46 protein-coding genes (1 of these 46 running past the window's edge) are annotated in these 41,284 nt (G+C 72.9%); 27 read left to right on the top strand and 19 right to left on the bottom strand.

All coding sequences use genetic code 11. The features are described 5' to 3' along the window. Nucleotides 1-151: 151 nt before the first annotated feature. The 3 genes from ACWGN5_RS01295 to gap all read left to right on the top strand — a co-directional run bounded on the left by ACWGN5_RS01295 (nucleotide 152) and on the right by gap (nucleotide 3,647). The gene (locus ACWGN5_RS01295; RefSeq protein ID WP_453510455.1) at nucleotides 152-1,501 is read left to right on the top strand and encodes an FAD-dependent oxidoreductase; all 1,350 of its coding nucleotides are present in this window, start codon (nucleotides 152-154) and stop codon (nucleotides 1,499-1,501) included. 63 nt (nucleotides 1,502-1,564) lie between these two features. After that, a complete protein-coding gene (locus ACWGN5_RS01290) occupies nucleotides 1,565-2,521 on the top strand; it encodes a GlxA family transcriptional regulator (RefSeq protein WP_453510453.1) in 957 nt (318 codons plus the stop codon). Nucleotides 2,522-2,651: 130 nt separating this feature from the next. Next, nucleotides 2,652-3,647 carry a type I glyceraldehyde-3-phosphate dehydrogenase gene (gene gap / locus ACWGN5_RS01285; protein WP_453510452.1) on the top strand — a complete coding sequence of 332 codons (996 nt, stop codon included), beginning with the start codon at nucleotides 2,652-2,654 and terminating at the stop codon, nucleotides 3,645-3,647. Between the two features lie 93 nt (nucleotides 3,648-3,740). On the opposite strand, the gene ACWGN5_RS01280 is transcribed toward gap, so the two are convergent. Further along, nucleotides 3,741-4,952, bottom strand: coding sequence for a glycosyltransferase (locus ACWGN5_RS01280; RefSeq protein WP_453510626.1), 1,212 nt, complete (start codon nucleotides 4,950-4,952; stop codon nucleotides 3,741-3,743). Nucleotides 4,953-5,098: 146 nt separating this feature from the next. Here ACWGN5_RS01280 and ACWGN5_RS01275 point away from each other — a divergent pair, with 146 nt between their 5' ends. From ACWGN5_RS01275 to ligA, 3 genes are read left to right on the top strand one after another with little or no spacing between them, the layout of a single operon-like run. After that, nucleotides 5,099-5,665, top strand: a complete 567-nt coding sequence (locus tag ACWGN5_RS01275) for a DUF4291 domain-containing protein (RefSeq protein ID WP_453510450.1) — start codon at nucleotides 5,099-5,101, stop codon at nucleotides 5,663-5,665. 34 nt (nucleotides 5,666-5,699) lie between these two features. After that, nucleotides 5,700-6,701, top strand: a complete 1,002-nt coding sequence (locus ACWGN5_RS01270) for a hypothetical protein (RefSeq protein ID WP_453510448.1) — start codon at nucleotides 5,700-5,702, stop codon at nucleotides 6,699-6,701. Between the two features lie 44 nt (nucleotides 6,702-6,745). Further along, entirely contained in the window at nucleotides 6,746-8,812 is a 2,067-nt protein-coding gene (ligA, locus tag ACWGN5_RS01265; RefSeq protein ID WP_453510446.1) for an NAD-dependent DNA ligase LigA, read from the top strand. Between the two features lie 49 nt (nucleotides 8,813-8,861). Here ligA and ACWGN5_RS01260 read toward each other — a convergent pair whose 3' ends face one another. The 4 genes from ACWGN5_RS01260 to ACWGN5_RS01245 all read right to left on the bottom strand — a co-directional run bounded on the left by ACWGN5_RS01260 (nucleotide 8,862) and on the right by ACWGN5_RS01245 (nucleotide 11,521). Continuing rightward, entirely contained in the window at nucleotides 8,862-9,656 is a 795-nt protein-coding gene (locus tag ACWGN5_RS01260) for a YqjF family protein (protein WP_453510444.1), read from the bottom strand. A 136-nt stretch (nucleotides 9,657-9,792) separates the two neighbouring features. Then, entirely contained in the window at nucleotides 9,793-10,203 is a 411-nt protein-coding gene (locus tag ACWGN5_RS01255; RefSeq protein WP_453510443.1) for a nuclear transport factor 2 family protein, read from the bottom strand. 149 nt (nucleotides 10,204-10,352) lie between these two features. After that, the gene (locus tag ACWGN5_RS01250; RefSeq protein WP_453510441.1) at nucleotides 10,353-11,048 is read right to left on the bottom strand and encodes a type 1 glutamine amidotransferase domain-containing protein; all 696 of its coding nucleotides are present in this window, start codon (nucleotides 11,046-11,048) and stop codon (nucleotides 10,353-10,355) included. A gap of 218 nt (nucleotides 11,049-11,266) precedes the next feature. Beyond that, a complete protein-coding gene (locus ACWGN5_RS01245; RefSeq protein ID WP_453510439.1) occupies nucleotides 11,267-11,521 on the bottom strand; it encodes a hypothetical protein in 255 nt (84 codons plus the stop codon). A 56-nt stretch (nucleotides 11,522-11,577) separates the two neighbouring features. Between ACWGN5_RS01245 and ACWGN5_RS01240 the strand changes: the two genes are divergently transcribed. Continuing rightward, nucleotides 11,578-11,850: a hypothetical protein gene (locus ACWGN5_RS01240; RefSeq protein ID WP_453510437.1), complete on the top strand. Its 273-nt coding sequence runs from the start codon at nucleotides 11,578-11,580 to the stop codon at nucleotides 11,848-11,850. A gap of 185 nt (nucleotides 11,851-12,035) precedes the next feature. Further along, entirely contained in the window at nucleotides 12,036-13,049 is a 1,014-nt protein-coding gene (locus tag ACWGN5_RS01235) for a metallophosphoesterase family protein (RefSeq protein WP_453510436.1), read from the top strand. Nucleotides 13,050-13,112: 63 nt separating this feature from the next. On the opposite strand, the gene ACWGN5_RS01230 is transcribed toward ACWGN5_RS01235, so the two are convergent. From ACWGN5_RS01230 to ACWGN5_RS01220, 3 genes are all read right to left on the bottom strand, one after another. Next, a complete protein-coding gene (locus ACWGN5_RS01230) occupies nucleotides 13,113-13,322 on the bottom strand; it encodes a ferredoxin (protein WP_453510434.1) in 210 nt (69 codons plus the stop codon). 14 nt (nucleotides 13,323-13,336) lie between these two features. Further along, the gene (locus ACWGN5_RS01225; RefSeq protein ID WP_453510433.1) at nucleotides 13,337-14,527 is read right to left on the bottom strand and encodes a cytochrome P450; all 1,191 of its coding nucleotides are present in this window, start codon (nucleotides 14,525-14,527) and stop codon (nucleotides 13,337-13,339) included. Between the two features lie 146 nt (nucleotides 14,528-14,673). Beyond that, nucleotides 14,674-15,972, bottom strand: coding sequence for a sensor histidine kinase (locus tag ACWGN5_RS01220; RefSeq protein ID WP_453510625.1), 1,299 nt, complete (start codon nucleotides 15,970-15,972; stop codon nucleotides 14,674-14,676). Nucleotides 15,973-16,205: 233 nt separating this feature from the next. Here ACWGN5_RS01220 and ACWGN5_RS01215 point away from each other — a divergent pair, with 233 nt between their 5' ends. Then, complete coding sequence (locus ACWGN5_RS01215; protein WP_453510624.1) at nucleotides 16,206-16,760, top strand: GlcG/HbpS family heme-binding protein; 555 nt, start codon at nucleotides 16,206-16,208, stop codon at nucleotides 16,758-16,760. A gap of 76 nt (nucleotides 16,761-16,836) precedes the next feature. Beyond that, nucleotides 16,837-17,430, top strand: a complete 594-nt coding sequence (locus ACWGN5_RS01210; RefSeq protein ID WP_453510431.1) for an ankyrin repeat domain-containing protein — start codon at nucleotides 16,837-16,839, stop codon at nucleotides 17,428-17,430. Nucleotides 17,431-17,434: 4 nt separating this feature from the next. Here ACWGN5_RS01210 and ACWGN5_RS01205 read toward each other — a convergent pair whose 3' ends face one another. Next, the gene (locus ACWGN5_RS01205) at nucleotides 17,435-18,496 is read right to left on the bottom strand and encodes an Lrp/AsnC family transcriptional regulator (RefSeq protein WP_453510429.1); all 1,062 of its coding nucleotides are present in this window, start codon (nucleotides 18,494-18,496) and stop codon (nucleotides 17,435-17,437) included. A 104-nt stretch (nucleotides 18,497-18,600) separates the two neighbouring features. Here ACWGN5_RS01205 and ACWGN5_RS01200 point away from each other — a divergent pair, with 104 nt between their 5' ends. Genes ACWGN5_RS01200 through ACWGN5_RS01185 form a run of 4 tightly spaced genes read left to right on the top strand, consistent with a single transcriptional unit; the run spans nucleotide 18,601 to nucleotide 22,657 of the window. Continuing rightward, nucleotides 18,601-19,803 carry a M20 metallopeptidase family protein gene (locus ACWGN5_RS01200; RefSeq protein ID WP_453510427.1) on the top strand — a complete coding sequence of 401 codons (1,203 nt, stop codon included), beginning with the start codon at nucleotides 18,601-18,603 and terminating at the stop codon, nucleotides 19,801-19,803. Beyond that, nucleotides 19,800-21,281 (top strand): MFS transporter, encoded by a 1,482-nt coding sequence (locus tag ACWGN5_RS01195; protein WP_453510425.1) that lies wholly within the window; start codon nucleotides 19,800-19,802, stop codon nucleotides 21,279-21,281. Before ACWGN5_RS01200 ends, ACWGN5_RS01195 begins: the two co-directional genes overlap by 4 nt. Nucleotides 21,282-21,314: 33 nt before the next feature. After that, a complete protein-coding gene (locus ACWGN5_RS01190; RefSeq protein ID WP_453510423.1) occupies nucleotides 21,315-22,175 on the top strand; it encodes a maleylpyruvate isomerase N-terminal domain-containing protein in 861 nt (286 codons plus the stop codon). A 44-nt stretch (nucleotides 22,176-22,219) separates the two neighbouring features. Further along, the gene (locus tag ACWGN5_RS01185; RefSeq protein ID WP_453510422.1) at nucleotides 22,220-22,657 is read left to right on the top strand and encodes a glutaredoxin domain-containing protein; all 438 of its coding nucleotides are present in this window, start codon (nucleotides 22,220-22,222) and stop codon (nucleotides 22,655-22,657) included. A 4-nt stretch (nucleotides 22,658-22,661) separates the two neighbouring features. Here the strand turns inward: ACWGN5_RS01185 and sigJ are convergent, their stop codons facing one another. Then, nucleotides 22,662-23,615 carry an RNA polymerase sigma factor SigJ gene (sigJ, locus tag ACWGN5_RS01180; RefSeq protein WP_453510420.1) on the bottom strand — a complete coding sequence of 318 codons (954 nt, stop codon included), beginning with the start codon at nucleotides 23,613-23,615 and terminating at the stop codon, nucleotides 22,662-22,664. Nucleotides 23,616-23,817: 202 nt separating this feature from the next. On the opposite strand from sigJ, the gene ACWGN5_RS01175 reads away from it, so the two are divergent. Beyond that, complete coding sequence (locus ACWGN5_RS01175) at nucleotides 23,818-24,249, top strand: hypothetical protein (protein WP_453510419.1); 432 nt, start codon at nucleotides 23,818-23,820, stop codon at nucleotides 24,247-24,249. Between the two features lie 29 nt (nucleotides 24,250-24,278). Then, on the top strand, nucleotides 24,279-24,734 hold the full coding sequence (locus ACWGN5_RS01170; protein WP_453510417.1) for a hypothetical protein: 456 nt from the start codon (nucleotides 24,279-24,281) through the stop codon (nucleotides 24,732-24,734). 18 nt (nucleotides 24,735-24,752) lie between these two features. Here ACWGN5_RS01170 and ACWGN5_RS01165 read toward each other — a convergent pair whose 3' ends face one another. Beyond that, the gene (locus ACWGN5_RS01165) at nucleotides 24,753-25,775 is read right to left on the bottom strand and encodes an ArsR/SmtB family transcription factor (protein WP_453510415.1); all 1,023 of its coding nucleotides are present in this window, start codon (nucleotides 25,773-25,775) and stop codon (nucleotides 24,753-24,755) included. Between the two features lie 120 nt (nucleotides 25,776-25,895). On the opposite strand from ACWGN5_RS01165, the gene ACWGN5_RS01160 reads away from it, so the two are divergent. Beyond that, nucleotides 25,896-26,858: a hypothetical protein gene (locus ACWGN5_RS01160; protein ID WP_453510413.1), complete on the top strand. Its 963-nt coding sequence runs from the start codon at nucleotides 25,896-25,898 to the stop codon at nucleotides 26,856-26,858. Between the two features lie 10 nt (nucleotides 26,859-26,868). Here ACWGN5_RS01160 and ACWGN5_RS01155 read toward each other — a convergent pair whose 3' ends face one another. After that, a complete protein-coding gene (locus ACWGN5_RS01155; RefSeq protein WP_453510411.1) occupies nucleotides 26,869-27,264 on the bottom strand; it encodes a hypothetical protein in 396 nt (131 codons plus the stop codon). Nucleotides 27,265-27,660: 396 nt separating this feature from the next. On the opposite strand from ACWGN5_RS01155, the gene ACWGN5_RS01150 reads away from it, so the two are divergent. Continuing rightward, nucleotides 27,661-28,215, top strand: a complete 555-nt coding sequence (locus tag ACWGN5_RS01150; RefSeq protein ID WP_453510409.1) for a GNAT family N-acetyltransferase — start codon at nucleotides 27,661-27,663, stop codon at nucleotides 28,213-28,215. Nucleotides 28,216-28,236: 21 nt separating this feature from the next. Here ACWGN5_RS01150 and ACWGN5_RS01145 read toward each other — a convergent pair whose 3' ends face one another. The 4 genes from ACWGN5_RS01145 to ACWGN5_RS01130 all read right to left on the bottom strand — a co-directional run bounded on the left by ACWGN5_RS01145 (nucleotide 28,237) and on the right by ACWGN5_RS01130 (nucleotide 31,382). Further along, the gene (locus ACWGN5_RS01145) at nucleotides 28,237-28,728 is read right to left on the bottom strand and encodes an SRPBCC family protein (protein WP_453510408.1); all 492 of its coding nucleotides are present in this window, start codon (nucleotides 28,726-28,728) and stop codon (nucleotides 28,237-28,239) included. Nucleotides 28,729-28,814: 86 nt separating this feature from the next. Beyond that, the gene (locus ACWGN5_RS01140) at nucleotides 28,815-29,201 is read right to left on the bottom strand and encodes a VOC family protein (RefSeq protein WP_453510406.1); all 387 of its coding nucleotides are present in this window, start codon (nucleotides 29,199-29,201) and stop codon (nucleotides 28,815-28,817) included. 140 nt (nucleotides 29,202-29,341) lie between these two features. Then, complete coding sequence (locus ACWGN5_RS01135; protein ID WP_453510405.1) at nucleotides 29,342-29,965, bottom strand: histidine phosphatase family protein; 624 nt, start codon at nucleotides 29,963-29,965, stop codon at nucleotides 29,342-29,344. Between the two features lie 190 nt (nucleotides 29,966-30,155). Next, entirely contained in the window at nucleotides 30,156-31,382 is a 1,227-nt protein-coding gene (locus ACWGN5_RS01130; protein WP_453510403.1) for a PP2C family protein-serine/threonine phosphatase, read from the bottom strand. Between the two features lie 151 nt (nucleotides 31,383-31,533). On the opposite strand from ACWGN5_RS01130, the gene ACWGN5_RS01125 reads away from it, so the two are divergent. From ACWGN5_RS01125 to ACWGN5_RS01110, 4 genes are all read left to right on the top strand, one after another. Continuing rightward, on the top strand, nucleotides 31,534-32,067 hold the full coding sequence (locus ACWGN5_RS01125; RefSeq protein WP_453510401.1) for a GNAT family N-acetyltransferase: 534 nt from the start codon (nucleotides 31,534-31,536) through the stop codon (nucleotides 32,065-32,067). Between the two features lie 113 nt (nucleotides 32,068-32,180). Then, nucleotides 32,181-32,891, top strand: coding sequence for a VanZ family protein (locus ACWGN5_RS01120; protein ID WP_453510399.1), 711 nt, complete (start codon nucleotides 32,181-32,183; stop codon nucleotides 32,889-32,891). A 9-nt stretch (nucleotides 32,892-32,900) separates the two neighbouring features. Next, nucleotides 32,901-33,572, top strand: a complete 672-nt coding sequence (locus ACWGN5_RS01115) for a response regulator transcription factor (protein WP_453510398.1) — start codon at nucleotides 32,901-32,903, stop codon at nucleotides 33,570-33,572. After that, nucleotides 33,565-34,644: a sensor histidine kinase gene (locus tag ACWGN5_RS01110; RefSeq protein ID WP_453510396.1), complete on the top strand. Its 1,080-nt coding sequence runs from the start codon at nucleotides 33,565-33,567 to the stop codon at nucleotides 34,642-34,644. Before ACWGN5_RS01115 ends, ACWGN5_RS01110 begins: the two co-directional genes overlap by 8 nt. A gap of 21 nt (nucleotides 34,645-34,665) precedes the next feature. On the opposite strand, the gene ACWGN5_RS01105 is transcribed toward ACWGN5_RS01110, so the two are convergent. Next, the gene (locus ACWGN5_RS01105; protein WP_453510394.1) at nucleotides 34,666-35,859 is read right to left on the bottom strand and encodes an MFS transporter; all 1,194 of its coding nucleotides are present in this window, start codon (nucleotides 35,857-35,859) and stop codon (nucleotides 34,666-34,668) included. 121 nt (nucleotides 35,860-35,980) lie between these two features. On the opposite strand from ACWGN5_RS01105, the gene ACWGN5_RS01100 reads away from it, so the two are divergent. The 4 genes from ACWGN5_RS01100 (at nucleotide 35,981) to ACWGN5_RS01085 (ending at nucleotide 39,819) form a co-directional block, all read left to right on the top strand. Further along, nucleotides 35,981-36,709: a hypothetical protein gene (locus tag ACWGN5_RS01100; RefSeq protein WP_453510393.1), complete on the top strand. Its 729-nt coding sequence runs from the start codon at nucleotides 35,981-35,983 to the stop codon at nucleotides 36,707-36,709. 146 nt (nucleotides 36,710-36,855) lie between these two features. After that, the gene (locus tag ACWGN5_RS01095) at nucleotides 36,856-38,121 is read left to right on the top strand and encodes a sensor domain-containing protein (protein WP_453510391.1); all 1,266 of its coding nucleotides are present in this window, start codon (nucleotides 36,856-36,858) and stop codon (nucleotides 38,119-38,121) included. A 53-nt stretch (nucleotides 38,122-38,174) separates the two neighbouring features. Beyond that, the gene (locus tag ACWGN5_RS01090) at nucleotides 38,175-38,819 is read left to right on the top strand and encodes a response regulator transcription factor (protein WP_453510623.1); all 645 of its coding nucleotides are present in this window, start codon (nucleotides 38,175-38,177) and stop codon (nucleotides 38,817-38,819) included. Nucleotides 38,820-38,937: 118 nt separating this feature from the next. Continuing rightward, a complete protein-coding gene (locus tag ACWGN5_RS01085) occupies nucleotides 38,938-39,819 on the top strand; it encodes a hypothetical protein (protein ID WP_453510390.1) in 882 nt (293 codons plus the stop codon). 7 nt (nucleotides 39,820-39,826) lie between these two features. Here ACWGN5_RS01085 and ACWGN5_RS01080 read toward each other — a convergent pair whose 3' ends face one another. Continuing rightward, nucleotides 39,827-40,735, bottom strand: coding sequence for a LysR family transcriptional regulator (locus ACWGN5_RS01080; protein ID WP_453510388.1), 909 nt, complete (start codon nucleotides 40,733-40,735; stop codon nucleotides 39,827-39,829). Nucleotides 40,736-40,807: 72 nt separating this feature from the next. Here ACWGN5_RS01080 and ACWGN5_RS01075 point away from each other — a divergent pair, with 72 nt between their 5' ends. Then, on the top strand, nucleotides 40,808-41,197 hold the full coding sequence (locus tag ACWGN5_RS01075) for a RidA family protein (protein WP_453510386.1): 390 nt from the start codon (nucleotides 40,808-40,810) through the stop codon (nucleotides 41,195-41,197). A 6-nt stretch (nucleotides 41,198-41,203) separates the two neighbouring features. Here the strand turns inward: ACWGN5_RS01075 and ACWGN5_RS01070 are convergent, their stop codons facing one another. Next, nucleotides 41,204-41,284 carry the 3' end of an ArsR/SmtB family transcription factor gene (locus tag ACWGN5_RS01070; RefSeq protein WP_453510384.1) on the bottom strand. Its footprint extends 264 nt past the window's final position, so the window shows 81 of its 345 coding nt (coding positions 265-345); its start codon lies off the right edge, out of view — the gene reads right to left on this strand; the stop codon is at nucleotides 41,204-41,206.

The following is a 41,284-nucleotide window of genomic DNA, read 5'->3' as shown; positions in this document are numbered from 1 at the left end:
CGCCTTTTGTTAACCCCCCCCGGCCCGCCCCCCCCCCCCCCGGCCCCCCCCCCCGTCCCGGCGGCCCCCCCCTCCCCCCGCCCCGCGGGGGCCCGGCCCGCCGCTATGAGAGGCGCCCGGCCGGGCCCCGACCCCGTAACGGAGGAAACACGTGAAGCGCGCCGTCGTTCTGGGAGGAAGCTTCGCCGGACTGCTCGCGGCCCGGGTGCTGAGCGACTTCGCCGAGGAGGTCGTGGTCGTGGAACCCGACCTCCTCGACGGCGGGCGGAACGGTACGGGACCCGGCGCGCCGCACCGGGGGCAGCTGCACGCCCTGCTCGCCATGGGCCACACCCAGCTCGAACGGTTCTTCCCGGGCATCACCCGGGAGATGGTCGACGGCGGAGCCCGCCTCGGCCAGGGCGACGAGGTCCGGTTCTACGTCGACGGAGCGCTCAAGGCGCCCGTCGCCGACGTACGGATGCTCGGCGCGACCCGCCCGTTCATCGAGACGCACGTACGGCGCCGTGTGACCGCCCTCGGCAACGTCAGGCTCGAACCCGCCACCGCCAGGGGACTGCTCCTCCAGGGCGGACGGGTCGTCGGCGCGCGGCTGGAGGCGGCGAACGCCACGGCGGCGGAGCCGGCCGGAGAGGCCGGGGCGGGCGCGTACGACATACGGACGGACCTCGTCGTCGACGCCATGGGACGCTCCAGCCGGCTCGGCAGCTGGCTCGCCGCCGAGGGCTGGGACGAGGCACCCGTCGACCGCATGCGCGTCGACCTCGGCTACGCCACCGCCCGCTTCGCCCGCGGGAGCGAGCTCCCGGACACGGTCATCGCCCACTCGACACCGGGCCCGGCGAGCGACTACCAGCCGGCCGTGTGCGAACCCGGGGCGCTGGCCGCGGTCGAGGACGACGCCTGGTCCGTCGTCCTCGCCGGATACGCCGACCACCGCCCGGGCCGTGACCGCGACGAGTTCCTCGCCCGGATGAGGCGCTGCGTCGAACCCCTGCGCGAAGTCGCCGAGCGGTGCGAGATGACCGGCGAGGTGGAGCCCTTCCACTTCCGGGAGAGCCGGCGACGCCGGTTCACCGACCTGACGGACTTCCCCGGCGGGCTCGTCGTCCTCGGGGACGCGATGGCGACCGTGAACCCCGTCTACGGACAGGGCCTGACCCTCGCCACCCTCCAGGCCTCCTCGCTCCACGTCCACCTGCGGTCCGGCGCCTCGCCGCACGACCCGGCCTGGGACTACTTCCGCCGGGCCGCGGTGGTCGTCGACGCCGCGTGGCAGCTCTCGACGACCGCCGACCTCGCCCAGCCGCACGTCACCGGTCCTTACCCGCGCGGCTACCGGTTCCTGCGCTGGGCGGGCGACCACATCACGACCGCGTCGGTCCGGGACTCGCGGGTGAACCAGACGTACATGGACGTCGTCCACATGCGCAGGCACCCGAAGGCGCTCACCGGCCCCCGCGTCCTCGCCCGCACGGCCCGGGTCCTCTGGCGGGGGTGACGGGAAGGGGCCTCGGCACCACCGCTGACCAGGGCGGACACCCGTACGCGTACCCTCGTGGACGTGTCTGCTTCACGTCTCCACCGCGTCGCCGTCCTCGTACTCGAAGGCGCGAAACCCCTCGACGTCGGAATCCCCGCACAGGTGTTCACGACCCGGGCGAGCATGCCGTACGAGGTACGGGTCTGCGGCGCCGAACCCGGCGTCGTGGCCGGCGGCGACGGCCTGTCGTACCAGGTCGCCCACGGCCTGGAGGCACTCGCCTGGGCCGACATCGTCTTCGTCCCCGGCTACCGCCACCCGGACCGCGAGGACCCGCCGTCCGCCGTCGTCGACGCACTGATCGCCGCCCACGACCGCGGAGCCCGGCTCGCCGCCATCTCGACGGGGGCCTTCGCGCTCGCCGCCACCGGCCTCCTCGACGGCAAACGCGCCACGACGCACTGGCACTACGCGCGGGCGCTCGCCGCCAAGCGCCCCCTCGTCCAGGTCGACGAGAACGTCCTCTTCGTCGACGAGGGCAGCATGCTGACCTCCGCCGGCGCCGCCTCCGGCATCGACCTGTGCCTCCACATCCTGCGCAGCGACCTCGGCGTGGCCGCCTCGAACCACGCCGCCCGGCGCCTGGTCGCCGCCCCGTACCGCAGCGGCGGCCAGGCACAGTACGTACCCCGCAGCGTCCCCGAGCCGCTCGGCGAGCGGTTCGCCGCCACCCGCGAATGGGCACTGCACCGGCTCGGCGAGCCCCTCACCCTGGAGACACTCGCCCGGAACGCGGCGGTGTCACCGCGCACCTTCTCGCGCAGGTTCGCCGAGGACACCGGCTACACGCCGATGCAGTGGGTCATGCGGGCCCGCATCGACATGGCCCGTGAACTGCTCGAACGCTCCGAGCGGGGCGTCGAGCAGATCGCCGCCGACGTGGGCCTGGGCACCGGGGCGAACCTGCGCCTGCACTTCCAGCACATCCTGGGCACCACACCGAGCGAGTACCGGCGCACCTTCGCACAGGGGGAATAGGCGGCCTTGCCGGATCCTTCCGATGACCTTGGCGCGATACTTGCGGACCGTGGCGATCACGCCGCTGGTTGAGTCGGGAGATCCGCGCGAACCTGGGTGGCGAATCAGAAGGTCGGAAGGGACACCGTTCATGACTCGCATCGCCATCAATGGTTTCGGTCGCATCGGACGCAACGTGCTGCGCGCGCTCCTGGAGCGTGACACCGACATAGAGGTCGTGGCCGTCAACGACCTCACGGAGCCCACCGCCCTTGCCCGGCTGCTCGCCTTCGACTCGACGTCGGGCCGTCTCGGCCGCCCGGTCACCGTCGACGGGGACACCCTCGTCGTCGACGGCCGCCGCATCAAGGTGCTCGCCGAGCGCGAGCCGGCGCAGCTGCCGTGGGCCGAACTCGGAGTGGACATCGTCCTCGAGTCGACCGGTCGCTTCACGTCGGCCAAGGCCGCCCGCGCGCACCTCGACGCCGGGGCCAAGAAGGTGCTCGTCAGCGCGCCCGCGGACGGCGCCGACGTCACCCTCGCGTACGGCGTGAACACCGACGCGTACGACGCCGATCTGCACACGATCGTCTCGAACGCCTCCTGCACGACCAACGCCCTCGCGCCCCTCGCGAAGGTCCTGGACGACCTCGCCGGCATCGAGCACGGCTTCATGACGACGGTCCACGCCTACACGCAGGAGCAGAACCTGCAGGACGGCCCGCACCGCGACCCGCGCCGCGCCCGCGCCGCCGGCGTCAACATCGTGCCGACCTCCACGGGCGCCGCCAAGGCCATCGGCCTCGTGCTGCCGAACCTGGACGGCAAGCTGTCCGGCGACTCGATCCGCGTGCCGGTCCCGGTCGGCTCGATCGTCGAGCTCAACACCACCGTCGCCCGCGACGTGACCGTCGAGGACGTCCTGGCGGCCTACCGCACCGCCGCCGAGGGCCCGCTGGCCGGTGTCCTGGAGTACTCGGAGGACCCGCTGGTCTCCGCCGACATCGTCGGCAACCCGCACTCCTCCATCTTCGACTCGGCGCTCACCCGCGTCGAGGGCCGCCACGTCAAGGTCGTCGCCTGGTACGACAACGAGTGGGGCTTCTCGAACCGCGTCATCGACACCCTGCAGCTCCTCGCCGCCTGACGAAGAGCCGAACGGCCGACTCCCGCCCCACGGCGGGAGCAGGCGAGATCACACGCCGACTCCGACCGCACGGGAGTCGGCGTGTGACGCGTTTCAGACCGCTTTGGTGGTGAGCAGCAGCTTCGCGGCCGCCGCCGCCCCGTCGGAGCGGATCGTGCCGGCCACGGTGGTGGCCCGGGCGAGGGTCTCGGGAGCGAGCGCGCTCTTGAGCGCGACCGACAGGGACTCGACGGTCGGACGCGGCCCCTCGTGCGCGACACCGATGCCCAGGTCGGACACGCGGCCCGCCCAGTACGGCTGGTCGGCACCCTGGGGGACGACGACCTGGGGCGCGCCGGCCCGCGCGGCGGTCGTCGTGGTGCCGCCGCTGCCGTGGTGCACGACGGCGGCCACCCGGCGGAACAGCACCTGGTGGTTGACCTCGCCGACGACGAAGCAGTCCTCCCCGTCGTCGACGGCATCGAGATCCGCCCAGCCCCGGGCGATCAGCACGCGCCGGCCCTGCGCACGGATCGCCTCGACGGCCACCCGCGCGATGTCCGGCGCCGCACCCATGGTCGTGCTCCCGAAGCCCACGTACACCGGCGGAGCACCGGCGTCCAGGAACTCCACCAGAGCGGCGGGGAGCGGGCGTTCGTCGGGAAGGACCCAGGCGCCGGTCTGGACGACGTCCAGGTCCGTCGGCCGCCACGGATCGAGGACGGGGTCGGTGGCCAGCCACGGCTGCCGGGTGAACGCGTAGTCGCGGACGTTGTCCACCGGCGCCAGTCCGGCCGCGTCCCGCCGGGCGTTGAGCATGTCCCCGAACATGTCGTTCGCGATCCGGGCGTCCAGGTCCCACAGCGCCCGGTTGTCCGTCACCTCCTCCGGCAGCGGCCGGCCCCGCCGCGCGGGCGGCCGCCGGTACGGAGACGGCAGCACGAGCTGCTGATGGCTGGCGTGTACGTAACGGATGCCGAGCTTCTCGGCCACCGACCGCGCGCTCGCCGTGACCGGCAGAGGCCCGGTCGCCACCAGCACGTCGCCTCCCTCGGCCTCGGAGGCGACGGTCTCGAACTGCGCGGCCATCAAATCGGCCACCCGCTGCGCCAGACCCACCGCCGACCCCGGCACCACCGTCGTCACCAGCGGCCGCACCGGCGCACCGGCGGGCACCACCGCAAGCCCGGCCTCACGGAGCCGCTCCACGAACTCCTCGTCGGGCGGCGCACACACCCGCACCTCGGCCCCGACCTCCCGCAAGGCCACCGCGAGCCCCGCCATCGGCTCGACACTGCCCCGCGCCCCGTAGGTCGACAACACCACACGCACTCTGCGACTCCCCGCTCCACAACTCCCGGGCCCGAACGGCCTGAAGGAGCGATTCTGCGCCATGACGGTGGCGTTCTGCGACCAGAGGGCGATCAAAAACCGCTCGCACCGCTCGTGGGGCGGGTGGCAGGGTGCCGGGCATGGCACCCCAGTACCAGATCCGTGCCGACTACGACGCACGCACGATCGTGGTCCACCAGGCCTACTCGCCCGCCATCGCCGACGCGGCGCTGCGCGCCGGGCGGTTCGTCGCTCCGTTCTCGTTCCATCGGATGACGTGGATCAAGCCCTCGTTCCTGTGGCTGATGCACCGCAGCAACTGGGCCCGGAAGCCCGGCCAGGAGCGGATCCTCGCGGTGCGGATCACGCGCGAGGGGTGGGAGGAGGCCCTGTCCCGGGCGGTCCTGACGACCGCGGACCCGGCGGACGTCGCGCGGGCGGCCGTGCACGTGCAGTGGGACCCGGAGCGCTCGGTGCGCGGGGCGGCGCTGAACCACTACAGCATCCAGGTCGGGATCAGCCGCCATCTGATCCGTACGTTCAACGACGACTGGATCGTCGGTCTCACCGACGTCACTCCCCAGGTCCGCAAGGCCGCGACGTTGATCCAGTCGGGGCGCGCGGCGAAGGCTCAGGGACTGTTCCCCGCCGAGCGCGCCTACCCGCTGTCCCCGACGCTGGAGACCCTCCTGTGTCCGCGGGGATGACGGCCGTCGCATGCCCACCGGATACGGTCGTCCGGTGAAGCCCACCACCCCCTACCGCCCCCTCGACATCACCATTCCCTTTCCCGAGCTGACGGCGTACGCGCGCACCGCGACGCGGCTGCATCCGCGCCCCGGCGCGCCCACGGCCGCCGACAGCTCGGTGGGCGGGCCGTTGTCGTGGCCGGCGGACGAGGCCTGGCCGGAGTGTCGGGAGCACGGCAGGGTCCGGGGCGTGCGGCCACAACGGGCCCGCCGCCACGAGGAGATCCTCGCGGCGGCCCGGGCACGGCCCCGACCTGCCGACGGCTCGGGGTGGGCGTACACCGACGCCGAACGGGCCGAGGTCCGGGCGATGTCCGACGCCGGACATCAGCCGGACCGGCACGACGGCGGCCCTCTGCCGCTCCTCGCCCTCGCCCAGTTCCACGCGCGCGACGTCCCCGACCTGGCGGCCTTCGCCCCACAGGGAACGGATCTGCTCCAGGTGCTGTGGTGCCCGTTCAGCGGGCACGAGGACGGTTCGTACAGCCACTTCGGGCCGTCGACGCGCCTCTTCTGGCGCCGCGCCGCGGACGTCACGCGCCCGTTGTCCGTACAGCCCGAGCCGCCGATCGTGGAGCGCACGCGGTACCTGCCGGAGCCGTGCGTGCTCCACCCGGAGCAGGTCGTCGAGTACCCGTGGGCCGACTACCTGCCCCCGGCCCTCGTGGAACGGATCGACGCGTGGGAGGACGCCTTCGAGGCGCGCGTGGGCGGGGCGGCACCCACCTACCAGTACGACCTCTCGATCGCGCCCGGCTGGAAGATCGGCGGCTGGGACTCCTGGCACAGGACCGATCTGGTGCGGGTCCATTGCGACGCCTGCGGAGCCGAGATGCGCCTTCTGCTGACCATGGACTCGACGGAGACCCAGGCGAGTTGGGGACCGTTTCCGTCTCCGGGCTCTCCGACCGGCGTCGCCGCCGGGCGCGACGAGTACCGGGCCTTCGTCTGCCCGGCCGACCCGGCGCATCCCCACCGGATGAGCACTCAGTAGTGCGCCGAGGGGCATTGTCAGTGCCCTGCGACAAGATGTTCGACATGACGACAACGCCCGCCGTTGAGGCGCACTTCAGCCTGTCCAGCCGTGCCGCGTACGAGGCCGCCATCGAGCGGCTGCGCGACGCCTCCCGCACCTACTTCGGCGCGGGCTACAGCGTCATGGACGACGCCACGTACGACCGGCTGCGGCTCGCCGTGTTGGCCTGGGAGGCCGAGCATCCGGCCGACGTCGCCCCGGACTCGCCCGCCGACCAGGTCGCCGACGGAGCCGCCCCGACCGGCGACGTCGCGCACACGACCCGGCTGCTCAGCCTCGACAACGTCTTCGCGCCGGAGGAGCTCGTCGCCTGGGGCGCCTCCCTCCGGCGCCGGCTCGGACAGGAGCCGGCGGGAGGGTTCACCGTCGAGCCGAAGATGGACGGCGCCGCCGTCGCCGCCCGCTACCGCGACGGCCGCCTGGTGCAGATCATCACCCGCGGCGACGGTACGCAGGGAGAGGACGTCAGCCACGTCATCGGGACCGTCGTGGGCCTCCCCGAGCAGCTGCCCGTCCCCGCCACCTTCGAGGCGCGCGGCGAAGTCCTCTTCACCCAGGAGCAGTTCGAGGCCGCGAACGAGATACGGATCGCGCACGGCGGAGACGTCTTCGCCAATCCGCGCAACGGCGCCGCCGGCACGCTGCGGGCGAAGGACCGGCCCTACCGACTGGCCATGACCTTCTGGGCGTACGGCGCGGTCGACCTGGACGGCGTGGCGTTCCTGCCCGCCGGGGCCGGTCACGCCGCGACGCTGGCCGCGGTGGCTCAGGCGGGCGTGCGGACCACCGCGGCGACCCCCGCCGGACTGCACGTCGTCGCGACCCTCGCCGAGGCCCAGCAGAAGGTCGACGCGATCGCCGCGATGCGCGCGACCCTGCCGTTCGGCATCGACGGCGTTGTCATCAAGGCCGACAGCGCCACCGAGCAGGCGACGGCCGGCTTCGGCAGCCGTTTCCCGTACTGGGCGATCGCCTACAAGCTGCCGGCGGTCGAGCGCCAGACCGTCCTCCAGGACGTGTTCTGGGAGGTAGGCCGTACGGGTGTGCTCGCCCCCACGGCCGTGCTCGACGCCGTGGAGCTCGACGGGTCCACCGTGACCCGCGCCACCCTGCACAACCCCGCCGACATCCTCCGCCGCGACCTCCACATCGGCGACACCGTGACCGTCCACAAGGCCGGCGACATCATTCCTCGCGTCCAGGCCGCCGTCGTCGAGCTCCGCCCGCAGGACGCCCTGCCCGTACCCCTGCCGGAGGCGTGCCCCAACTGCGGCGGGGAGATCGACAAGAGCCAGGAGCGGTGGCGCTGCGCGAAGGGCACCGCCTGTGCGCTCGCGCCGCTGATCGAGTACGTCGCGGGGCGCGACATCCTCGACATCGACGGCCTCGGCAGGAAGTACGTCGACGCCCTGATCGGCGCCGGGGCCGTCGGAGACGTCGCCGACCTGTTCACCCTGACGGAGGGGCAGCTCACCGAGGCCTCCGGCAGCGCCAAGCGGGGTGCGAAGCTGGCCGAGCAGATCCGGCTCGCCAAGTCCCGACCCCTCAGCCGCGTCTTCTGCGCGCTCGGCGTCCCCGGCACCGGCCGCAGCATGTCCCGGCGCATCGCCGCGCACTTCGGCACCATGGAGGCCATCCGGGCGGCCGACGCCGACGCCCTGCAGGAGGTCGAGGGCATAGGCCCGGAGAAGGCGCCGGTCATCGTGGAGCAGGTCTCCGCCCTCGCCCCGGTGATCGACAAGCTGATCGCTGCGGGCGTCGGCATGACCGAGCCGCGCCAGGAGAAGGCCGAGGACGCGGTCGAGGGGCCGCTGAGCGGGAAGACCGTCGTCGTCACCGGGAAGATGACCGGTCCGCTGGACGGCTGGGGCCGCTCCGAGATGGGCGCGCTCATCGAGAAGGCGGGCGGGCGCGTGGGCAGCGGCGTCAATTCCAGGACCACGTACCTGGTCGCGGCGCCGTCCGCGAGCGGCAAGCCCAGCTCGAAGGCCGTGAAGGCCCAGGAACTGGGCGTCGAGGTCCTCGCCCCGGAGGCCTTCGCCACTCTGGTGGCCGCCTACCTGGACTGAGCCGGCGCAGGGCTGCCGGTGGCGTACGGGAGGTGGGCCACGGTCCGCGTCAGTCGACGGCGCTCCTCTGGCGCGGCACGGCCACGGTGCGGGGGCGTCGTGGCGGGGCGCCGAAGCGGACGGGGACGCCCGGTGAGTACAGCACGCTCACGGGCTCCCCGAGGGGGCGGCGAAGGCCTGCCGCCGTGAGGAGGCTTTCGTCGCAGGACCGGACGGCGGCGCGGTGCAGCGGCCAGCGGGGGTGGGTGTTCGGGAGGTAGAGGGGGCGACCGCGGAAGGAACTGTGCATGCCCCAGCGGGCGGTCAGGAAGTGTTCCAGGGCGGTGGGCTCCGCGATCCGCTCGCCGATGTCCAGGCTGATCGCGCTGTGCGCCCCGCGCGGCCCGGGCCAGCGGCGCCTGCTGGTGTACGTGACGGTGGAGCCGTCGCTCCGGACGGTCATCTTCGACCACACGTAGGGGATGCGGAACGCCCACCGGCCGACGGTCACGGGGACGAGACGGGACGCGTCGAGCGAGCGGAACACCACACCTCGGCGCCCGTGGGCGTCCACGGAGTACAGACGGACGTTCGTCTCCGGGAAGCTCCCGAGGTACGGGATCCCGGGCAGACGGAACCAGCCGACGCGGTGCATCCGGAAGGCGACGAGTCCGACGTAGGTGACGCCGTCGAGGGTGTCGGGCACGGTCCCGGCGGGAAGCAGCGGGGCCACCTCGGCCGGATCGACGGACCAGTGGAGAAACGCCAGGTCCAGCCAGGACTGCGTGAGCAGGGTGCGGTCCGTGCGGAGTGGCGGGTCGGCCGACACGGGCTCGGGTTCCACCGTGGGCTGGATCTGCGGCATCGCGCCAGTATCCAGGGTGCGTACCCCCGCCTGCCGCGGGGCGGGGGCATGCGCTCGGAGAGGCCTTCCGCCGGGGCCGCCATGCAGCCCCGGTCCGCCGCTCAGGCCCCGTCGCCGCTCACACCCCGTCTGCCGATCACGCCCCGTCCGCCCGCGCCGCGCCGGAGGCCTCGGCGGCGATGCGATCGAACTGCGCGCCCATCGCCTCGGAGAGCGCCTGTGCGGCGGAGAGCGGCCGGACCATGACCATGAAGTCGTCGATGAGGCCCTGTTCGTCGAGGTGAAGGAAGTCGCAGCCGGTGATCGCGCGGTCGCCGACCCGGGCCTCGAAGACCAGGGCGTGGTCGCGACCGTCCTCGCCGGTGATCTCTCGGACGTAGCGGAAGTCGGTCAGGACACGGGAGACGCCGCGCAGGATGGCCGCGGTGATGGCCTTGCCGGCGTAGGGCTTGAAGGCCACGGGGCTGGTGAAGACGACATCCTCGGCGAGCAGTGCCTCGATGGCCGCGTGGTCGTTCGCCTCGACGGCCTGACGGAAGGACTTCATGCACATCTCCGCAACTAGTCAACTAAGTGAGTAGGTGGGGAGGAGGTTAGTGACGTGAGACGGCCCTGTCCAGGCCCGGAAGGCCCCCGCCCCGTCAGTCTCAGGAGGGCGAGGGCCTTGTCGGGCGGGGCCCCAGGCGGGCGGGGCGGTCAGGCCAGCTTCTTGAGCAGCTCCGCGGCGAGCGGGGCGGAGGAGGAAGGGTTCTGCCCGGTGACCAGGTTGCCGTCGACGACGACGTGCGGAGCCCACGGCTCGGCGACCTGGACGTCCACGCCGGCCTCGACGAGCCGGGTCTCCAGCAGCCACTTCGCCCGGTCGGCGAGGCCTGCCAGGGTCTCCTCGGCGTTGGTGAAGGCGGCGACCTTGCGGCCCGCGAAGGCGTTCGCGCCGTCGGTGTCCGTGGCGGCGAGGAGCGCGGCCGGGCCGTGGCAGACGACGCCCAGGGGCTTGCCCGACCGCAGGGCTTCGGTCAGCAGCTTGCCGGAGGTCGCGTTCACGGCGAGGTCCTCCATGGGGCCGTGGCCGCCGGGGTAGAAGACGGCGTCGTAACCGGCCAGGTGGACGTCCTCCAACTTGACCGGCTTCCTGATCTCGTCGATGGAGGCGAGTGCCGAAGCGATCTCGTCCGCGGCCTCCTGGCCGCCGTTGGCCTCCGGGGCCAGGCTCCCCGCGTCGACGGTCGGGACCACACCGCCCGGCGTGGCGACGACGACCTCGTGCCCGGCGGCCTTGAACGCCTGGTACGGAGCGACGGCCTCCTCGGCCCAGAAGCCGGTCGGGTGCTTGGTGCCGTCGGCCAGCGTCCAGTGGTCGGCACCGGTCATCACGAAAAGGATCTTCGACATACGGGAGCTCCAGGGGATGGCGGGCCCGGTCGGGGCCCGGAGGCGGGGATGCGCACACTGACACTCTGGTCCGAGTGACGTTCCGCGGCGAGATCGTCAGTGCGGCGATGTCGTCGACAGTAGGTGGCTGACCCATTGGGTTCCAATGGGGAAACCAATGCCTCCCATAGGGAGTCCGATGTCTCGGTGAGGAATACGAGCGGGGGTGGAAGCGGCGATCACCCGGCGCGTGACGCTCGCGGTCCGCGCGCGACGACGGGGCGTCCACCGTCCGCCGGCAGGACGACGAGGAACCGCTCGTGGCCGTCCTGGACGTTGGCCATTCCGATGGTCTCGGCGGCCGCGAAAGCCTCTGCGGCGGGCCCGGACCCGTGGGTCAACTCGTGCAGCCTCTCGTAGGACTTCGCCAGATCTACGGAAGGGCCGCTGATCCACCAGCGGATCTCCGCGCCCTCGACATCCCTGGAATCCACGGCCAGTTCACCCCCCCACCGCCGTCCGCGACTGGTGGGCGCATAGATTGTGAGGTGTGGAGATACCAACCGCCTTCCGCTGGGTGCTTCTCGCCCTGGCCGTCCTGCAGCTCGTCTCCTTCGTCGCCGTGCTGCGCCGGCTGCGCGCGCCCGAGGTCGAGCGGCGTGTCGGGGCACGGATCGACGCTCTCGACTCCTTCAGCGGCGTCCTGCTGCTCGCGGGGCTCGGTCTCGGCAACCTTCCCCTCGGGGTCGTCGGCCTGGGTGTGATGGGGCTGGCCCTCGCGCTGAGGGGGATCGGGTTCCTCCGGTCCCGTCGCCAGGCCTGAATCTCGACACGTCGGAATACGTTCATGCTGCAGACATCCGGGACCGGGTGTCGGGTCGGTCAGGTTGCGTATGCATAACGGGTCTGGTTCGAAGCGTGGTGACCGGGACACGAGAGCCTGAGCGCGCGGGGGCGTGAAGGTGAGGGCCCGTGCCCGGTCGCCGCCGCACCCGAGAGGAACTCTCCGTGGATCGCAGGTCTCTGCTCACCGTCGCGACAGGAGCGGTGGGCGCCGTCGCCGTCTCCCCGATACCGGCGGGCGCGGCGCCCCTCCCGCAATCCGGCCCGCCGGTCACCACGTTCAACGTCATCAGCGACATCCAGGGCGACCTCCGAGACCTCGGCGTGGCCCTGGAGGACATGCACCGGACCAACCCGGCGAGTTCCGGCCTCGCCGTCGCCGGTGACATCACACCGCGCGGGTACGACGCCGAGTACGCGGCGGTCGCGACCGAACTCGCCCGCCACACCCACACGGACACCGTCGCCTGGGCCATCGGCAACCACGAGTTCTACGTCCCCAAGTGGCGCGACCCGTCGACCCTCGCGCAGGACACCTGGCCCAACGGCACCACCGAGGACTCGCTGTTCAGGAGCTTCTACCGGTTCGCGGGCCGCAACACGGTGTACGCGGAGCACTCGTTCGGCGGCATCCCGGTGCTGAGCCTCGGCACCGAGAAGTACATGCACTACCACGACCCGCAGCTCTGGGACGAGGTGTGGCTCAGCGAGGACCAGTTCACCTGGCTGGAGGAGCGCCTCGCGTACTGGGCCCGCCGGCGCAAGCCCGTCATGGTCGTCACGCACCACCCGCTGCCCAACACCGTCTCCGGCAGTCACAATCGGCTGTACTCGCGCGACTACCTCCAGGCGGACCGGCTCCTCGGCATCCTCGGCCGGCACCGTGACGTCTTCCTCTTCTGCGGGCACACGCACTGGGACCTGGGCCTCTCGGACTGGTACGTCCGCAGGGTCGTCCCCGGCACCGCGAACCTGGACGGCTTCTCCGTGATCAACACGGGTGCCGTGCAGACGGGTTACACGGACGACGGCAAGGGCGGCGAGGTCTCCGTCCCCGGAACCTTCAACCAGGGGCTCCAGGTGGAGGTCTTCCGTGACCGCGTCGTCGTCAAGGCCCGCGACTTCGCCGCAGGCAGCTGGCTGAAGCAGATCACCGTCCCGCTGTCGACACGCATCTGAACCGGCCGCCACGCGCGGGACCCGGCATCGCCACCGCGGCGGCGCCGAGTCCCGCCCCCGCCGTTACGCGTCCGTCCCGCCGGCCGGGTCGTGGAGGGTGATCGCCTGTACGGGGCAGGCACGGACCGCCTCGCGCACCAGCGTCCCCGTCCCGTCCTCCCGGCCCGGGACGACCGTCCCGAACCCGTCGTCGTCCTGGGCGAAGACGTCCGGGGAGGTCAGCGCGCACTGCCCCGCGCCGATACAGACGTCCGAGTCGATCGAGACCCTCATGCGCGCCGTTCCTCTCACCATGTGACGGGGAGTTCGAGCATCCCCTGGATCGTGTCGCCCGGCTTGAAGGGGATCTCCTCGGCGGGGACGGCCAGCCGAAGCCCCGGCAGCCGGCGCAGCAGCGTCCCGAGCGCGATCTCCAGCTCCGCCCGTGCGAGGTTCTGCCCGAGGCACTGGTGGATGCCGAAACCGAACGCCACGTGGCGGCGGGCGGACCGGGCCCAGTCGAGGGTGTCCGGGTCGGCGTAGGTGGCGGCGTCCCTGTTGATGACCGAGGTCGAGAAGACCACGCCCTCGCCCGCGCGGATCACCGTCCCGGCGATGTCGATGTCCTCGCGCGCGACCCGCGGCAGTCCGTCGGCGATCGACAGGAACCGCAGCAGCTCCTCCACGGCGGCGGGTACGAGCCCGGGATCCGCGCGCAGTTCGGCCAGCCGCTCCGGGTGGTTCAGCAGGGTGTAGGTACCCAGCGAGATCATGTTCGCCGTGGTCTCGTGCCCGGCCACGAGCAGGACCGTGGCGAGCTGCACCAGCTCCTGGCGGTCGGGACCGCCGTCCTCCGCTCCGCGCGCCACCAGGTCGTCCAGGACGCCGTCCCCGGGCTTCAGCCGCTTGCGGTCGATCAAGTCGCCCAGGTAGCCCTCCAGCAGGGCCAGCGCGTCCTCGGTGTCCGCCACCGTCGGGCCGCGCAGCAGCCGCCGGGACTGCTCCTCGAAGAAGTCGTGGTCCGCGTACGGCACGCCGAGCAGGTCGCAGATGACGACCGACGGCACGGGCAGCGCGAACGCGCTCACCAGCTCGGCCGGCGGCCCCTGCGCCTCCATCGCGTCGAGGAGCCGGTCCACGGTCTCCTGGATGCGGGGCCGCAGGCTCTCGGCGCGCTTGAGGGTGAAGCTGGGGATCAGCAGCCGCCGCTGGGCGTTGTGCTCGGGGTCGTCCCAGCCGAGCAGCGGTGTGCGCCGGCGCCTGCGTACCACGGTCGCGCGTTCCGTCGGCTGCGGGAAGTCGTCACGGGTGGAGTCGGTGGACAGGCGCTGGTCCGCGAGGAGCGTGCGGGCGGCCGCGTGTCCGGTGACGAACCACACCTGCCTCCCGTCCCACAGGGTGACCCGCGACAGCGGGTGCTCCTCCGCGGTCCGGGGGTAGGCGGCGGGCGGGTGGTAGGGGCAGGTCCGGTCCTGGGGGAACGCCACGGCTTCGGTCACGGGGGCCTCGCTAGGGCGGATCGGTGGCAGGGGGCTGTGGTGACGTCTCCACTACATGCCTCAGGCACCTATCTGGTCTACGCACAGTTCGGCCAATCCACCGGAACGGACGAGGCCCGTCCGGACCAGTCGCACCGCGCCCGGCCTCAGGACCGTGGCGACAGCGGGATGACGGCCGTCAGGACCGTCCCCTCGCCCGGTGCCGACTCGATGGTCAGGGTGCCGCCGAGCTGCTGGACACGCGCGCGCATGGCGGGCAGGCCGTGGCCGCGCACCCCACCGGGCCTCTCGACGGGGTCGAACCCCCGGCCGTCGTCGGCGATGTCCAGGACGACCTGATCGTCCAGGTGGCTGAGGGTCAGGGCCGCCGTGTCCGCGTCGGCGTGCTCGCGGATGTTGGCGAGCGCGCCCTGGGCGATCCGCAGCAGCGCCGCCTGTACGCGGTCGGGGAGGGCGGCGGTGGGCGTGCCGTCCTGGTGGAAAAGGACCTGGAGGGTGTCGGAGGACTCCCGCTCGGCGAGGGTGCGCAGCGCTTCGTCGAGGCCGCCGCCCCCGGCGAGGTCGGCGGGCGCGAGGTCGTGGACGAAGCGGCGGGCCTCGGCGAGGTTGTGCTCGGCGATGGACTCCGCCGTACGGATGTGGCGGCGGGCGGCGACCGGGTCGGTGCCCCAGAGCCGGTCGGCGGCCTGGAGCAGCATCTGCTGGCTCGACAGGCCCTGTGCGAGGGTGTCGTGGATCTCCATGGAGAGCCGCTGCCGCTCGGCGAGCGTGCCCTCGCGGCGTTCGGTCGCGGCCAGTTCCCGGCGGGTGCGGACGAGGTCGATGATGACCGTCCGGAGCCGGTCCGCCTGGCGCTGGGAGTAGATGAACACGGCGGTGGCGACGGCGGCGACGGCCGGCGGCGCGAACATCAGGTTCGGGTCGAAGCCGAACCGCAGCCGCAGCTTCACCTGGGCGCCCACGACGATGACGGTGAGCAGAGCGACCAGGATGATCGCCGAGCGGGTACGCAGGGAACGCAGGCCCGTGTAGAAGAGCGGCACCGCGCACCAGCCGAAACTCGGCGCCAGGGCCACGAGGGCGAGCCAGGTCCCGATGACGGCCGCCAGCCAGAGCCCATGGGCCGTGGTGGCGGACACCCGGCGCCCTTCGACCCGTCCGCCCCGCCCGTCGGCTCCGGCCCGTCCGCCGCGCCCGTCGGCCCCGGCCCGTCCGCCGCGCCCGTCGGCCTGGCCGGGGCCGAGGACCGGGCCCAGGACGTACAGCAGGGCCAGCACGATGGCCAGAACGATGACCCAGGGGGTCCCGGGAGCGCCGGGGTGGACGATCAGGTACCGGGTCAGCGACGAGCACAGCAGGACGAAGAACGCCACGTGCATCACGGTCGCGAGCCAGCCGGCGTCCGGGTCGCCCGCGTCCGTGTCGATCGGCGACCGCCTGTCCATCCGCACCGTCCACTCCTTGCCTGCCGCCTACCGTTCTCCCCGGCCCAGGCTATCCGGATGATCGCACTCCGCATCGGCCGATCGGTTGACCCCCGTGTCGTCCGCCGGGTGCGCCGGCCGGAGCCTCCAGGCCGACCGGAAGGGCCCGTGAGCGGCCACAGGATGGATGTCAGAGCGGGAACGCAGAGCTTCCCGAGCCCCCGAGGGGGTTGATGCCCAAGGAGCTGATGATCGTGAAGAAGATGACCCTGCGCACCCGTGTCCTGACCGGTACCGTCGCCGCCGGCGCGCTCGCCGCGGGCCTGTTCGGCACCGTCTCCGCGAACGCCGCCGCCCCTGCCGCCGCTCCCGCCGCCGTCATGGCCGACGCCGACAACGGCAACACCACGCAGTCGACTCACCTGACGATCGAGGCCGCCACGAAGGCCGCGCAGGCGACCCTGGACGCCGCCGAGAAGGAGAACCAGCGGGTGTCCGTCGCGGTCGTCGACCGCAACGGCAACACCCTCGTGACCCTGCGCGGCGACGGCGCGGGCCCGCAGTCCTACGAGTCGGCCGTCAAGAAGGCGTACACCGCCGTCTCCTGGAACGCCCCGACCTCCGAGCTCGCCAAGCGCCTGACCAACGCCCCGACCCTGCGCGACATCCCCGGCACCCTCTTCCTCGCCGGTGGCGCCCCGGTCACCGCCAAGGGCGCGCCCATCGCGGGCATCGGTGTCGCGGGTGCCCCCTCGGGCGACCTCGACGAGAAGTTCGCCCGGGCCGGCGTCGCCGCCCTCGCGAAGTAACACCGCACACCCCGGCGGTACCCGGCCCCCCGTCCGGGTGCCGCCGGTCTTCTCGTCACGGACATGGAGGACAGGGATGGACGACCGCAACAGCCGGCTCCTCGCGGCCGCCCGCCGGGGCGACGCCGACGCGGTCCGCGCCGCCCTGGCGGCGGGCGCCGCGGTGGAGGCCCGCGACGAGGAGCTGCGCTCCCCGCTGCTGCTCGCCTCGCTCGGCGATCACGTGGCCGCGGCCCGGGTCCTCGTCGAGGCCGGCGCCGACCCGAACGCCCAGGACCGCCGCCAGGACAGCGCATGGCTGGTCACCGGCGTGACCGGCAGCGTCGAGATGATGCGTACGCTGCTCCCGGCCGGCCCGGACACGGCACTGCGCAACCGCTTCGGCGGAATCTCGCTGATCCCCGCGAGCGAACACGGCCACGTCGCCTACGTACGAGCGGTCCTGGACGAGACCGACACCGACGTCGACCACGTCAACGACTTCGGCTGGACGGCCCTCCTGGAGGCCGTGATCCTCGGCGACGGAGAGCGGCCGCACCAGGAGGTCGTGGAGCTTCTCCTCGCCGCCGGCGCCGACCCGAACCTCCCGGACGCGGAAGGCGTCACCGCCCTGCGGCACGCCCGACGACGCGGCTTCGACCGCATCGCCGGCTTGCTCACAGCACGGTGAACACCTAGGCCAGGGTGCTTGCTCCGGCCGTGCGAACGTCCAGCGGGACGCCGCCGACGCGGTAGCCCTGTTCGTCGAGGAGGTGGCCGCTGAGCTTCAGTGGCCACAGGGCCACCGCCCGGTCGGTGATCTCCAGGCCGGGAACGCGCTGGGCGAGGCGTACCTCGAAGCGCTGCACGTCGGTGAGGGACTTCACCCAGGCGATGATGAGGACGTTGTTCCGGCCGGTGACGCCGGCGCACAGCCGTACCTCCCGGGCCCCGGTGACTCCGCGCGAGACCCGCTCCAGCTCCCCCGCGGCCGCGCGCCCCCACTGGATCACGGTGACCGGCCACTCCGACAGGGGGCGTGCGACCTCGCAGCGGGTCTGGAGCATGCCGGCGGCGAAGAGCCGGCCGACTCGTCGGCGGACCGTGTCCGGGCTCGCCCCGCAGGCGTCGGCGAGCGCGCGGTAGGTGGCGCGGCCGTTCATGGACAGGGCGGCGACGAGGGCGTGGTCCAGGTCGGTGAGCGGGAAGACGGGTGCCCCGGTGCGGGCGGTTTCGGTGTCGGCGAGGCGGGCGATCTGGGTGCGGTCGAGGGCGCGCAGCCGCCAGCGGCTCCCCTCCGTGTAGACGGTGCTCGCGAGGTGGGTGCGGCTGGCGACGACGCCGGGCATGGCGCCGATGCCGCGGGTGATCCAGTGGGTGAGTGCCGCGAGGTCCGGTGTCATCACGGTGAGCAGCAGGTCGCGGTCTCCGCTGACGTGCTCGACGGCGGTGACGTGGGGCAACTGGGCGAGGGCCTGGGCCACGGCCACCAGGCTGCCGTTGGCGCAGTCCACTTCGACGAAGGCGAGTACTCCCTGTCCCGCCGAGGCGAGGGCGGGCGACGGGGAACAGCTGATCCAGGCGGCGCCGGCTTCGGTGAGCCGGTGCCAGCGTCGTGCCACGGTCACGGCGTCGAGGCCGAGTACGGCACCGATCTCGTTCCACCCGGCCCGCGGGGCGATCTGCAGTGCGTGCACCAGGGCCTGGTCGACCTCGTCGAGCGCCCGTACCGCACCGTGCGCGGAATGCTGCGTCATGCGATGCCCCTTGCGTGTTTCCTGCGATTCAGAGCCGACGGGAGGGTGAGCGCTTCAGTCTTGCCCCACCGAAAGCCGGAACCGTACCAGGAGGTTGACGCAGCATGTCCGTACTGGAACGCGCCAGGGAACTCCAGCCCGATCTCGTGCGGCTCCGCCGCTCCCTCCACCGCGAGCCGGAGCTCGGTCTGCGGCTGCCGCGTACACAGGAGAAGGTCCTCGCCGCGCTCGACGGCCTCCCGCTCGACATCACGCTCGGCCGGGGCCTGACCTCCGTCACGGCCGTGCTCCGGGGTGGCCGTCCCGGTGGGGCGGTCCTGCTGCGGGGCGACATGGACGCCCTGCCGGTGGATGAACTCACCGGGGTGGAGTACGCCTCCGAGGTACCGGGCCGGATGCACGGCTGCGGCCACGATCTGCACACCGCCGGACTCGTCGGCGCGGCGACGCTGCTCGCGGACCGCAGGGAGAGCCTCCAGGGCGACGTGGTGTTCATGTTCCAGCCGGGCGAGGAGGGGTACAACGGCGCGGGCGCGATGATCGACGAGGGTGTCCTGGACGCGGCGGGCAAGCCGCTCGACGCGGCCTTCGCCCTCCACGTGTCGGCCAACCGGCTGCCGGGCGGCTGGGTCGCGTCCCGGCCCGGCACCGTCATGACGGCGTCCGACGTCCTGCGGGTGACGGTGCGGGGTGAGGGAGGGCACGGTTCGGCTCCGCACCACGCCAAGGACCCGGTGCCCGCGGTCTGCGAGATGGTGACCGCGCTGCAGAACTGGGTGACGCGCACCTTCGACGTCTTCGACCCGGTGGTGGTGACCGTCGGACGGCTGCACGCCGGTACGCAGCAGAACGTCATCCCGGACACGGCCGAGTTCGAGGCGACCGTACGCAGCTACTCGGAGGCCAACCACGAGCGGCTGGCCCAGGGGCTGCCGCGGCTGGTGCGCGGGATCGCGGCCGCGCACGGCCTGGAGGCGGACGTGGAGTACCGGATGCTCTACCCGGTCACGGTCAACGAACCGGCCGCGACGGAGTTCGCCCTGGACACGGCACGCGACCTGTTCGGCGCGGGAGAGGTGTGGCACGCCCCGCAGCCCGCCAACGGTTCGGAGGACTTCTCCCTGGTGCTGAACGAGGTGCCCGGCGCGATGCTGATGGTCGGCGCGGCACCCGAGGGCGTGGACGTGGAGAAGGCGCCGCAGAACCATTCCCCGCGGGCGATGTTCGACGACCGGGTGCTCCACCGGCAGGCGGCGCTGCTCGCCGAGCTCGCGGAGCGCCGGCTCGCCGCAGGGGCGTCCGCATGAGAGCGCCCGGCGGTACGGAGGAGGGGGCGGCGCCCCGGGTCACCGCCGTCGTCGGTCTGCTGGTCGTCTTCGAACTGGTCAGTGGCTTCCTCCAGGGGTCGGGCCCGGCGCTGGTGCCCGCCGTGCAGGACTGGCAGTCCATCAGCGCGTCGCAGGCGCAGTGGTACATGGCGGTCCAGTTCCTGGCCGCCGCGGTGGGGGTGCCGGTGTTCGGGCGCCTCGGCGATCTGTACGGGCACCGTCGACTGGTCCGGATCGCGCTGCTCTGTATCGCGGCGGGCGCCGTCCTGGTGGCCCTCGCACCGAATCTGACGGTGCTTCTGTCGGGCCGGGCTCTCATGGGCCCCCTGGCGGCGCTGCTGCCATTGGAGATCGGTCTCGTACGGGACCGGCTCGACGTCGAGGGCGCGCGGCGGGCGGTGGCGCTTCTCGTCGGCGCGCTCACCTTGGGCTCGGTCCTCGGCCACGGCCTGGCCGGCCCCCTGCTCGAACTCACCGGTGGCGTCCAGGCGACGCTGTGCGTCCTCGCCGCGATCGCCTGCGCCTGTGTGGCCTCCTCGTACTGCGCGATCCCCGAGTCCCGGACGCGCGCGCCCGGCCGGATGGACTGGGCGGGAGCAGTTCTGCTCGGCCTGGCGCTGCTGCTGTTCCTCGGCACGACGGCGCGCGGCCAGGCCTGGGGCTGGACCTCGCCGCTCACCCTGGGCGGCCTCGTTCTCTCCCTGTCGCTGCTCGCCTGGTGGGTCCGGCTCGAACGGGACCGGCCGCACGCCCTGGTCGACGTCCGGGCAGTGGCCCACCCCCGGTCCGCGCCGTACTACGTCTGCGGTTTCGTCTTCGGCGCCGTGATGCTGGGCGGGCAGGCGGTCGGCATCTCGTACATCGCCGCGTCGACGGCCGAGGAGGGGTACGGCTTCGGGCTCACGGCCTGGGAGATCAGCGTGTGGGGCGGGGTGCCCCACGTCCTGGCCTTCGCCGGGGCGAGCCTCGTGGCCCGAGTGGCGGCCCGCACCGGCTACCGTCGCGTCCTGCTGCTCGCCTTCACGCTGATGGCCGCCGGCAACGTGGGGCTGATCGCCGGCCACACCACCCTGCCGCTGTTCGTGCCGGCTTCCGCCGTCGCCGGCTTCGGCATGGGCCTGGCCATGGGCGGCCTGCCCACCCTGATCGCGGAGCGCAGCACCCCGGACCGCACGGCGAGTGCGACCGCCGTCTACAACAACCTCAAGACCCTGGGCGGCAGCCTCGCGGGCGCGGGCTCGGCCGTCGTCCTCGGCTCCCTGGTCGTCAGGGACACGGACGTCCCCGCGCTCTCCGCCTATCTGACGATCTGGGGGCTGAGCGCGCTGCTGTCCGTGGGCGCGTTCGTACTCCAAGTCCTGACCGACCGTGAGGCGGATGCCCCGGGTGAGGCAAAGTCCCGCGGCAGCCGCCTGCCGGCTGACGAGCCCTACCCCGACCCTTCTACCCGGCGGTAATCTGCGGGCCCGTCCGCAGCATGGGGGAGTGGTATGGGCACCGTCACGCGCTTTGATCCCGTCACCGAGCACGCCAGGACAGGCGCCGCCCTGGGTGCCGCGATCCCGCGGCTCGTCCGGCTCCTGCGCAACGTGCCCGACCTGGACGCGGCTTCCGGTGTCCCCGTGTGGTCGGTCGGGGACGTCGGAGCCCACCTGGCGGCCGTCTACCTCGCGTACACCGCCGTAGCCTCGGCCGAGGAGTCCCTGGACTGGGACGGCGTCCTTCCGTCGGGCGAGGCCTCGTTCGTCGACCGCGTCACCGCCATGAACGCCACGTCCATCGCTCTCGTCACCGGTGAGGAGCGCGCCCACCTCGGCGACTTCCTCGCCGAACGCGGCGAGACGTTCCTGCGGGACACCGAGGGTCTCGCTCACGACACCCCGCTCGAAGCCCCCTGGTACGGCCGGGAGGTACCCCTCACCCTGGCGACGGTGACCGGTCTGATGCTGAGCGAGACCCTCGTCCACGGCCTGGACGTCGCACGCGGCGCAGGACTGCCGTGGACCGTCGGCGCCGACGAGGCCCGTCTGGTGCTCGGCCAGACGATGCCCACGATGATGGCGGCCGCCCTGGACACGGAGAAGGCGCGGGGTGTCCGCATCGCGTTCGACCTCGTGGTCAAGGGCGGTCTGCGGCTCGCCGTCGTCGTCGACGACGGCACGATGACGGTCACCCGCGACGCCCCGCCGCGCGCCTACGACTGCCGGCTGACGGTGTCGCCCACCGCCTTCCTGCTGGTCTCCTTCCGGCGCACGCCGATCTGGAAGGCGATCGCCCTCGGCCGGATGCGCGCCGGCGGCCGCAGGCCCTGGCTCGCCCCACAGCTCGGCCGACTCGTCACCACCCCCTGACCCCAAAGGCGACCCGCACGCTCCCGTGGGTAGGCTGCCTCGTCATGACACGTGCCTGGATCCTGCCGGCCTTGATGCTCATCACCGGCTCACTCGTCGCCGCCGGGCTGATCACCCGGGGCAGTCCCGGCCAGGGCGTCGTCGTCCTCCTGGCGTTCCTGCTGCTCGCGCTGGTCAACTCGCCGCTGGTCTACCCCAGGTCGATCGGCGCGGTGGAGGCCCGGCGACGCAGCGAGAGCGACGGCCGGCCGATCGTCTACTGGCGGCCGGGATGCCCGTACTGTCTCCGGTTGCGCATGAGCCTGGGCCGCCGTGCCCGCCGGATGCACTGGGTGAACATCTGGCGCGACGCGGACGGAGCGGCGGCCGTGCGGGCGGTGAACGACGGCAACGAGACCGTGCCGACGGTCTTCGTGGCGGGCCGGCCGTTCACCAACCCCGATCCCGCGTGGGTACGCGAGCAGCTCTCGCCCTCCGCCTGACGGGTCAGCTCGCTCCGTCCTCCGTCCACGGGCGGAGCTTCTCCGGGTTGCGGACCGCCCAGATGCGGGTGACGCGGCCGTCGGCCAGGTCGAACGCCGCCACGGTCACGGTGACGCCGGCGTTCTGGGCGACGAGCCCCGGCTGGCCGTTGACGGTCCGCTCCAGGAGCGTCAGGCCGGGGGCCTTGTCGGCGATGTGGACGAGGTACTGGGCGATGAGGCGGCTGCCCTCGACGGGGCGCAGCACGGTGCCGACCAGGCCGCCGCCGTCGGCCGTCATCGTGGCCTCGGGGTCGAGGAGATCGACGAGGGCCTTGATGTTCCTCGCCTCCCAGGCCTCCTTGAAGTGCCGTACCAGAGCCGCTCGTCCGGCCACCGGCACGGCCGGGGTCTGCGCGGCGCGGACACGCCGACGCGCCGAGGACGCCAGCTGCCGGCAGGCCGCGGGGGAGCGGCCGACGATGTCGGCGACCTCGGCGAACGGGTACCGGAACACGTCGTGGAGGATGAAGGCCACCCGTTCGGCCGGCGTCATCGACTCCAGGACGACGAGGAACGCCATGTTCACCGACTCGTCCAGGGTGATCCGGTCGGCGGGGTCGACCGGCTCGGACCGGTCGCCGTCCGCCCGCACGCTGGACCACTCCACACGGTCCGGCAGTGGTTCGGGCAGCCACGACCCGACGTACCGCTCGCGCCGGACCCGCGCCGAGCCGAGCATGTCCAGACAGACACGACCGGCCACCGTCGTCAGCCAGGCCCCGGGCGACTCGACGGCCTCGCGCTGCCGCGGCGACAGCGCGTACCAGCGGGCGTACGTCTCCTGCACGGCGTCCTCGGCCTCGGCGAGCGAACCGAGCAGCCGGTAGCCGAGGTTGAGGAGTTGGCGCCGCTCGCCGAAGACCACGCTCAGGTCCGGCTCGGACCGGTCGAGTCCCGGCTCGATGGAAGTGCTCATGATCGCGCGTGCCCCCTGGTTCGTTCGTCACCTGCGACGACGCCCTCGTTCCCGCGTCCGTACGACGCGGGAACGAGCCGTCCCGGAAACAAAGTGCGGCACCCGCCTCACATTTCACGGGCCTGCGTCGTCGGACAGTCGAGACACTACCGAGCCACCGCCGCGAGGCAACCGCCGCGAGGCAGAAGAAAAGGATCACGTCATGGCCACGACTGCGCAGACCACCGCGGAGACCACGGCAGCACAGGGCAGCGGAAGCCGCACCTTCCTGCGGGTCTCGATCGCCCTGCAGACCCTCACCCTCTTCTTCCAGGCCGCCACCGCCGGGCTGTTGCTGACCTCGTCCACCGGCGAGCTGCTCCACAGCGTCGGGGCACGGGTGACGTACGGCGCGACCATGCTGTACGTGCTCGCGGCGGTCCTGGCCTGGAAGCCGGGGGGCGGTTCGCCCCGCCCGATCCTCTACTCGACCGGCTTCCTGGTCCTCTCCTCGATACAGGTGGTGCTGGGGATCGCGCACAAGCCGGCCCTCCACGTCCCCCTGGGAGTCCTGATGTTCGGCCTCAGCGTGCTGGCCCTCGGCCAGATCATCACGGCCCAGTGGAAGGACCGCTCCGGCACGGGACGGCGGTAGTCCCTCCGGGGCCGCCCCCGGTGGCGGGCGTGATCGCGGAGGCGTCCCGGACGTTCCTGGTCTTCGGCGAGGTCTACCCCGTCGACCCGCACGACGAGGACATGGCCAACGCCTCGTGGCTGTACGGCCTCATGGACCGCTGGCAGGAGCAGCCCGGCTGGAGCGGCAGCAGGCCCAGCGCCGTGGACGCGTGCGAAGCCGTACTCACCGAGGCCGCGCGGGCGGTGACCGACCACCTCGGCACACCGCCCGAGCGGACGGTCCGGTCCGCCGACAGCCTCGTCACCGGGCCGGCCCTGACGCACCGGATCTGGCGCACGGCCACGCACGCCGTGGTGCTCGGACCGGCCGCCGACAACGGCCCGTACGGCTACCTCACCCACCTCCAACTGTCCTGCACCCCGCTCGACTGCGCTCCCGAACTCCCGCCCGCGGAGGACGAGGACGGCCTGGCCGAATGGATCGCCGCGCACATCGACTGGTGACCCGACGGCCCGGGGCGCTCAGATCCCCGCCAGCAGGGAACGGCCGAGCGGGGTGAGGCTGTGGAGCACGGCCGTGCCGGTGCGCACCGTGTCGACGAGTCCCGCTCCCCGCAGGACGCTCGCGTGCCCGCTGGCCGCCGCCAGGGACACGGAGGCACGCTCCGCGAGGGCCGTGGTGGTGGCGGGGGAGCTCAGGAGCGCCAGCACCTGGGCCCGGGTGCGGCCGAGGAGCGCCGCGAGGGCCTCCGGGCGGTCGTCCGCCGCGCCCGCCGCCCCGGCGTGGACCGTGTCGTCACCGTCGTGCATCGGGTAGACGAGGACGGTCGCCTCCTCCGGGCGGTACATCACCATCGGGCCCGTCGCGAACCACGAGGGGACCAGCAGGAGCCCGCGCCCGCACAGCGGGACGTCGTATCCCGACGGGGAGGGCAGGTGCAGCGTCGGCGGCTGCCACCGCCAGGTCGTCCCGAGCGTGGTCAGCAGGGCGTCGACGCCCCCGCGCAGCAGCATCTCGGCCCGTAGCGCCCGGTCGGTGAGGGTGTCACGGCGGATCCTCGGCCACAGGGGTTCGACCGAGGTCTCGAAGTAGCGGCGGGTGTCGTCCCGCAGCGCGCGGGACGCGACCGGCGAGCCCTGGGCGAGCTCGTGGGCCCACCGGCCGGGCCGGGCCAGGCCGCCGTTCCAGCCGGACGCCTCCGGGACCCCGAGATCCCGCGCGAGCCGCTCCACGGGCGTCGACACGGCCGCGTCCAGGGCGTCGGTGAAGTCGTGCGCCAAGGGCTGCAGCAGGAAGTCCGGTACGTAGCCGTCCTCGGCGACCAGTTCGGTGAGGACACCGCCCCGGGCGCCCGCGCCGCCCCGCAGGGAGTGGTGCCACCGGCGGGCGGCGGGCCTCGGACGGTGCAGCTGCCCGCGGCTCTCGCGCGCACGGGCGAGCCGGAGACCGAGCCGGAGGCTCAGGGCGGTCTCCGAGAGCGCGTCGGCCGCGGGGGCGAGGGTGATCCGGCCGAGGTCGGCGGCCGTGAAATGAAGGCGGATCATGTCGACCGATTATCGGCCCCGCGGACCCTTTCACCCAGGGGTGAAAGGCAGTGCGTTCCGGGCGAGGACACAGGACGCTCCCGTTGTCCCCCTCACCACTCGCCGCCGGAGGTCGCGCCGATGCGCCGCATCCCCGTCCGAACAGCCTGCCTCGCCACCACAGTTCTCCTCACCGCCCTCGCCGGCACTCCCGGCCCCGCGAGCGCCCGGGAACTGCCCGACACCTATGTCGTCTCCCGGGACCCGGGCGTGCTCCCCGAAGGGATCACGGTCACCCCGGACGGCACCCTGTACGTCTCCTCGGACGGCCGAGGAACCCTCTACCGGGGCCGCGTCGGCCAGCCCGACCTCAAGCCCTTCCCCGCGCGCGGCCTGGAGAACCGGCCCAGCACCCTGGGCGTGCACACCGACCGGCGCGGCCGGATCCTGTCCGTGGGCGGTGCGAGCCTGACCGTCCACGACCGTCACGGACGGCTCCTCGCCACCCGTACGGCACGCAGCGGACCGCTCGGCGCGCCCCACCTCAACGACCTGGTCGTGACCGACGACGCGGTGTACGTGACGGACTGGGCCAACCCCGTCGTCCACCGGGCGGAGATCCGGGGCTCCACGCTCGGCCCCCTCGAACCCTGGCTCGACATCCGTGCCGCCTTCCCGCAGTTCCCCGCCCGGTACTGGCTGTTGAACGGCATCGTGGCCGACGAGTCCGGCTCCACCCTCCTGGTGGCGTCCAACGGCACCGAGGCCGTCTGGCGGATCGGCACCGCCGACAAGGACGTCAGCCGGCTCGACCTCGGCGACCAGTCCTTCGGCCCCGACGGCATGGTGCTGCACGGCCGGACGCTGTACGCCGTGCTCAACTACGGCGCCCCGCACGGCGTCTACATCGCCCGGCTCGACGAGGAGCTGCGGACGGGCACGGTGACCCACCGCCTCACGGACGGACCCTTCGACCTGCCGACCACCCTGGCACGGCACGGCTGCCGCCTCTACGTGGTGAACAGCCAGCTCGACGAGCCGCCGGGCCTGCCCCCGTACACCGTGAGCGCGATCGACGACCCGATGTGCGGGGACGGACCGTGACCCGTGCGCGTCAGCGCGGCCCTGAAGCGGGCCACGCGCGCGGGTAGGGCACACGCAGCGACTCGGCCGCCACGGGGGTGTGGCCGGCCGCCGCGTGCAGCCGCCCGTCGCGCGGGACGATCCCGCCCGCGGACAGCATGGACGTCACCAGGTCCGCGGCCAGCGCCTCGGGCGTGAGGCGCAGGAGGCGAGCGGCGTCCCTCAGCCACGCGCGCGCGTGGAGGTACGGTTCGACCTCCGCGGACGGGATGCCGTCGCGGATCATGAGAGCGAAGGCGAAGATCCGGCGGACGCCGTACCAGACGGCCCCGTCGGGGTCGTCGACGAGCCGCCGGCCCCGGCGCAGGGCAGCGGCGAAGGCGGCGCCCGTGTCAGCCGGGACGGGACCGTGGGAGGGCAGGACCACCCGCCGCCATCCGCTGGAGGGAGGCGAGCGCCGTGGCCGCCGCGTCGGGCCCGTCGAGGGCCAGGTCGACCCAGCCGACGTCGTAGTCCGACAGGCGTCGCGACCAGGGCCGGTCGCCTCCCGTGGAGCAGCAGCGTGTCGGCGTCGGGGAACGGCCGCTGCCACCAGGTGGCCGAGGACGGCAACGTCGGCGGTCGCACGCCCACGCGCCCGGCCCGAGGGCTCACTGCTCGGCTCCGTCCACGCGGCCGGGGCCGAGGCTCGCCTGTTCCTGCCGCGTCGGGTCCTGCACGTGCTCTCCTTCGGTCTCGACGGACATCAGGATCAAGGGATCGTACGGGTGGGCGCTCGGATAACCGGTCGACACCCCGGTCCCGGTCGGGTTGGCTGGAAGGCATGCCAGAGCTGCGAACCGATCGACTGCTGCTGCGCCGCTGGCGGGAATCCGACCTGGAGCCCTGGGCGGCCATGAACGCCGATCCCGAAGTCAGGGAACACCTCGGGGACCTCCTGACGCGGGAGCAGAGCGACGCCGTCGCGGCCCTCATGCAGGCCGAGTTCGACGAGCGGGGCTTCGGCTGGTGGGCGCTCGAATCACGGGCGACCGGTGAGTTCATCGGCCGCGCGGGCCTGGACGTGGTGGGCGACGACATGCCGTTCGCGGGTGTGGACGTCGGCTGGCGCCTGACCCGTACGGCCTGGGGCCACGGCTATGCCACCGAAGCCGCCCGGGCCTGCCTGGACTTCGCCTTCGGGGTCCTCGGGCTGCCGGAGGTCCTCGCGTCGACGACCGTGAACAACCTTCGGTCCCAGGCCGTCATGCGCCGGCTCGGCATGACCCGGGACCCGGCGGACGACTTCGAGGACCCCAGCGTCCCCGAGGGGCCGCTGCGCCGGTGCGTGCTGTACCGGACCCCCGCGGAGCTCCGTACGGCCTACCGGGCCACGTGACGGCCCTCCGCGGGCCCGGCCTCAGGCCCCGGCGGTCGCGGTCCTCGCGATGCGTTCGAGGGTGGTGCGCATGCCGGCCCGGTTGAGCGCGATGCGGCGGGCGGGGTTCGATCCGGCGAAGACCGTGCCGAGCAGGTCGGCGGCCTTCGCCCGGGCCCCCTCGGTCCGCAGGTCCTGCCAGAACTCGGTGAGCCGGGTCCCCGAGCCCTCCGGTTCGAAGCGGTAGCCCCAGCGGGCGATCGGCAGCCCGAAGACGCTGATGTCGAAGACGAACTCGCTGTCCGGGCTCATCCGGGTCACACGCCCCTGCGTCGGCCAGAGGAACGGACCGCGCCGGTTGAAGCCGACGAACCGGGTACCGGTCCGGGCCGGCGGCCGCAGGATCCACACGGAGCGGCACTCCGGGCTCCACCGCCCCATGTTCCGCAGGTCCGACACCAGCCGGTAGACGACCGCGGGCGGCGCGTCGACGACCGTGCTCTCCTCCAGGCTCCACTGCCGATCCATGGTCATGACCCGCTCCCCTCGCACGGTGGGGGAGACCGCCCCCACTTCCTACTCGCCGGTACGTTAGCGGGGGCGGGAGCGGCCTGTCTCGCTCAGTTCTCGACGTCCTGCGGGTACCAGCGCAGTTCGACGGTGTTGCCGTCGGGGTCCTTCACGTAGACCGACTGGGCCGAGCCGCGGGCGCCCCAGCGCGGGACCGGGCCCTCCAGGACCTCGAACCGGCCGGAGTCGATGACCTCCTGCCAGTCCAGGGGGTCCACGACCAGGCAGATGTGGTCGACGTTGGACTCGCCGCGGGGGCGGGAGAACAGGTCGATGACGGTGGTCTCGTTTATCCGCACGGAGGGGAACGACACCTTGCCGGCCCGCCACTCCTCGACGCGTTCGGGGGCCAGGCCCAGGGCGCCGGTGTAGAAGTCGAGGGACTTGTCGACGTCGGTCACGTTGAGCACCAGGTGATCGAAGGCTTTGACTCGCATGAGGGGCTCAATACCTTTCTGAGGTTGCGTCTCGTCTTGATGATCATGGTGACTGCGGAGGCCGTGGGCAAGGGCCTCGGAGGTCCACGATCCGGACCGCCCGCCTCCGGTCCACGGCTTCCGGGCGGTCCGCCGTGCCGTCAGATGTGGAGTTCGGGAGGGAAGCCGGTCCACCGCAGCTCGGCGGGGAGATGGCCCGTGTCGTTGAAGAAGAGGACGGCAGGCGCCCGGTCGGACGTGTAGCGGATGACGGTCAGCGCCCCGTTCGCCTGGTTGATGCCCATCCACCGCGCCATCGGGGCGTCGAGGGCCTCCCGGACGAGCCAGGCGATGAGGAAGTTGTGCGTGACGACGAGCTCGTGACGCGGCTCGTCGCCGTCGACGGGGCCGGTGAACCGGGCGACGGCCTCCGCGGCCAGCCCGGGCCCCTCCTCACGCTCCCGCGCCGGGAACCCGGACAGGAATCCGAGCATCGCGTCGGCCGACTGCGCGGGCAGCTCCTCGCGCCGCGGAACGTAGGGGATGTAGTCGCCGGCCGGCGGGGACATCCGCAGGGGCACCCCGTCGAGCTGGTCACCGATCAGCCGAGCCGTCTGCTCCGCGCGGGCCAGCGGACCGTGATGGATCACCGTGAGCGGTGCCTTCCGCAGCCGCTCCCCGAGCAGGACGGCCTGGCGGCGCCCCCGGTCCGTCAACGCGCTCTCGTCCTCGGACGCTTCACCGTGCCGGGCCAGATACAGATAGCGGGCTGCTGTCTCCGTCATGCGCGACTCCTCGGCGAGGCTCAAGATCATCTGAATGGGAGGACAGACGCGCTACGGCGCCCTGTGGTTCCCCTGCGGGGGCGGCGGGAGCCGGACGCGGCGAAATACGGGATCACGCTCATGGGCGGGGAGCGCTGCGGGCCTGGGCGACCTTCGGGAAGCCCCTAGTCTTCGCCGCGGACCGAGGGCGTCAGAGCCGGAGGAGGACCAGGGCCGTGTCGTCGGTGACACCGGAGGGCGGGGTGAGCTCCGTGAGCAGGATGTCGGCGAGGGCCTCCGGGGCAGCGGCCCGGTGCCGGGCGAGCGCGTCGGCGAGCCTGTCCAGACCGGTGTCGATGTCCTCGCGGCGGCGTTCGACGAGCCCGTCGGTGTAGAGCGCGAGGACCGCGCCGTCGGTGAAGGCGGTCCGGGCCTGGGGCCGGGGCGCGTGTTCGGGGAGGGCGCCGAGCGGGGGGTCGGTGGCCCGGTCGAGGAACTCGACGGTGCCGTCGGTGTGGCAGAGGACCGGCGGGGGATGGCCGGCACTGCTGTACGTGAGGACACGGTTCGTCCAGTCGATCACGACGGACACGGCGGTGGTGGACTCGGCGCCGTGGACGTCACGCGAGTACAGGTCGAGGACCTCCAGGGCGCGGGCGGGGCCGTCGGCGACGCGCGACGCCGCCGACAGGGCGCTGCGGAGGAGTCCCATCACGCCGGCGGCGCGCAGACCGTGGCCGACGACGTCGCCCACCGCGACCGCGGTGCAGCCGGGCAGCTCCACCAGGTCGTACCAGTCGCCGCAGACGTTGAGCGCTCCCGTGGCGGGCCGGTAGCGCACGGCGGCGTGGTGGTGGCCGAGGGGGCGCGGCGCGGGCAGCATCGCCTCCTGGAGGTGGAGGGCCACCTCGCGCTCGCGGGCGTGCGCCCGGCGCAGGCGCTCGTTGACCGCCTGCAGTTCCCTGGCGCGGGTGTAGAGCTCGGACTCCAGGACCCGGGCGCGGTCCCCGGCACCGCTTCCGCCGCGGGCCTTCATCAGTTCGGTGACCTCCTCCACGCGGTGCAGCAGGAAGGCCACGGAGCCGTCGGGCGCGAGGACGGGGGCGTTGACCGGGCTCCAGTACCGCTCCTGCCACTGCCCGGGCCGGTCGGGGGACTCGACGTCGTAGCGCTGCAGCGCCATGGTGTCGGATTCCCGGGTGGCGAGGACCCGCTCCAGGGACGCGCGCAGATTGTGCATGCCGCTCGCGGACGGATCGTCCGGGTTGTCGGGGAAGACGTCGAAGAGATATCGGCCGACGACCTGCTCGCGGGTCCGGCCTGACATCGACAGGAAGGCCTCGTTGACGTCCGCGTACACCAGCCCGGGGGTGAGCAGCGCGACGGGGCCCGGCAAGGCCTGGAACACCGCCTCGTAATCGATCCCGGGTCCGTTCACCCTTCACCTGCCCGTCCGCCGCGGGTCCGGCCATCAGACTGCCCCCACGATAGGCGCGACCTGGGAGTACGGCCTCCGGACGGCGTCCGTTCCGGGGCCGTGGCCCGCCCCGGAGCCTTGCCGTGCGCCGGAGGGAGGAGATCATGTCGGGATGACGGATCACGACTCCTCCGCGTCGCCGACCGTGGTGCGGCTCGCGGAGTACACGAAGGCCGACCAGACCGAGATCCTCGGCGACGGTGCCGATCCCTTCGGCGTCGCCGACGCCGGACTGACCTGGCTGCCCAAGAAGGAACACTTCGGCATCAGGCGGCATGGCCGCCTCGTCGCCCACGCCGGCCTGCTGCAGCTGCCCCTGGCGATCGCCGGTTCGGCCACACAGGTGGTGGGCGTCGGCGGCGTGGCCGTCGCCCCTGACCTGCGGGGCCACGGACTGGCCCGCGCGGTCGTCGCGGCGGCCCTGGACCACGCCCGGACGCTGGGACCCCGGCACGGGCTGCTCTTCTGCCGACCGCCCCTCGTCGCGCTCTACCGGCGCCTCGGCTGGCACCTCCTGGAACAGCCCGTCCACGTCGAACAGCCCGAGGGGCCCGCGATCATGCCGCTCCGCACGATGTGGACACCCCTCCACGCCGACGCGACCTGGCCGTCAGGAGAGGTCCGGCTGCTCTCACTCCCCATGTGACCGAATGTGACCGAATGCGAACGACGGTGCCGTTCAGGGCTCGCCCCCGCATATCGCGGGCGTATCGAAAATCGCATACGTCACGGCAACCGGCCCTCGACTCCCATAGGCGTATGAACGACCACACCCCTCCGTCCGTCCCGCTCCGCCGCGCGCTCCGGATCGTGTTCCTCGGTCTCGTCGTGCTCGTCCTCGCGGGCGGCCTGTTCGTGTTGCGGCGCCCGCTCATGATGTCCGCCCCGCGCTGCATGGCCGGGCAGTGGCACGGATGCTTCGACACGTTCAACGGTGTGGTGCTGATGACGCTGGTCACGCTGCCCGTGGCGGTCCTTGTGGCGTGGGGTCTGGCGTCCTGGCGGCGGGCCGCCGGAGTGACGGGGGCGTGGCGGATGTCGCTGGCCGAGGTGGGCATGGTCCACGGGACGGTGCCGTGGGTGTGGCTGACCATGATGCCGGGCGCCGGCGCCGGTGTCGTCCCCGGCCGGGTGAGCCTGGTCCCGTTCCGGGACCTGGTCACGATGGGCACGCTCGGGATCATCGGCAACCTGCTGGTCTTCGCGTCGCTCGGCTTCTTCGCCCCGATGCGGTGGGCGGCGCTCGCCTCCGTACCGCGGATCCTCGCGCTCGGGGCCGGCTGCTCGATCCTGGTCGAAACCGCCCAGTACGTCCTGCGGCTCGACCGGGTGTCCTCCGTCGACGACGTCCTGGTCAACGCCACCGGCGCCGTCCTGGCCGCGCTCGCGTCGCGCCGCTGGTGGCGCACTCCGGGGGCAGCGCCGTCGGACACCCCTCGCCCCGCACCGGCGCTCCACAGCGCTGCTTAGGCTTGAGCCATGCGCGTACTGATCGTGGAGGACGAGCCCTACCTGGCCGAAGCAGTCCGTGACGGGCTCCGCCTGGAAGCGATCGCCGCCGACATCGCCGGCGACGGCGACACGGCACTGGAGATGCTCAGCGTCAACAGCTACGACCTCGCCGTCCTGGACCGCGACATCCCCGGCCCCTCCGGCGACGAGGTCGCCCGCCGTATCGTCGCCTCCGGCAGCGGCATCCCGATCCTCATGCTCACCGCGGCGGACCGGATCGACGACAAGGCCTCCGGGTTCGAGCTCGGCGCCGACGACTACCTGACCAAGCCGTTCGACCTGCGCGAGCTCGTCCTGCGGCTGAGGGCCCTCGACCGGAGGCGCTCGTACTCCCGGCCCCCGGTCCGTGAGGTCGCGGGCCTCCGGGTCGACCCGTTCCGCCGGGAGGTCTTCCGCGACGGACGCTACGTCGCGCTCACCCGCAAGCAGTTCGCCGTCCTCGAAGTCCTCGTCGCCGCCGAGGGCGGTGTCGTGAGCGCCGAACAGCTCCTCGAACGGGCCTGGGACGAGAACGCCGACCCCCTCACCAACGCCGTACGCATCACCGTCTCCGCCCTGCGCAAACGCCTCGGCGAACCCTGGATCATCGCCACCGTGCCAGGCGTCGGATACCGCATCGAATCCCGCTCGCATGGATAGGCGCCCCGGGCTCAGCGCCCGCCTGAAACTCACCCTCAGCTACGCCGGATTCCTCGCCGTCGCCGGCGCCCTCATGCTGGCCGTGGTGTGGGGGTTCCTGCTGCGCTACGTACCCGACAACTCGCAGGGGCTTCTGGGGATCTCGCCCAACCGCTACCTGCTCGTGCACACCTTCGCCCCCGCCGCGGCCGTGGCCATGGCCTTCCTGCTCGTGTTCGGCCTCGTCGGGGGGTGGATCCTCGCCGGCCGGATGCTCGCACCGCTCCACCGGATCACGGCCGCGGCGCGGACGGCGGGAAGCGGATCGCTGTCCCACCGCATCCGCATGAAGGGCCGCCGGGACGAGTTCCGCGAACTGTCCGACGCCTTCGACGCGATGCTCGAACGACTCGAGTCCCACGTCGCCGAGCACCAGCGCTTCGCCGCGAACGCCTCCCACGAACTGCGCACCCCGCTGGCCGTCTCGCGCACGCTCCTCGACGTCGCCCGCAAGGACCCCACGCGGGACCGGGACGAACTCATCGAACGCCTGCAAGCCGTCAACACCCGGGCGATCGACCTCACCGAAGCGCTCCTCCTGCTCAGCCGCAGCGACCGCGGCACCTTCACCCGCGAGAGCGTCGACCTCTCCCTCGTCGCCGAAGAGGCCGCCGAAACCCTGCTCCCCCTCGCCGAACAGCGCCGGATCACCCTCGACGTCACCGGCGAGGCCGCCCGGACCAGCGGCTCCGCCGAGCTGCTGCTGCGCCTGGTCACGAACCTCGTCCAGAACGCCGTCGTCCACAACCTCCCGGCCGGCGGCACCGTGACGGTCCACACCGGGACGCAGGACGAGGCGAGCGTGGTACGGGTCGAGAACACGGGCCAACCGGTGCCTCCGGAGCTGCTGCCGACCCTCACCGAACCCTTCCGACGCGGAACGGAACGCGTACGCACCGACGAGCACGCCGGTGTCGGCCTCGGCCTCGCCCTCGTGCACAGCATCGTCCGCGCCCACGACGGGACCCTCGACCTGGCCCCCCGCCCCGGCGGCGGACTCCTCGTCACGGTCCGGCTTCCCCGTAGGCCGTAGACCCCCCTGGCGCCTCCGCCGTCACACCGCTTCCGTCCGCACCGGCCGGCGCAGCAGATACACGGCCGCCGAGGTGACGAGCAGCAGCATGCATCCGGTGAACACCAGGCCCGCCTGCTCCAGGCCGAGCGGTTCGGACAGGAGGCCGACGCCGATGACCGGGATCGAGATGCCCGTGTACGCCACCACGAACAGGGTCGAGATCACCGCCGCACGCTGCTCCACCGGCGCGGCCGCCGCGACGGCGGACAGCGCCGCGCGGAAGGAGAGCCCCTGGCCGACTCCGCCGACGACGGCGGCGAGGACCACGAGCGCGAGCAGCTCGGTGGAGAGCGCCCCCGCCAGGAACGCAAGACCCGCGAAGAGCACGGCGCAGCCCAGCGGCAGGGACCGGGGCACCCCGATGCGGCCGACGGCCAGCTGGCCGGCCGTGGAGGCGAAGAAGGCCAGCGCGACGATCAGACCGCTCACCGCGTGGTTGTCCACGTGCAGGAACCGGGCCAGGAAGGCGGGGCTGACCGAGGTGAACACCCCGAACAGCGCGAAGCCCGCGAAGGACGCGATGGCCGCCGGCAGGAACACCGGCCGGACCTGCGCGGGCAGGGCCGGCCATTGCGGCCGCACGGCGGTCAGCGGGCGCGGGTCCCGCACGGTCTCCGGCAGCCGCAGCAGGACGACGACGGATACGGCCACCAGCGCGAGGTGGACGGCGAAGGGGAGCAGCAGCGGTTCGGAGGCGTACTCGGCGAGCAGGCCGGCGAGCAGCGGCCCGCAGCCCAGGCCGCCCATGTTGGCGGCCGTCGCCACGAGCGTCGCCCGGGACTGGCCGCCGGGCGGGGCGAGGTCCATGACGTACGCGGTGGCCGCCCCGGTGAACAGGCCGGCCGACAGGCCCGAGAGCAGCCGGCCCGCGTACAGCCACGCCAGCCCGTCGGCGGACAGGAAGCAGACGGCGCTCAGGCCCGCGAAGCCGAGGCCCCACAGCAGCGTCGGCCGTCTGCCGACCGTGTCCGAGGCGTTGCCCGCGAGGAGCAGCACGCCGATGACCCCGAAGGCGTACACCGCGTACACGACGGTCACCGTCAACTCGGAGAACCCGAACTTCTCCTGGTAGAGCGGGTAGAGCGGGGTCGGCAGCGTGGTGCCGGTCATCCCCACGACGAACACGGCCCCGGCGAGCAGACACCGGAGCCACCCCTGACGATCACCAACCATGCCGCCGACCGTAACCCCGCCCGGCGCCCCCACCCGGCAACGCGACGCCCGCGAACGGGTCATCGACCGTGCCGGGCCACAGCGTGCTGGACGAAGGGGACCCACGGGACAGACTGTGCGCATGGACGGATGGATCCGATCGGGCAGTGAACCCGGTCCCGCACTGTACGGACGCCTGCGCGTCGTGACCGACGACCTCGGGCCGGCCCGCCGCCTCACCGAACGCCGCCCCGGGTACGGCGATTTCGGCACCGTCGCCGGCGTCGCCGCGCCCGGCTTCCCGGCCTACGCGCGCGTGCTGCACCCCGCCGCCCTCGACGAGCAGCCGGTCCGCTGGGACACCGCGGCCGCCGCCTACGGACGGCGGGTCGAGGCGCTGACGGACTGGCACGAGGTGATCGGCGCCGAGCGGTTCTACCAGAACCTGCACGAGTACGGCCTGCCCGGCGTCTGGGACGAGCACCCCGCCGAAGGCCCCACCCCCGGTGGGGTCGCGCGGACGTTGATCCCGGTCCTCGCGCGCCACACGGGCACGCCGGACCAGTGCTGGTACGGGCTGTGGGACGGCTACGGCCGCTGGGACTGGGAGGGGAACCCCACCTTCCCGACCCCGGGCAGGGACGAGATCCTGCTGTCGGGGACGCTGGCCGACGCCGTGTCCCCGGAACTCCTGGACGAGTTCGCCGAACTCCCCGACCTGTGGTGGCCGCGGGACGGCGCCTGGTGCGTGGGCGGAGATGTCGACCTGGTCAGCACGTACGTCTGCGGATCCGAGGACCTGATCGCCGACCTGCTCGCCACACCCGGCCTGGAGGCCCACCGGGTCACGGCCTCCGACCGCGTCGGCTGACGCGAGGCGGACGCCCCCGGCGGGCTCGTCGCGCGCACGGCGCTCGTACTAGCTTGGGGCGCATGGCCATGTCGTACTCCTCCGCCGCGGGAAGTCGGTGGCGACCGGCTACGAGGGGGCTCCTGCACGCGGGAGGGGCCACGCTCGTGCGGTCGCTCTACCTGCTCACCGCTCCGGTGACCGCCGCCGCCGGACTCCTGCCGGCACTCGGCGGGCTGTTCGCCGCGACGGCCGGTCTGCTGCTGCCGTCCGGTTCACCGGTCGTGGCCCGCGCCCTGGCCCCGGCCCGGTGGTGCGCCGACCTGGAGCGGTGGCGCATCGCCCGGGTACGTCCGGCAGCCGGGGGACGGGAGGGCGGTGACGCCGCGTCGGCAGCCGGGGGACGGGAGGGCGGTGACGCCGCGTCGGCTCCCGTCCCGTGGCTCGACGCCGCCCACGCGCTGCTGGTCCTCCCCGTCGTCCTGGTCACCTCGCTCCTGACGGCGCTGTGGTGGTTCGTCGGACTCGCCTGTGTCACCTGCGCCCTGCGCTACGAGGACGCGCCGCCCGGATCGCTGCGGCCCCTGGCGCTGACCGCGGGCAGCGCCCCCTCCCACATCAGCGTGAGCCTCGGCCTGTCGTCACCGACGGACCGGGCCCTCTTCGGGACCGCCGTCGGCCTCGCGCTGCTCCTCACGCTCCCGCTCGTGACCCGGGCGTGCGCCACGGCGCAGGCCGGTCTGGGACAGGCACTGCTCTCCGACGCCTCCGCCCTGCACCGCAGGATCAGCGGACTCGCACGCGAACGGGACACCGCCCGGGCCCAGACCCTCGCGGCGGTCACCGCCGAGGCGGCCGCACTGCGCCGCCTCGAACGCGACATCCACGACGGGCCCCAGCAGCGCCTCGTCCGCCTCGCCATGGAACTGGGGCGGGCCGTGCGCCACCTCGACAGCCGGCCGGAGACGGCCAGGGCGGCCCTCGCCGACGCGATCGTCCAGACCCGGGAGGCGCTGGAGGAACTGCGGGCCCTGTCCCGCGGCATCGCCCCGCCGATCCTCGTCGACCGCGGCCTGCACGAGGCGCTCACCGCCCTCGCCGCCCGCTCCACCGTCCCCGCCGCACTCGACACCGCGCCCCTCGGCCACCGGCCCGACCCCGCCGTCGAGACCGCCGCCTACTTCGTGATCGCGGAGACTCTGACCAACGTGGCCAAGCACAGCCACGCGCACCGCTGCTCCATCGGACTACACCACAGCGAGGGAACCTTGAGGGTCTGGGTCACGGACGACGGGGTGGGCGGCGCGCACCCGGGCAAGGGGTACGGCCTGCGGGGCCTGGACGAGCGGCTGCGCGCCGTCGGCGGCCGGCTGCACGTGGACAGTCCCTCCGGGGGCCCGACGACGATCGCCGCCGAGCTGCCGTGCTGCTGACCCCGAACGACGGAGCGCGCCGGCCGCCGGCGGACCCCGCGTCCCGCGGTCCGCTGCGGATCGTCGTGGCCGACGACTCCGTGCTGCTGCGGGAGGGCCTGGTCCGTCTGCTCGTCGAGGACGGGCACGAGGTCGTGGCCGCGGTCGGTGACGGGCCCTCCCTGGTCGCGGCGGTCCTCGCCCACCGCCCGGACGTGTCGGTCGTCGACGTACGGATGCCGCCGACCCACCGGGACGAAGGGCTGCGCGCGGCCGTCGACGCCCGCTCACGGCTCCCCGGGGCCCCGATGCTGATGCTCAGCCAGTACGTGGAGGCGTCCTACGCGGGCGAGCTGCTCGCCGACGGGTGCGGCGCGGTCGGCTACCTCCTCAAGGACCGGGTGGCCAGGGTCGACGAGTTCCTCGACGCGCTGGACCGGGTCGCCCGCGGCGCGACCGTACTCGACCCCCAGGTCGTCGCCCAGCTCCTCGCGGAGCGGCGCCGCGACGACGCCCTCGGCGCGCTGACCGCACGGGAACGGCAGATCCTGGGCCTCATGGCCGAGGGCTCCTCCAACGCGGCCGTCGCCCGACAGCTGGGGGTGACCGCCAGCGCGGTGGAGAAGCACATCGGCAACATCTTCGCCAAGCTCGGCCTGCTGCCCGACGACGCCCACCACCGCCGGGTGCTCGCCGTCCTCAGCTACCTGAAGGGATGACTGCTGGAAGGGACGACGACGGCCGGATTCGACGCCTTCGGGGGTGGGGTTGTCCCCACCTTCCGGGCTCCGGCCTGCTCCGGTGACGGGGCGGCGTCCGTGCGCGAGCGTGGTCGGCATGACAGCAGCACCCCTGCGGACGGGCTCCGCAGCCCCGTCGCGACCGGCGGCCCTCCACGGCCGCGCCCTCGCCGCCCTCGTCGGCGCCGTCCTGGCCCTCGCCGCCGCCTTCGTCCTCGCCCCGCGCCCGCTGGCGGCGACCGGCCCGGCGGACGACTTTGGGGAGGCGGGGGAGCTCACCGGGGCCTTCCGCGAGGCGTTCGTCGCGTACTGGAGGGCGGGGGAACGGCACTACCCACCGGACCTGGACAGGATCGTCGACTACTGGTCCCGCTATCACGTCGTCAAGGGCGTGATCGCCGCGATGCTGTTGTTCGTGCTCATCGCCCTGGGCGTGCTGCTCTGGAAGGCCTTCCTCAAGGCCGAAGGCCTCGGGGCAGCGAAGAGGCTCTCGCTCGCCGCGGGAGGCGTGCTCACGACTCTGCTCGCGCTGCTCTCGCTGGCCGCGGTGATGGCCAATGTCCAGGGTGCCGCGGCGCCCTTCGCCTCCCTCCTGCCGATGCTGCCCACCGGTGCGGCCGAAGGCGAACTCGCCGGCGTCCTCGCCCAGGTCGGAGGCCGCCTGGCCGTCACCCCGAGTGCGGGTGACCAGGATCCGCCCGCTCTCGACGCGATGGTCGGCGATTTCGCCCGCTATCACGAGGCGATGGCCGTGATCGCCGCCACCGTCGCGGTCGGCCTCGTCGTCCTGAGCGCGCTGTCCTGGAAGAGGTTCAGGAGAACGGCGCCGACCGACCGGCGGACGAGGCGCACGCTCGGGTCGTTCGGTGTCCTCTGGGCGCTCGTCGCGCTGTTCGCGGTCGTGGTCGCGGTGGCGAACACGACCACGGCGGCCGACCCCCGGCCGGCGCTGCTGGCGTTCTTCGAAGGCGGATGGTGACACCCGCTCAAGGCCTCTGCTCCGGACCGGTGCCGAGCACCTCCAACAGGCGTGGGATCAGGGGGTTCTGGGTGTCCTTGCGCCAGGCGGCGGCGACGCGTGTCCGCGGGGCGTCGGGATCGATCCTGCGGTAGGCGACCCCTTTGAGGCGGATGCGGCGGACGCTCTCCGGAGCCAGCGAGACGCCCAGACCGGTCTCCACCAGGGCGCAGACGGTCTGCCACTCCACGGCGTGCTGCACCACCTCGGGCGTGAAGCCCGCAGCAGCGCACAGGCCGGCGATCTGGTCGTACAGCGACGGGCCGACCGCACGAGGCAGGAGGACGAAGGGCAGGTCGGCCAACTGCCCGATCCGCATGGTCCGTTGCCGTGCGAGAGGATGCGCCGACGGCAGGACCGCCACGAACGGTTCGGTCAGTACGGTGGCGAAGCCGAGTGCCGCGTCATCGGCGGGTGGTTCGCGCAGCAGCCCCACGTCGATGGTCCGCTCGCGCAGCGCGGCCAGTTGGGGCGCCGTGGTCATCTCCTGGATGTCCAGGCGCACGGCGGGGAAGCGCTCGTGGAAGGTCCGGAGCAGGCCGGGCAGGACGGTCAGGGCGAGGGATGCGGCGAATCCGATGCGCAGCCTGCCCGCTCTCCCGCTGCCGGCTTCCCGGGCCGCGGCGAGGCCGTCCGCCAGGCCCGTGAGGGCGTGCCGGGCCGCGGGGAGGAGTTCCCGCCCCGCCGGGGTGAGGGCGATCCGGCCGGGTTCGCGGCTGAACAGCGGGTGGCCGACCTTGTCCTCCAGGCGGCGGATCTGCTGGCTCAGGGGCGGCTGGGCGATGCCGAGGCGGGTGGCGGCGTGGCCGAAGTGGAGCTCCTCGGCGAGCACGACGAAGGCGTACAGCTGCGCGAGGGGGATGTCGGGGCGGTCCATACGCTCAGTGATATCACTCCACACCAGATCGCGTATTAGACGTATCCTCGCAGGTCACCTAGCGTTCGGCGCATGACAGAGCGACGTTCCCTCCTCAGCGGCTCCACGTTCGAAGAGCAGATCGGCTATGCCCGCGCCGTGATCGACGGCGACTGGGTCCACGTCTCCGGGACGACCGGATTCGACTACACCACGATGACGATCTCCGAGGACGTGGTCGAACAGGCCGAGCAGTGCCTGCGCAACGTCGAGGCCGCGCTCAGGGAGGCGGAGTGCTCCTTCGCCGACGTGGTCCGCGTGCGCTATCTGCTGCCGGACCGCGCCGACTTCGAGCCCTGCTGGCCCGCGCTGCGCCGGGCCTTCGGCGAGGTCAGGCCGGCCGCCACGATGCTGATGTGCGGGCTCGCCGACCCGCGTATGAAGATCGAGATCGAGGTGTACGCGCGTCGGACCACCGCGTGAGGGCGCTCAGTCCGAGTCGTCGGCGCGCAGGGTGAGGGCGAGGAGTCCGGGGAAGCGGGCGTCGAACTCCTCGCGGCGGAGGCGGTT

It is taken from the genome of Streptomyces sp. NPDC055815, from assembly GCF_053616475.1.
Note: the sequence above shows the minus strand (reverse complement) of the source record. Positions and strands in the feature narration are given on the sequence as shown.

Coding starts and splice junctions, on each gene's coding strand:
- gap (WP_453510452.1), top strand. CDS start 2,652: ATGACTCGCATCGCCATCAATGGTTTCGGTCGCATCGGACGCAACGTG.
- ACWGN5_RS01275 (WP_453510450.1), top strand. CDS start 5,099: ATGGCACCCCAGTACCAGATCCGTGCCGACTACGACGCACGCACGATC.
- ligA (WP_453510446.1), top strand. CDS start 6,746: ATGACGACAACGCCCGCCGTTGAGGCGCACTTCAGCCTGTCCAGCCGT.
- ACWGN5_RS01260 (WP_453510444.1), bottom strand. CDS start 9,656: ATGCCGCAGATCCAGCCCACGGTGGAACCCGAGCCCGTGTCGGCCGAC.
- ACWGN5_RS01255 (WP_453510443.1), bottom strand. CDS start 10,203: ATGAAGTCCTTCCGTCAGGCCGTCGAGGCGAACGACCACGCGGCCATC.
- ACWGN5_RS01250 (WP_453510441.1), bottom strand. CDS start 11,048: ATGTCGAAGATCCTTTTCGTGATGACCGGTGCCGACCACTGGACGCTG.
- ACWGN5_RS01230 (WP_453510434.1), bottom strand. CDS start 13,322: ATGAGGGTCTCGATCGACTCGGACGTCTGTATCGGCGCGGGGCAGTGC.
- ACWGN5_RS01220 (WP_453510625.1), bottom strand. CDS start 15,972: ATGGACAGGCGGTCGCCGATCGACACGGACGCGGGCGACCCGGACGCC.
- ACWGN5_RS01210 (WP_453510431.1), top strand. CDS start 16,837: ATGGACGACCGCAACAGCCGGCTCCTCGCGGCCGCCCGCCGGGGCGAC.
- ACWGN5_RS01205 (WP_453510429.1), bottom strand. CDS start 18,496: ATGACGCAGCATTCCGCGCACGGTGCGGTACGGGCGCTCGACGAGGTC.
- ACWGN5_RS01200 (WP_453510427.1), top strand. CDS start 18,601: ATGTCCGTACTGGAACGCGCCAGGGAACTCCAGCCCGATCTCGTGCGG.
- ACWGN5_RS01195 (WP_453510425.1), top strand. CDS start 19,800: ATGAGAGCGCCCGGCGGTACGGAGGAGGGGGCGGCGCCCCGGGTCACC.
- ACWGN5_RS01190 (WP_453510423.1), top strand. CDS start 21,315: ATGGGCACCGTCACGCGCTTTGATCCCGTCACCGAGCACGCCAGGACA.
- ACWGN5_RS01185 (WP_453510422.1), top strand. CDS start 22,220: ATGACACGTGCCTGGATCCTGCCGGCCTTGATGCTCATCACCGGCTCA.
- sigJ (WP_453510420.1), bottom strand. CDS start 23,615: ATGAGCACTTCCATCGAGCCGGGACTCGACCGGTCCGAGCCGGACCTG.
- ACWGN5_RS01175 (WP_453510419.1), top strand. CDS start 23,818: ATGGCCACGACTGCGCAGACCACCGCGGAGACCACGGCAGCACAGGGC.
- ACWGN5_RS01165 (WP_453510415.1), bottom strand. CDS start 25,775: ATGATCCGCCTTCATTTCACGGCCGCCGACCTCGGCCGGATCACCCTC.
- ACWGN5_RS01160 (WP_453510413.1), top strand. CDS start 25,896: ATGCGCCGCATCCCCGTCCGAACAGCCTGCCTCGCCACCACAGTTCTC.
- ACWGN5_RS01150 (WP_453510409.1), top strand. CDS start 27,661: ATGCCAGAGCTGCGAACCGATCGACTGCTGCTGCGCCGCTGGCGGGAA.
- ACWGN5_RS01145 (WP_453510408.1), bottom strand. CDS start 28,728: ATGACCATGGATCGGCAGTGGAGCCTGGAGGAGAGCACGGTCGTCGAC.
- ACWGN5_RS01140 (WP_453510406.1), bottom strand. CDS start 29,201: ATGCGAGTCAAAGCCTTCGATCACCTGGTGCTCAACGTGACCGACGTC.
- ACWGN5_RS01135 (WP_453510405.1), bottom strand. CDS start 29,965: ATGACGGAGACAGCAGCCCGCTATCTGTATCTGGCCCGGCACGGTGAA.
- ACWGN5_RS01125 (WP_453510401.1), top strand. CDS start 31,534: ATGACGGATCACGACTCCTCCGCGTCGCCGACCGTGGTGCGGCTCGCG.
- ACWGN5_RS01120 (WP_453510399.1), top strand. CDS start 32,181: ATGAACGACCACACCCCTCCGTCCGTCCCGCTCCGCCGCGCGCTCCGG.
- ACWGN5_RS01115 (WP_453510398.1), top strand. CDS start 32,901: ATGCGCGTACTGATCGTGGAGGACGAGCCCTACCTGGCCGAAGCAGTC.
- ACWGN5_RS01110 (WP_453510396.1), top strand. CDS start 33,565: ATGGATAGGCGCCCCGGGCTCAGCGCCCGCCTGAAACTCACCCTCAGC.
- ACWGN5_RS01105 (WP_453510394.1), bottom strand. CDS start 35,859: ATGGTTGGTGATCGTCAGGGGTGGCTCCGGTGTCTGCTCGCCGGGGCC.
- ACWGN5_RS01100 (WP_453510393.1), top strand. CDS start 35,981: ATGGACGGATGGATCCGATCGGGCAGTGAACCCGGTCCCGCACTGTAC.
- ACWGN5_RS01085 (WP_453510390.1), top strand. CDS start 38,938: ATGACAGCAGCACCCCTGCGGACGGGCTCCGCAGCCCCGTCGCGACCG.
- ACWGN5_RS01080 (WP_453510388.1), bottom strand. CDS start 40,735: ATGGACCGCCCCGACATCCCCCTCGCGCAGCTGTACGCCTTCGTCGTG.
- ACWGN5_RS01075 (WP_453510386.1), top strand. CDS start 40,808: ATGACAGAGCGACGTTCCCTCCTCAGCGGCTCCACGTTCGAAGAGCAG.